The organism is Bacillus sp. LL01 (assembly GCF_001037965.1).
Genome location: NZ_LFEL01000001.1, coordinates 519044 through 576714 on the forward strand (window position 1 = coordinate 519044; position 57671 = coordinate 576714).

Consider the following 57671-nt stretch of genomic DNA (forward strand, 5'->3'; position numbering starts at 1 on the left):
TTCTATTCAGGTTTTGAAATCACTGGTTCATTATTCTCATCCAGGGTATATGGCAAGGAATATGCAGGCACAAAAACAGAGTTGTCCACGATGATATCACGTATGTCATCACCTTGTTTATAGTCATGTTCGTGATTTTGCAAGAAATCATATAAATCAATAGAGTAGTCCAATTGCGCCTCTCCGGCATTATTAAGAATGAAAGGCAAGTTTTTTCCTGAGATTGGACTTTCCGCATATGGCTCTGTTGAATAGCCTAGTTTCTCCCAATCTATTTTAAATGCATTGTCATTTATTACTTCTTTAATGGGCGCATATCCATTGTTTGAACGTTTGTACATATCAATCCTTATATTAATATCACGTATCTGCTCAGCCACCCTTAAATCAATCAGTTTAACTTTTGGATCGTCCTCCACATCCACGAGCACATATAAATAAACTCCACCACTCTCATATGCCGTTCCTGGAGGCTCTTGTATGTACCTTGGTGAAAGTTTATTAAAGTCGATAGGGTACTTCTGATAGATCGGTGTATCCATGTCTCTGTCCTTTATTGGCAACAGACCACTGGTGGATTCCCGATATTGATCTACTGAGGACTGGACGGATTCCAACTGATCTATATATGGCACCTGGTTTTGCTTCATACGATCTTGAGGGTATAAACAACCTGATAGCACACTGCTCACTACCATCATTCCTACTAGTAGGAAGAACCTATTTAATGTCATAATTTATTCCTTCCTCCATTATTTATCCAAGCTCTTTACAAAGCCTTTATATCTTATTGTTCGGGAACGGGACCACTGAATACCACATAGAAGATAATAAGCCCAGATAGGACGATCAGCAAAAAAGCGACCGTGTTCAATACCCCTCTTACAATAGAATTTTTAACCTTGAATCTAGTAAAATAAACCGTTAAAACCGATATAAACATGAATCCCATTGCTACAAAAGAAATCCACATTTTCATCAATGCAGGTGACATCCTCATCTCTCCTTTTCCGTGAAACATTATAGCATAAGATAAACATGAAAAAAACTCCAACCCTCCCATTACAAGGGTAGTAGAATGTGCCAGGGTCATAAATTGGACAAATTTTTGAAAAAAGTAAACAAACACCCATACATCACAAGCGCATAACTTATAAGGAAGAAACGATAGGAGGATGCGTTAGATAGTAATCCATAATTTTTACAAGCTTTTTTGCGATAAATAGGCATTTGGCGATGCATGTATGTAAATTGCCGCATAAGATGTGAATGAGGATATCACTGTTTGAGCTGTGGGATTGGATTATTTAGTCTTATATATAATGCTGAAGTAAAAATGGCCCCTTTTACTTCAGCTTTTTTTATTTCTGGTGAGCACCGCTGGTGATTTCCGCACCGGGCTTCGCTTTCCACGGGGCGCTTGCGGAGCCTCCCGTAGGAGTCTTCGCCCTATGCTCCAATCACCAGCTATAAATCTCAGTGAAATTTACAATATTTTATAACGGGGCTTTCCAGAAAAAAACGCCATCTCCTTTTGTGGGGAGTGGCGTTTTAAAATTGAATTTAGATTCTGTCACCAAGAAGTTGTGCCAGGTCATCCAGTTCTGTTGTTTTCGATCGGCTCATCAGTTCGTCTACTGCGTCTTTCGGGTCAACCCCGTCAAAGAGCACATGATAAAGCGCAGAAGTCAGAGGCATTTTAACTTGAAGCTTCTGAGATAGCTGGTAGGCGGCCTTTGTTGTACGTACACCTTCTACTACCATTCCCATGTTTTCCAATACCTCTTCCAGTTTCATCCCTTTTCCTAACATGTTACCTGCTCGCCAGTTTCTGCTGTGAACGCTTGTGCATGTTACGATAAGATCCCCCATGCCTGTAAGGCCGAGGAATGTCAGTGGGTTCGCACCCAAGCAACTGCCAAGGCGCGCTATTTCAGCAAGACCTCTTGTTATGAGAGCGGCTTTTGCATTATCACCATACCCGAGACCATCTGTAATACCTGCTGCCAGAGCAATGATGTTTTTTAGAGAGCCGCCAATCTCAACGCCTACCACATCTGTATTCGTATAAACACGGAAATGCTGATTGATGAAAAGATCTTGCACTTTCTCAGCCGCTTCCACATCCAAAGATGCAGCAGTCACTGTTGTAGGTTGTCTAAGGCTTACTTCTTCCGCGTGACTAGGCCCGGAGAGTACCACCACCGCTAGGCGGACAGACTCAGGCAGTTCATCTTCAATCACCTCAGAAACCCTCAGGTGAGTATCTGGCTCAATCCCTTTACTGACATGGACAAACAAGGTGGGAGAGGACAAATAACCTCTCACTTGCTGACACACCTCTCTCATTGCTTTTGTCGGCACCGCAAGCACGATGGCCTCAACCCCGTTGACTGCCTTTTCCATGGAAGTGTAGCCTACAATCCGGTCTGATAGTTTGATGTTTTTTAAATATTTTTCATTCGTATGATACTGGTTTATTTCGTCAACCTGAGCTTGTTTATGACCCCAAAGACGAACTTCATGATTATTGTCGGCAAGAACCATTGCAAGGGCTGTACCCCAGCTTCCCGCTCCTAAAACAGCAACCTTTTTCACTAACTCACTCCTCCCTGTTATTTACGTGGACGTGCGATAAGTTTAATAGGTGTTCCTTCAAATCCAAATGCATCTCTTATACGGTTCTCAAGGAATCGCTTGTAAGAGAAATGCAGAAGTTCAGGATCATTAACGAAAATGACAAAGGTAGGTGGTTTCACGGCAACCTGTGTCGCATAGTAGATTTTCAGGCGTTGACCTTTGTCCGTCGGTGTCGGATTCATGGCAACTGCATCCATGATCACATCATTCAATACCGTAGTAACCACACGCATGGAATGATTTTCGCTTGCCATTTCAATTTTTGGTATTAAGGTATGGATACGTTTTTTTGTTTTTGCTGATAAGAAAACAATTGGAGCATAATCAAGGAATAAGAAATGATCTCTGATTTTCTGTTCAAACTCCTTCATTGTCTTCTCGTCTTTTTCTACCGCATCCCATTTGTTTACAACAATTACGATCCCTCTACCAGCTTCATGAGCATAGCCGGCAATCTTTTTATCCTGCTCAATGATGCCCTCTTCTCCATCAATTACGACAAGAGCAACATCTGAGCGTTCAATCGCTCTTAACGCACGTAGTACACTATACTTTTCGGTAGTCTCATACACTTTCCCTTTTTTACGCATTCCTGCTGTATCAATGATAACGTAATCTTTTCCGTCATACGTATAGGGGGTGTCAATTGCATCTCTAGTGGTTCCGGCAATGTCACTTACAATAACTCGATCCTCTCCAAGTAGTGCGTTGACCAAAGAAGATTTACCAACGTTCGGACGACCGATCAGAGAGAATTTAATAATATCGTCATCATAGTCATCCTCTTGATTTTTAGGAAAATTATCAATTACAAAGTCCAGTAGGTCTCCTAGACCCAAGCCGTGAGAACCCGAAATAGGTATCGGATCCCCGAAACCTAGTGCATAAAAGTCATACAAAGTATCTCTCATATCAGGATTGTCCACTTTGTTTACAGCAACTACTACAGGCTTTTTGGAACGGTAAAGTATTTTAGCTACCTCTTCATCCGCTGTCGTCAACCCTTCGCGGCCATTTGTCATGAAAATGATGACATCAGCCTCATCAATGGCAATTTCCGCCTGCTCACGGATCTGTGTCATAAATGGAGCATCACTTATTTCTATTCCACCAGTGTCAATAATATTAAAATACTGATTTAGCCATTCACCAGAGCTGTAAATTCTATCTCTAGTAACTCCTGGTACATCTTCAACAATGGAGATTCTCTCTCCAACTATTCGGTTAAATATTGTGGATTTCCCCACATTCGGTCTTCCAACGATCGCTACGGTTGGCTTTGGCATGGTGACCACCCTCCCATTTTTCTAATGTATATGTAAATATTCTCAATCAAAAGTTAAGAACTTCTACTTATCGTTTGGTCATAAACATAGTCTTTACAAAAGGCTGTTTTCGAATACTTTTTTGATTCATACGAGCATCAATTCATCATTTTATCTCTAATAAAAGAAACCCTCCTGCAAAAGGAAGGTCTAACTTGAATAGTTTAACATTATTCGGTGCAATAAGGAAGTCTGACTTTTTTCACTAGTAGCATTTCATCCCTTAATGCTTGACTATGACATATAACTCTTCACCCAACCCATGCGCAATTCCGTCTAGAATCGCTTCTAGATTGGCAGCGACAAACTCCATTTCCTCTTTTGTCTCGCAAGTAAAGATTGGTGCTCCACCTGCTATTTTTGTTGCATTAGTCGTAATTACAGCGAGAATATACTTTTCGAATTCCATCCTACTTCACCTTCTTTTTCAGGTTTTTCGTAGGCATTCTTATCGCATTTTCCAGCGTGGGAACTCGCTCGAGGATAGCCATGCCGATTTTGAGGTCCTGTTCCTGCGGCAATAGGAAAACCCCTACACGTCCATCATCAAGATCCCTTTTTGCCAAAGGAACTAGAGCAGGGGTTCCCGAGTCTCGATATACCCCTAAAGCCGTGGACATATCGTGGAGAATCGCTTGTCTTTGACCAAGGTTTGCAATTGTAGTTCTTGCATTAAAGTTCTTGGGCTTTAATATAAACCCCATACCATATTGAAGAACTTCTTTCTGACGTTCAGGTAATCCTATATTCATGATATATATATTATCCACGTATAAACCCGCTCCCTCAAAATGCGGTTTCACATATTCAATATCCACAATATCCTTCAATTGTCCACCCGTCATCAGCTTGTGGGAAATCAATGCAGCAGATATCCCCACAACCAAACCGGCCCAGAAGTTCACCGCCAAATATGCGAGAGTGGCCAGGAATGCCGTCATCATGACCAAATAGTTTCTCCCCTCAAACGCAATGGCAATTCCTTCAATATACGTGCTACCTCTAGGTACCAGTTCATAACCGTCCAATTCAGCAAGCGTATTCCTCTCCATATTCCGTACATCCCGAAATTGGGAGGCTGCAAGTGCCAAGAACGTGATTGCGGCAAATTCCTGTTCCATAATTGCAGGCACAGCAATAGTCCCAAGTCCTGACGCTATAAAAGCGAGCGATAGATGAATGATTTTCCCGTGCAAATAGGTAGGATATTGCCGATAATCTGTCACCAACATATACATTCTGGTAGCAAGGCCTATTATTACTCCAAATAGTATCGGGTACGTATATTCATTCATCCTTGTCGCTCCCTTACACGCTTTTGTATGACCGAATCCAGGTAAACTGTAACAGTTTCAAAAACCATCCAAGTGGCTAGACCTGCAGATGATAGGAATAGTACAGCCAAGAAATCGTAAGAGCCGATAACAGAATAGGAGAAGATGCTATTCAATACAAAACTGTTCAATATTTCCCCTTGCAAAACTCCTGTAAGCATAAAAACAAACCTCTCCAATTTCCCTTTGAACAAAAGCAAGGATAGGTAAAGAAGGATGAAAGAAAGCATAAATGTCCTATCAATCAATATCCATACAGGATCGTAAATTTCAAAAATCACAAAACATACATAAGCCAGGGACAAGGTACAGATGGAGAAATAGTGAAGAAAGTATTTTTGTTTCAACGTTTTTGTCAATAATATAATTGCTGTAATCATCAGGAAAAGAAATGCAATATTCACTTTGTATCCATATATGTCAATATAAGTTGCCGACCCTGCTATTACCAGTAGCAACAATAAAGACAGGAACGTACGCACAGATGACTTCGGAAAGAGAAATGTTATGATAATCCACCCTATCCATCCAAGAAAATAAAAATAAAGACCTGCCGTTTCCATTTCACCATCCCTCCTTTCACCAAATCATTATGCCTAAAAAGAGGAATTACTAATCATAGCAGGCAGTATGTTTTTGATGCAAATGAGAATAATAATCCTCAATCAGTTGGAAAAGAGGTGATCATATGGGAAAAGATAGACAAGAAAGAAAACTCAAAGCCCAAAAGAGAACAGAGTCAGATCGAGATCAATCTCTAAAGTACCCTGGAGCGACGAGTCTGGAAGGTCCAGATGAAGCACGAGAAAGAAATAAGTAAAGACCACTATAAAAAAAAACATCGTTTCATCCTATAACTAGGATAAAGACGATGTTTTTTGCGGTCTATTCTTCAATAAACCTATTACTATAGATAGTACAATCCACTTTACGCTGATTCAACCAATGAAAAGTTTCACCGCTGATCACCAATGGAACCTGCTGAAGTTGCTCAATTGTTAAAGCACCAAGCGCAGTCATCATCCACTTCAATTCATCATGCGTTTGATGAATTAGCTTCACAAGAGCACCTTGCCCCTCTTCTATATACACTTTGAGGAAATAACCCGCTATACCGACAGCCGATGCCCCCAAAGCTATCGCTTTAGCTATGTCCATTGGACGTTGAATACCACCGGAACCGATAATAGGCCTATCAGGTAATGCATTTTTCACCTCCGCAATGGATGCGGCTGTAGAGATTCCCCAGTTATCAAAAAACTCCATTCTGCTGGTACGACGTTCGTTTTCGATCTTTGAGAAGTTGGTGCCACCAAATCCACTGACATCCACAACAGATACCCCTACATCAAATAGTTGCTTTGCAGTTTCTCTGCTTATTCCGAATCCGGTTTCTTTTACAATTATTGGTACATGCAAGGCACTGACAATACGCTCAATCCTACGAAGTGCTCCTGAAAAATCGCGATCTCCCTCAGGCATGACAAGCTCCTGTATGACATTTAAATGAATCTGCATAGCATTTGCTTTGAGCATGTCCACGGCACGCATGGCCTGATCAACAGTTGCCTCACTTCCTAAATTAGCGAAAATGATACCATCTTGGTTTACTTTTCTTACCACTTCATAAGTGGCTGCCTCATCATTATCTTTTATTGCCGACATTTGAGACCCGACAGCCAGACCGATGTTACATATTTTTGCAACCTCAGCCAAACCTTTATTAATCTCCAATGTTTCACTTCCGCCGCCGCCTGTCATAGCATTGATAAAAATAGGCGAACTTAAAGTAAGTTCGCCTATTTTCGTATTCAATTGTATGTCAGTAACGGCGCGGTCAGGCAAGCTTTGATGAACGAACATAACATCGTCAAAACCGGTCTGTCTTAACTGTCCTGTTGTTAATGCATGCTGAATATGGTCCATTTTTCTTTGTGCTCTGCTCACCGATTATCACCTAGACATTATAATTATTTTGACTGCTATTTAGTTCTGGCTCCATTGAGCGCCGCTGTTGATTTCCGCACAGGTCTACGCTTTCCACGGGGCACTTGCGGAGCCTCCTCGGCTTTGCCTGCGGGGTCTCCGCTAAGTGCTACCTCCCGTTGGAGTCTTCGCCCTGTGCTCCAATCAACAGCTACGTTTTCTATAAATCAATGCTATTTTAGCATTTATTATTTCTTCAACTTACTCAGTTTATCCCCAATCATTTCGCCCAGTTGGAATCCACCGGAATCTTCTGATTGGTTATACTTGCTGTAGTCCTCTTCTTCTTCAGGCTCTTCCAGCTCACGGATACTCAAGGAAATTCTTTGGTCAGCTTCATTGACATCCAATACCTTCACTTGGACTTTGTCACCCTCAGTGAGAACTTCATGCGGAGTACCGATATGTTTGTTGGATATCTGAGAAATATGGACCAAACCTTCCACTCCAGGAAGTACTTCTACAAAAGCTCCAAAGGAAACCAGGCGTTTCACAACACCTTCTGTTACGCTGCCTGCAGATAGCTTTTCTGAAACTTGTGTCCACGGCCCAGGTAATGTCTCTTTAATAGATAAAGAGATTCTTTCATTATCCCGATCGACGGAAAGGACTTTAACGTTCACCTTTTGCCCTTCTGTCACTACATCAGAAGGCTTCCCTACATGTTCGTAGGATAGCTGGGAAATGTGAACCAATCCATCCACACCACCGATGTCAACAAATGCACCGAAGTCTGTTATACGTTGTACAGTACCTTTCAGCACCTGTCCACTTTCAATAGTATCAAGCAATTGGTGCTTTTTATTCTGCATCTCTTCCTCCACCACTGCACGATGGGATAGAATGACACGATTTTTCTCTTTTTCAAGTTCCACCACTTTAAAAGTTAATGTTTTTCCTTTGTAGTCGGAGAAATCATCAACAAAGTAGTTTTCCACCAACGAAGCGGGAACAAACCCACGTACTCCAAGGTCCACTACAAGTCCGCCTTTTACAACATCCTTGATTTCAGCTTCGAAAACTTCTTTTGATTCAAATTTCTTTTGAAGGTCTTCCCAAGCAAGGTCAGCGTCTACCGCTTTCTTGGATAGAACAAGCAGTTCCTCTTCCACCTTTGTCACTTTAAGTTGAAGCTCTTGACCTTCTGCCACCACATCTGTCGCTTTTTCCACATGTAGGCTGGAAAGTTCGCTTATCGGAATGATTCCATCTAACTTACTGCCCTCAATTGATACAAGGACCTGCTTTTCTTCTACTTTTGTAACTGTTCCAGTCACTTTGTTGCCAACCTCTAAATTGTTAACTTCTACTTGATTCATGTCTTCCACCATCATTATTACCTCCTCCATACAAACCAGCTAATCCATTATTTATGTAAGTAACGGTAGACGTTACGTAAGTATGCAGGCTAGAGCCTAAGCATACGTACTTAACAAAAGTTGCATTCGTTTCGTGTAATAATTCATAAATTAACGGATGTTAACTTACTTGATTGATTGGACAGATCAATTAGAACTGCCGAGTATTAATTTGCAGAAATGCACCTTAACATATTCCTACAAATTAAGCTTCCTTCTACTAACTTCTAATAAATAGTACATTTTGTCAAGTCAAAACTCTTAAACTATCTGTTTTTTTCGATAAGTTCCTTTATGGAGTCCATTACCAACAATGTCGCTTCTTCTGCAGAAATTTTATTCATTCTCGGCTCGGTAAAATCAACCGGCTTTCCATATACCACTTTCAATGGTTGGAATTTTTTGTATGGACCAATGATTGCACATGGAACGATTGTCGCTTCTGATCGGAGTGCGAAAAAGCCCGCACCTGCCAATCCTTTCCCAATCTCTCCGGTTTTACTTCTGGTTCCTTCTGGAAAAAGACCTAACACATGTCCTTCTTTTAAAACTTTTAAAGCTTTTCTTAGTGCCTCTCTGTCACTCATTCCTCTTTTAACAGGAAAGGCATGCACCTTTGGTAAAATGGTTTTCAGGATAGGCACATGGAAGATCTCTTCTTTAGCCATGAAGTGGACGGTTCTTGGGGATGTAATACCTACAATAGGCGGATCAAGATTGTCAATATGGTTCGAACATATAAGAACGGGGCCATCTTTAGGTATATTTTCACTCCCGATCACTTCAATGCGATAGATAGGCTTTAATACGACAGAAACAAGGAACTTCGCAAATGAGTAGAAAGTCATGGGCGTTCTGCTCTTTCCGTCTGTTCAACCAACTCCATAATTTTCCCTACTACTTGGTCAATAGATAAAGAGGTCGTATCAATTTCTTTTGCATCATCCGCTTTTTGCAGCGGGGCAATTTCTCTCTCGGAATCTAGTTTGTCACGTCTTGCTATTTCAAGCTTCAATTTCTCCAGGTCAGAATCGAAGCCCTTGGAAAGATTTTCCGCATGTCTTCTGTGTGCTCTTTCATCGACAGATGCAAGTAGGAACACTTTCACTTCAGCCTCAGGAAGAACATGGGTACCTATGTCTCTACCATCCATTACAACCCCGCCTTTTTTGGCAAGAATTTGTTGTCTTGCAACCATTTCCTCGCGAACACTTTTATGTTTGGCGACAATGGAAACATTGTTTGTCACATCATGTGTACGGATCTGTTCTGTTACATCTTCATCGTTTATGTACACGTGCTGTGTCTGGTTATTTGTAGCACGCAAATCTATTTCCATCTTTTCAATCAATTGCTGCAAAGACTTTTCATCCTCCAAGTTCACATCATGTCTAATAGCCTGGAATGTAATTGCTCTGTACATTGCACCTGTATCGATATATAAATATCCTAATTTGTCAGCTACGATTTTCGCTACTGTACTTTTACCTGCCGCTGCCGGGCCGTCAATTGCTACTGATAATAATTGTTTCATAGTTCCTCCTGATTTCAAATCTTTTTTTACATGAAAAAAGCAGGGCACCCCTGCAATTCCACCGTTTTATCTCACTTATATTTTATCATAATCATCTACTTTGGTCGAATGTTTCTATATGTTCCATAATCTTCATGCCGCCTACCCCTTCATATTGAATCACTTTACTTAAAAATGGGGCAGCATCGGTATATAGGAGCAGACCTTGAGCACATATCATACATATTAACTGGATGACTATCAGTTTAATGATTATTCTTTCCATTCTTTTCATAACCTTCTCTTCCACCTTCACCATATCTGTATCGTTAATCCTAGTATGGATGAATATGGAAGAAAGTATGCTTAGACATTTGTTTTTCTTAGTAATAACTGCTGTTCGAAGCAGTACTTCATAATTATTTGCCTTTCATGTTCCTTTATTGAATCAAATTGAAGAGAAGCCCTTACTCTTTTATTGTGAGCTTCCACCAATCTAATCACTTTACTTTTCAGCTTGATATAATGCGTTTCTCCGTTATTAAGATGAAGGACAAATGTTGTCAGTACATGCTCTTTTTCGGGTAATGTGGTATTGTCTGGCAGAATCACTGCGGCTCCACCTGCACTGATATCGTGGGTGACCGTTATGAAGGGGCGGAAGTCTAGTGAAAGCGGATGAATGGATACATCAATATTGCTTTCAACCCTCACATACTGTCTTCGTTGCACTTTTGCCACTTGATCGTAACCCGGAAAAGATAATTGCATCATCGGTATTGCTTGCTTTATTCTACCGAGCACTTCACTTTCGAATGTGTATGCAACACCCTCTTCTGTGACATATGAAATAAGCAGTTGCGTACCGTTTAAAATATATGTAGTTCTTCCATTTGCATAATGGGATGGATAGTCCACATAAAATTCCTTATCCTTTACTTCCTGTACTTTACATCTATATTTTTCCACTTTATCATCATTTCGAACTTGTAGTGTTAATACGACCCCTGGCTTCAACAAAAAATTGCCTCCCTTGCACCCCGTTGTTCCTGTAACTTGCTATTTTTTTCTATTTATACCTATTAAACCACTTTACGAAAAAAAGGAAAAGCCAATTTTGACTTTTCCTCCATTTTATTACAAATCATATAGCAATTCCGGGTTTTTAAGTTTTTCCACCTTTTCTTCGCGTCCATCGTTCGCATTGATAAAGATCTGATATGTGTCATTATCTATCGTTCCTAGGAACTCATAACATAGGACCTCTTCCCCAAGATCATTGTTGATGATGGCCATATAGTCTTCCATAATCATTACTTTGTCATTGATTTTGTCTGTTGCTTCCTGGACCGAAATACCCGGTTCAGGAATTTCACGCAAATGGTGTGACATCAGGTAATCTTTCGCAGAGAAGCCGACAATTTCACCGGTTTCCAAACTTACTTTCATCTTGATGGCATCGGGGTAGATTCTCACTCCATCCACGTTAGAGACAAATGTGAAGATTCCAAGCTTGTTGTACTCAACACTTTCATATAAATCCAGTGTATCGAATTTATTCTGTTTTAAGAAATTTCTCGCCTTTTCCGTCGCTTCATTCAGGCTTATGTTCTTCTTTTTTGCTTCTTTATCTTGCACCAGATAAATAGGGATTCCACCTTTTTTAGCTATGTCCATATAGGTGTCCTGCTGATTTTTATCAACTATTTTCAAACTATAGAACCCGAATTCAGAGCCTTCACCATTTTCAGTGATTGTAATCTTTTCATTTCCTTCAAGCTCCAAGTATTTATCTGCAATTTTCTTTGCATCTTCTTCTGTTATTGTTTTACCGGAAAGTTGGCTAAAGTTTTTATCCTTTTGATTCATGGAAGTGAATGTCGGTCCGAAGTCCGCTTCATCATACCCTTCCACATTTTTCTCTACCGTCTTGAATCCATTAATAATTGTATTATCTTGTGGCTGATCTTTTGCTGATAGTGCCAGTTCCACATCCATCCAACGCAGGTTATTGCTCATAACCATGCTTTGAACTCTTCTCAGCTCCTGCTTAATTTCTTCTGATTTCTGGTAAAGCGTCTGCAGGGTACCATATTCTTCTTCCGATAAAGGGTTTTTGTCTAGGTCCCTTACTGCAACTCGGTAAGTATAATCACCAGTATTTGTTAAAAACTCTTCTGTTTTATTAAAAGGAAGGAGCGTTAATGGCAACTGACCTACGTCATTTTGGGCTTCGGATGTAATTCTCCATACTTCAGCAAAAGATGGAGAGAGCTGTTCTCTTGAACTCATTGCCAAAGTCGTTCCTATCTTATCATGGAGCAGGTCCACATGGTAGACAAGATCATGGAAAGCACGTTGATAGTTATTCTCCGCATTGATGAGGACTGCGTTTTTATCTTGATGCTCTTGATAACCCCAATACCCTGTTCCTGCTACCGCAATTGCTAAAACAGCGATTATTACAAGTCTCAACATAATTTTTCACCCTCTTTATTAGTCACAGAAAATGTGCTTTCCTATCCGTTTGATTTGAGGACGTCCCCATATCCAGCCACTTGTCGCTGTATCAGGGTTAAAGTAGTATGTCGCCCCTTCAGATGGATCCATTCCATTAATGGCGTCGACTACCGCCCGTTTAGCCGTATCATTCGGGGTCAACCAGATTTGGCCGTCTGCCACCGCCGTAAATGCCAGCGGCTCAAAAATCACGCCTGATACGGTATTCGGGAATGTTGGTGAATTGATGCGATTTAAGATAACCGCAGCAACCGCAATCTGCCCCTCATAAGGTTCTCCTCGAGCTTCACCGTAAACCGCATTTGCCATCAATTGAATGTCATTTTCAGAGAAACCACCTGGCATATTCGTCGCACTCTGAGCATCTCCTTCGTCCTCTGCTGGTTGCTCTTCAGGCGCTGGTTGCTCTTCAGGTACAGGAGCAGGCTCTTGCTCCTGTGGGGCCGGTTGCTCCTCAGGTGGTGCCGGTTGTTCTTGTTCAGGTGCAGGCTGTTGTTCCTGTCCCGGTTGTCCCTGAGGTTCCGGCTTAGCTGGTCCCTTTTGTGGTGTTGGTTTTGCCGGTTCTTGCTTCTGATATTGTTTCTTTTGCTGCTGCCATTGGCTGGTTGCACCCTGCTTCGCTTTTTCTGTGGTTGCTTGGGAAGGTTCAACCTGGTATTTCAGTTCCATCCCACCGTAATGCGTGAAGCGTTTTCCGGAGTTGATTTGCTGATGCACCCAATCCTTATAGAATTTGGTTGATTTTTTAAGCATATCTTTTGTTTTTGGACCAACCAGTCCATCTACATCGTCCAAACCGAATTCCTGCTGAAAGTTCTTTACAGCCCAGTATGTAGTCCAACCATATACTCCATCAATTCTAGCGTGGTAGTATCCATTGTATTGAAGGCGGGCTTGCAATTCGACGACATCATTCCCTGTGGCGCCTTTCTGGATAATCTGCTCAGAAAAGGCATCTACAGAGGTTTGATTTATCGAAAATAACATACATGTGCTAAAAAGAAACATACATGAAATTATCAGTAACCGTTTCACCTTACATTTCCTCCTTTGACTTCTTTAAACAATTGTTACAATGTATTTTCCGTAGATATTGGTATTTTATACAGGGTCATTTGGAGAAAAGAGGTATTCCATAAAATGGATTTAATGCGACAAGGATTTTAGACAAAAAAATAAGCCCACAAAAAAGTTATAGTTACTAACTTTTTTTGCAAGCTATATTTCCACTGTGTTGGCAAGTTTCACTTTTCTCAGGCCTAACCACCATAGAAAAACCATGAAAGGCACCATGTAAAGGCCCCAATATTTTTGGGAGAGAATAATCATGTCGTACATACCATGTAAGAAAAAAGGTGTAAACAACGATAACAAAATCCATAATCTTTTTTTTCTAATATTGGAAGAGAATTTTCCTTTACCAAGATAGTACCCCATTATTACTCCAAATAGGGCATGACTTGATACTGGCAGAACAGCTCTTCCTAATGCCAGTTCCACCCCATTGGCAATGAGAAAAAGAATATTTTCTGCTGTAGCGAAGCCTAGTGAGACCGCAACACCATATACGATTCCATCATAGTGCTCATCAAAATGAAGGTTTTGATAGACAAGATATATAAGAATAAACCATTTGAAAAACTCTTCAAGCAGCCCGGAAAGGAGAAAAGCTTTTACAAAGTGTGAGGTAACACCCAGTTCGAGCTGGATCACATATTGGATGAACATGAGAGGAAACACAAGCAAAGCTCCAAACAAGAATATTTTAAATACATATGCTATGGGTTCTTTCTCAAAAGTGTCCTTTAAATAGAAGTATGACAACAATGCTAAGCCTGGAGCAATCCCGGCGGATACAACTGCCAGCATAAATAAGCCTCGTTTCAATCTGTTTTTTTTTATCGTATCATGTTATCGTAATTAATGAAATAAGATGTCTAAACTTTTGGAAATTGTTTGTAAATAAAGGCTCTTTTCTCAAAGGAATATAACGAGTAGCTTATTAATACGACAAAGCTACAAAGTTTACGAAAACAGTCTAAATAGATGAGGTGACATTCAATATGAAAAAGAAAATAATGATTATTCACACAGGGGGTACCATCTCGATGTCTGAGGATGAGCAGACAGGAGCAGTATCGCCAGGGGAAAGAAACCCATTAACCACCATTCCATTAATAGTAGACTCCAACATTGATATTGACAGTCATGAATTATTCAATCTTCCTTCTCCACATATTACAACAAAACACATGCTGGAGCTTTCGAAGTTCATTGATCACCAGGTTGTTGAAAACGCTATAGAAGGCTTTGTAGTAACTCACGGGACGGACACGTTAGAAGAGACAGCCTTCTTCCTTGATTTAACGGTTCAAACACGGGTCCCTATCGTTTTGACTGGCGCCATGCGTTCCAGTAATGAAATCGGATCTGACGGGCCATATAACCTCCTATCTTCCGTAAAAGTGGCTGCAAGTGAGGAAGCAAAAAATAAAGGAGTTCTTGTTGTTCTTAACGATGAGGTCCATACCGCCAAAAATGTGACCAAGACACACACCTCTAATATCGCTACCTTCCAGAGCCCTCAATATGGGCCTATAGGGATTGTGACTAAGCGTGGAGCATTCTTCCACCACTCCCCTGTCTCGGAGGATAAGTACCATGTGGCCACCGGGGGCGTTACGAAAAACGTCATGCTTTTGAAAGCATATGCCGGGATGGATTCAAGTATATTCCAGGCTCTAAGGGATATGAGAGTGGATGGGGTCATATTGGAAGCGCTGGGCCAAGGGAACATACCTCCTACTGCTATGGAAGGAATCAAGGCGCTCAGGGATGCAGATATTCCAGTAGTGATGGTTTCCCGTTGTTTCAACGGAATTGTTCAAGATATTTACGGTTATGATGGAGGGGGCCGCACATTGAAAGAGTTGGGTGTCATCTTCTCCAACGGACTTAATGGACAAAAAGCACGAATCAAGCTCATGGTAGCCCTTGAAAGTACGAGGGATCCGGTGGAATTGCAGGATCTCTTTTTAAGATAATGGTATAACTAATGGAGTGCCCACTAATTTGTGAGCACTCCTTTGTTGGTTCCACTTTGTCCTCATTGGGGGCCTCTATGACGACCGGCGCTCCCCTAAAACCACAATTATTCTCGCCCTTTAATACATTCCGCAATCATGCCGCCATGAAAACGACCGTTTTCAATGAAAATCTCATTTGCATTGTTGCCGGCTGCAATGACACCCGCAATAAAGATACCCTTTACATTGGTTTCCATCGTTTCTTCGTTGAAGGTTGGGCGGCCGCTTTCTTTATCAATTCCAATTCCCATTTTAGTCAAAAAGGAGTGATCTGGATGATACCCGATCATGGCAAACACATGATCATTGTAAATAGATTGCTCTTGCCCGTCTTTGTTCATAAACGAAATTTCTTTTTCGGTAATCCTAGTCAAGTGTGATTCAAATTCCATTCTAATGGTTCCGTTACGAACCAGGGCTTCAAACTCCGGAAGGATCCAAGGTTTAACACTAGGTGAGTAGGTTTCCCCTCGATAAATTACGGTAACATGTGCATCTGCATTTACCAGCTCCAGGGCTGCATCCACACTGGAGTTTTTACCTCCTATCACCACGACATGCTTATCAAAGTATGGATGTCCTTCTTTGAAGTAATGCGACACTTTATCCAAATCCGCCCCGGGAACATCGAGCTTATTGTGATTATCATAATAACCAGTAGCAATGATTACATAGTTGGTTGCATATTTTTGATTGGAAGTATGTACAACGAATGATCCGTCTTCCAGCTTTTCTACACGTTGCACCAACTCAAAAGCATTCACTTCTATCTTCTTTCTTTTCACCACTTCTCGGTAGTAGGTCAACGCCTGTATTCTCACAGGTTTCCTATTCTCGGTTATAAAGGGAACTTCACCAATCTCTAGCTTTTCGCTTGAACTGAAGAAGGTCTGATGGGTTGGATAATTATAGATTGCATTTACTATATTTCCTTTTTCTATGACAAGTGGAGTTAATCCGGCGTCCTGAAGTGCTATGGCTGCTGATAGGCCGCATGGGCCGCCTCCGACTATTATGGCATCTCTGTTTATCACTGTTGTTCAACTCCGTAATACAAATTTAATTTCTGTTTGTAGTGTTGTTGGTCTCCATTCCAGGTTTTCCAACAAGGTTACTGCATTCTCAATACGTTAAAAATCCCCTATCACTACATGATAGGGGATTGTGAAAGCTTAAGCAAATATTAAATCCAGCCTCTGAAACGTGACGCTTCGGCCATTTTTCGGGCACCGACCATGTATGCGGATAGCCTCATATCTACACGGCGGCTTTGAGCTGTATCGTAAACATTGTTAAACGATTTAACCATCACTTTTTCAAGCTTCTCTTCTACTTCCTCTTCCGTCCAGTAATAGCCTTGGTTATTTTGCACCCACTCAAAGTAGGAAACCGTTACTCCACCAGCACTGGCTAGTACATCAGGTACAAGAAGGACTCCGCGATCAGTCAGTATTTGTGTACCTTCAATGGTAGTTGGCCCATTAGCCGCTTCTACCACAATTTTCGCGCGAATATTGTGTGCGTTCTCTTCTGTAATTTGATTTTCTATAGCCGCCGGAACTAGAATATCACAATCAAGTTCCAACAACTCTTTATTCGTAATCGTGTTATTGAAAAGCTTTGTTACTGTTCCAAAACTGTCGCGACGGTCCAGTAAATAGTCGATGTCAAGACCATTCGGATCATAAAGTCCGCCATAGGCATCGGATATTCCTACCACTTTGGCGCCTGCATCATGCATGAACTTGGAAAGATAGCTTCCCGCATTACCGAACCCTTGTACAACTACTTTAGCACCTTCAATATTAATGCCTTTCTTCTTTGCCGCTTCTCGGATACAGATTGTAACCCCTTTGGCTGTTGCGGATTCCCTTCCATGAGATCCACCTAGCACCAATGGCTTCCCGGTAATAAATCCAGGGGAATTAAATTCATCGATTCTGCTATATTCATCCATCATCCAAGCCATTATTTGTGAGTTTGTAAAAACATCAGGAGCCGGAATATCCTTCGTCGGCCCAACTATCTGACTGATTGCACGTACATATCCACGGCTTAATCTTTCCAGTTCTCTAAAGGACATCTCACGTGGATCGCAGACGATACCGCCTTTACCACCACCGTAAGGAAGGTCCACAATACCACATTTCAAACTCATCCAGATGGATAGTGCTTTCACTTCTTTTTCCGAAACATTCGGATGAAAGCGTATCCCACCCTTAGTCGGGCCTACAGCATCATTATGTTGGGCACGATAACCCGTGAAAATTTTGACGGAACCGTCGTCCATTCTTACCGGAATTTTCACTGTTAGCATGCGCAACGGTTCTTTTAGCAATTCATATACTTCTTCAGGATAGCCTAACCGCTCCAAGGCTTTATGTATAACAACTTGTGTTGATTTTAATACATCCAGCTTATCTTCTTTAGAATTCATTTTATCATTGCTTTTCTCGGCTACCATAAGTAAACCTCCTAGATTGTCTCACATAATAAGATTGAAATAGTCCATCTTCATGACATAGTATACACCTTCCGTACATTTATGCAAAGATGGAAAATAAACTTTTATTAAAAAAATGTAACCGATTACAAAACGTAAGAATTGTCAGAAAATACAAACAGCCTAAACTACAAGAAACTGTATGTAGATTAGGCTGTATATTAATTAAAATACTTATTCAACTGCTCCATTGCATTATGTTCCATCAATTTCTTTCCATATTCCTCCACGCGATGAGTGGTCATTGTGGAAGGTGTGCCATATTCAGATAAAAGTGCAATCAATGTATCCATGTTCATCCTAATATCTAAATCGTCCTCCAATAGCAGCAAGTAGAACATCTGATCATGTGAAAAGATGCTACCTCCTTGAATATGAAAAGATTGAAGCCTTTTTGCTAAGTCGATAAGATGATCGAAGGACTCAAATACGAAAAACAGTTCTTGGCATTCGTCAACTGTTACTTGCATTTCTATATAATCGTCGTTGAACTCCTCTTCTATTTCTTCCTGCCCGGTAGAAGTAACAATCACAACCATCCCTTGCGCCTGAAGAGCATAGACTTCCACATTCAACGATCCGCTCACTTCAAATCCCAATTCCGCACTAGCCTCATCAATCATGTCTCGAAACAGCTGATGAACCTTTTGCGAATCCTTCCATAGATCCTCTTTTGTCAACCCGCGGTCTTCCAAGTCATCAAAAGTGAGGAATATCTTTATCTTATTGTAGTTTAACCGTTCCAGCCGCATGAAAGACTCCTCCCAACCTTTACACCCTTTAACTCCTTGAACTTCTTACATTTTATGATAAAAGGTGTAAGTTGGTTCGTGGGGAACTTCCATTGTTAGAAAGGAAATTTAATTCACCCTTACCTTCAGCCAGTCTTCCCAATCTTTCATCGTATTTCCGATCAGATGATCATGAAACTCCTGTTTCTTGTTTTCAGGCATTTTATCCACAGCATTACCACCCAAACCGATAATCAGTTCTGGATATTGCCGTTTAAGCCCTGTCACCATCTCCAACGTCTTAGGCAAGTTGATGGAAAGGGTACAAGAGAGGAATAGAAATTTTGGCTGAATCTCTTTCAACACAATATGGATATCGTCATCTGCAATGCTAGTACCTAGATAGATGGTTTCAAATCCTTTTCTTCTTACGAAAAGGGTATATATAAGCAAGCCGAGTTCATGCGATTCCCCCGGTCCACATACAGACACAGTCTTCGGCAGGAACCCGTTCACAGGTAAACCGTGAAGAATCATTCCGATACGTGAGCGTAGGAAAGCAGACGCAAAATGTTCGTGGGCACTCGAAATTTCATTATTCTCCCACATATCCCCTATCTTAACGAGCAATGTTCCTAAAATGTCAATCAGTACCTTCTCAACAGAATATAAACTGAAAATCTTATCCATCAATTCATGCGCTTGCCCTTCATTGAACTCCATAAGAGCTTCCATCAATTGATTAAGTAAGTCAACAGATAAATCTTCTTGATCTGTATGTGTGAGATCCGATTCCAATAGACCTTGATTGTTTTTTTCGAGTAGTGAAACAGCTTGACTAATGGTAAATCCTTTGTTTACCTTCTGAATCAACCACTTAAGTATCTTTATATGTTCTTCCGTGTATAAGCGGTGTCCAGACTCATTTCTGACGGGAGCGATAATCTGGTATCTTCTTTCCCACGCTCTTAATGTCCCCGGCTGGATGCCAAGCATTTTAGATGCTGCTTTAATATTGTACTTACCTTCATTATTTAACATACAGATCCCTTTCTCTCCTATCAAAATCCACTACCTGAATTATATAGTACGAAATTGGGTGTGTAAACTTTGTATAGGTTTTGGATAGGGTATTACCTAAAAAAAGAGAGTCCTGATAAAATCAGGACTCTGCTCGGGTAGTGATGGTAAGTATATGCGTTTCAGGTGGCGCACCTAATCGAAGCGGTACCAACGAAGTTCCATATCCATTACTGATTAATAATGTGGTGTAAGGCAAATGAGTGATGCTTCCTCTTTCATGAGGGCCGAAACCGAATATCCTTATCTGACCACCATGTGTATGTCCACTCAATACAAGGCTGATCTTTTCTTTACCAGAAAACTTTTCAACGATTTCAGGTTCATGACACACCAATATCTTGAAGCTGTCCTCATGGCTTTCCTCCATTGCTACTTCCAGACGGTCCCTCTCATGCACCATATCGTCTACTCCCAGTATTTCCAACTTATCTCCCCCATCACTTTCAAAAAGGAAGCTTTTGTTATCAAGTATTTTGACACCATGTTGCAAAAGCAATGAATCCAATTCATGATAATCTACTTCATAGTCATTGTTTCCCCATACAAAAAAGACGAGGCCGAGTTTTTTCAACTGTTTAATATTTTCGGCGACCTGCTTGAAGGGTACTTTTTTCTCTGTAAGGTCCCCACCAATCACGACCACATCTATATTTTCTATTCTTCCGATAAAGTCCGAATCAATTTTCCGCTTATGGATGTCGGAAATGAAGAAGACCCTAACCTTCCCAAAGCTAGCCGGAAACTCTGAAAAAGCGAGTGTCTGCTCTAGCACATTTTCTTGTTTTGCCTGATTGTACATAAAAAAAAGAAGTGCAACTCCCAAAAGAGCGACCACTCCCAATAGGAACCAAACCATATGAAACTTCCCCTCTTGGATTAAGTAGTTAATTGCAGAAAGCATGTTATCGCAACTATATCACAAACATCTTGAGTTGTTACAAGTCAGATCATTTCGTTTCATGGTATAGATTTATATCAAATTCCTTTTTCATCATATCAAAAACAAGATGTCTCTGCTTCCAATCTGAAGCCTCGGACCAGTAATCATCACTTCTCTTTACCACTTCTTTTCGAAGATCATGGTACTCTTTCTCTGCTTTATCTTTTTTGTAAAGAAGGTATTTAATCATTCCCAACTGAAAAGCAATGAACATAACAATCCAAAAGTGCAAAGTCCGATCAAAAAAATACGATATACTTACCGAGTAAGAGGGCGAGTTTTGAAATATAAAAAAGTAGATATAGGCCAAGAATAACCCTACTGTCACACAGCAGGAAAGCCTCCACCTCCACTCTCTTTTTTTGAAGGTGTCCTGTTTGCGCTTTTTATTCACAAGAAGTTGTAAAGTCTGTTTGGTTGCTTCATCTGTATGATGATTCAGCATTTTGATTACCGCTTCCAAATATATCCCCTCTTTCTGACCTGTCCTACTAAAAAATTATGCAACAAGAGGGTACTGTATGATTTATTCCTAAATGTGAATAAGAAAAACAGGGCAAAAACCGCGAGGCCACTGAAAAAGCACTTAATTCTAGGTTTTGGTTCAACACCGCTGTTGCTTTCCGCAAAAGACTTCGCTTTCCGCGGGGCGACCTTGAGCCTCCTCGGGCTTCCCTGCGGGGTCTCAAGATTGTCGCTACTCCCCCGCTGGAGTCTACGCCTTTTGCTCCAAGCAACAGCTAGAAACCAGTCACCTCATTTAGATAGCTTTTAGTTATCCTTTCGGTGTATGGTATTACCTTGTTGATTGTAGTGGAAGGCGCGCAGACTCCCGCGGGAGGAAGGGACAGGTAAGTCACCTCAGGCGGAGTGAGGAGGCTTACGGACCGCCCGCTGGAAAGCGAAGCGCCTGGAACGGAAATCAACAGAATTATATGCTTTCTTAAACAAAAAACAGGAAGGAGTACAAACATTTCCTTTCCTGCTCAAAAGATTGACGTACTCATTATTTTATCTATTAACCGGAATAACCAGCTTCTGACCGACCATCACCTGATCATTCACCAAGTTATTATGATTACTAATAATTCTTTCTCCCTCTCTGCTGCTAAAATATTTCATTGATATACGGTAAAGGGTTTCACTTTCCTGCACAATATGCTCAATATATTCCACATCAGACTGCTGTTCTTCAACAGGCTCCTCAACCGGCTCAGATTCCGAACTTGTATCGCTAGTACTCGTTTCCTCCGATACATTGGCTTCTTCCTCTGTAGGTTTACCAGGACCGCTTGCTTCCTCACTAATTTCGGTTGTATCTTTTTCTTTCGCAACCTCTTTAGTGGATATCTGTTCTACATCAGATACTCCTTCATCATTATCTTTGTTTTCAACCGTATCAGCTGAAACATTCCTTGGCATAGAGATTGGTTCCACGTTTTTCACTGGTGGGGTGAAAATCTTATCCAGAAAATTGGAATCTTTATTATTAAAATGTATAGCTAAAATACTAATTGGAATAAGTAGAAACATCACCCCAATCAGCCGGACAAATGGAAAATTCATTTTCCATTTTGTTTTTGTGCTTCTTTTTTGTGCATGAAGTTCACTTCTGGATGGTAGTCTGTTTGTTTCTTTTTGTACTTCTTCCCGTAAACCATCGGCCTGATCCAACCCTTTGTTATTATTCATCTTTCTCCACTCCTGCCCTTATCATTGTCTTTCTTTTTATATAATCATGTCTAATCTTTAATGCGAGCAATACATCAATCAGAAAATGCGTCCATATGGTGACATACAGACTGCCTGTAATTTCAAAAAGGTATCCCATCAGGAAACTTAATAATACGACTGAAAGGAATAAAAACCATTTATGCAAATATCTGATATGTAATAAGGCGAATAGGATACTGGCCACCCAGATACCGAAATGTGTTTGAATCACTCCTCGGAACAAAAATTCCTCTGCAGCTGAAATGATGAATGCCAAAAAAAAGATATGAGGTACACTTCTTGTTTGAAACATTTTTTCATTGATTCCGCCATCGTCAAAAAGTTCCTTCGGTATCCGTTTCATCAATAGTAGATCCATACCTACAACTGCTATTCCCACTAGAGTCCCAATTACAAAGAAATCAATCAGGTTCCACTCCAGTATTTTCAGGAAGGAAGCGAAGTTTTCAAATAGTATAAATGCAAGAACCAATCCGATTATAAAAAAAGCTAGTTGTGATAGATAGAGGTGATATACAAGCTCTTTAGGACTCATGTGTTTAATTATTTCTGCTTGTTTGTTTTTCACTTTGCATCTTCCTGCCAAAAAATATTTTTCAAAAGACTCTGCCAGGAAATGAATGTCTCAAATTCATTTGACAAATTACTTTTATCCACTGTGTATATATCCAGATCTAAACCACAAATATCACAGCATTGTACCGGAGTGGAGGTTAGTTCTTCATCAAAATAAAGAAGAATTTCTTGTCGCCGGCAGGTAGAGGCGGAAGTCCATTGGTTAAACTCTTCTAGTTTCATACGTTTGACCTCAGTCCGACCCTCCATGTTAGATTGAATGAAAGCTATGCAATCATTCTTTGTCTCGTTTGATAACCTTCCGCGTTCTTTTATGAAAAGATTCAATTGGAAGAAAAGATATTTCCAATGGGATTCCTGCTCCGGTGCTCTTTCAACCCATGCCTTTTGAGGCACAACTGAAGTATTGGTCACCTGCCCATAGGCAACAACTAACTCTTGGATAATGTAAGAAACCCAATCCGGGTCGGGAAGTTCATTTTCTATGATAAATTCTGGCAGCATTGTGTCTTCCAAACTTTTTAATAATATCGCAACGCTTTCGTTTCCTCCCCTGCCGGCACGACCTATTTCCTGGACATACGACTCGAGTTGAGTGGGCTGGTGATAATGGATTACAAATCGTACGTTATTTTTATTTATGCCCATCCCAAACGCACTGGTACAACAGATAATATCTATCTGATCCATTAGAAACTGCTGTTGGATCAAGATTCGCTGTTCTTGAGGTAATCCTGCATGATAGTAGGCGACACGTGCTATTCCGCTTTCTTGCAGTAACTCACATATCTCTTCCGTTTTGGTTCTGCTTGAAAAATAGATTATTCCAGGAGTCCTGAGCATTTGCACCAGTTCAAGCAATCTTTCTTTTTTTTCATGATTGTTACTTAGGTGCTCCACTTTCAGGGCAATATTTGGCCTGTCCACTGAATTGATGTGTAAGGAAGGTGAAGTCATATTCAAGAAGGTGAATATATCCTTGATGACGTTTTTGGTCGCTGTAGCTGTAAGAGCCAAACTTGGTGGTTTGCCCAGTAATTCTCTCACTCTTCCCAATTTCAGATAATCCGTTCGGAAATCGTGTCCCCATTGTGAAACACAATGCGCCTCATCGACTACAAACAGAGCGATTCGGATGGATTGAAGCTTTGTCAGCCATTTATCTACTTGGAGCATTTCAGGAGAAATGAAAATGAATTTATACGCCTGCAAGTCAAGCGATAACAGCCTTTCTCTTTCTGAAAAAGATAGAAACGAATTAAGAGCAATCACACTTTTTTCTCCACTTGACCTTAGTTGCTGCACTTGGTCTTCCATTAATGACAATAGAGGCGAAACTATTAGGACAGCACCATTTAATACATAACCAGGAAGCTGATAACAAAGAGATTTCCCTCCTCCTGTAGGAAGCAGCGCAATGACATCCCTATGAGCAAGGACATCTTCCATTATTTCTTTTTGACCTGATTTAAAGGATGAAAAACCCGTTTTAGCTTCTAGCAGATTCTCTAGACTCATCGCCATCCACCATCCTTGTCAATACTAATCTAATTTGAAAATAGCTGATATCCTGATTGGTCAGTTTTTCTTTGATCCTTCGAAGTTGATGTGTATGTAGGTCGTGAATGACTTCTTTAATCTCTTCTATTATTTCCTTTTCGACATACGATTCTATAGATAAATGGTTGGAATGCATGGCAATTTCAACAATATGATCTTCAATAGTGCTTAACTTAAGCCTGCGAACCTTGGCGATATCATTTAGGTCTAAGCCTTGATTAAGCAACTTCAAACTTTTTTGCGTGGTTTCCGTAAGTTGCGGACGTGCCAACAAGTCACGGCATAGAGAATGTAGATAAGGGTATTTCACTTTACCTTCTTCTTTTTCTAGGCTGCCGATGATAAAATGCAAAACTGATTGAATTTCCACTTGAACCCAAAAAGATTCTCCGTGTAAAATTTTTGCAATCTGCTCCGCGGTCCTTCCGACCTGTCGATGACCTGTCAACATCAGCGTGAAAACAGTGGCTTGAGATGTTGTTACCTGTTGGAGTAAACAATTTGTCTCATGATATAAATCATGCAGCAACTGCTCTTTGGAACGGCCTTTTTGGTGAAGTAAATGGTTTTTAACCCATCTTTGAACTGTATCCTCATACTGAATGGGAAGAAAAGAACTTTCACTTCCTGCAAGATTGGACAATGTTTGGACAAGCAAAGAGTACCTTTTCCAAAAAAGTGAACTCTTATCTTTATAAGAAAATCCATTCAAGTAAGGAGCCAAAGGGTACATTTTTTCATACTCTGCTAATGTAACCATTCCTCTTTCCGTTACTTCATAATGATCTGCCTGTAATTCAACTATCTGATTTTGTGACGCTATGGCTTTAATATTCTGAAGAAGAAAATCTCTGTTCAGGTCCGGAAAAAGACCATAGAGAATACCCAACGAAAAGATATTTGCATCTTGTATGGTTTGAGAAGATTTCTTACCTCTAAGTAAATGGTATATGCCTGAAATGCTTCTCTCCCCGCAAAATGCACGAAGGCAAAACAAGCACAAAAATTCGAATGATTTCATCAAGATTCTACACCTTTCTTCCCCTACAGTCATTTTATCAAAATTTTGTAAAGTGCGACATGTTTATCCCATCTTTTCGTCGGGTAATCTAATAATATCTTGTTTGAACCCTTATGTGATAAGCATTCTCATTGATTTTTCTATTGAAAAGTCGGGAAAACATCTTTACAATATAAAATATGAGGAATTCGTTTCCAACTAATAATTGGAAACGTTCAATCTATTGACTAGTTACTAATTGGGAGGTTTATTTTCATGGCAAAATATACGATTGTTGACAAAGATACTTGTATCGCGTGCGGCGCATGTGGTGCTGCTGCTCCAGACATCTATGATTATGACGATGAAGGCATCGCTTTCGTAACATTAGATGACAACCAAGGAATTGTTGAGATTCCTGATGTATTAGAAGATGACATGATGGATGCTTTCGAAGGTTGCCCTACTGATTCCATCAAAATTGCTGATGATCCATTCGACGGCGACGCATTAAAGTTTGAATAGTAATTAATGAGAACCACGATCCGATTGGGATTGTGGTTTTTTTGAATTCTTCAGCCCTGCGGGAGGTAGCGGTAGACTTGAGACCCCGCAGGCTTGCCGAGGAGGCTCAAGCACCGCCCCGCGGAAAGCGAACACCTGGAACGGAAATCTACAGGAGTTAAACAAATCATCAAACAAAAGACCGCAAAGCTCATAACACGAGTCTGCGGCCCCTTCTTATACGTTTTTCACTTCCAACTGACGGTCAAGCCATATTGCCAGCTTCTTATAAAGCAACAAGAACAAGAACGTGACAATCAGCCCTTTTATAATATTAAAAGGCAATATACCCTTTACAATTCCTTCAATCATTTGTGCAGAAGATCCTGTTGGGACATTCAAGAAATAAGTGAACGCCGGCAAGAAGATATAATAGTTCAGAATACTCATAAACACTGCCATGGATAGAGTTCCAACAACTAAACCAAGTCCCAATCCTTTAGTGGTACGGATTTTATTGAATATAAAGTAAGTCGGTAAAATGAAGAGTACTCCTGCAGTAAAATTGGCCAGCTGTCCGACAGGAACACCGGTCATGCTACCCTGTACGATATAATGTAGAATGTTCTTAATTGCCTCAACTGTAATACCTGCAACTGGCCCAAAAATGATTGCAGCAAGCAATGCAGGAACGTCACTGAAGTCCACAGATAAAAATGGCGGCAACAAAGGCAGTGGAAAGCTTAACCACATAAGCAGATAAGATATACCGCTTAACATCCCGACTGTTACCATCTTTTTGATGCGTTTTGATTGATTCATTTCTTCTCTCTCCTTTTCAAATGGAGATCCACCTCGTACGAAAAGAGAGATTTCAAAGTTACCTGTTACTTCTTGATTCCATGCCACGAAAAAACCGTTTGTCAATTTCAACAAACGGGAGTTTTTGAAGGCATCAAGAAACAAGCGTTGAAAATGAAAAATTTTCAACTACTTTGAACCTCCATCTTCTCCCATCCAGACTATACTGTCGGCTTTGGAATTTCACCAAATCCTGCCCCAAAAAGGCTCGCGGGCTTAGAGAATTTAAATCTCATCACCGCCGATCGGGAATTTCACCCTGCCCCGAAGATAGATCATATTATTTAGTTACGAATTTATTATACTCGTAAAATAGTAAAAAGGAAAGAGAAATGAACCTGTATTCATTTTTTATAGGAGTTTTGAAACAATAAGCGCTTACATAGGTTCGACCTATCTCAAAGTTATTGACAGTCCCCTTTTTAGATGATAAGTTATCAGAAATTTTATAAAACTTTGGAGGGATAGCTTTTATGTTTCACGTGCTTGTTGCAGATTCAATTAGTTCAGAAGGACTGACTCCACTTTTGGAAGCGGAGAACGTCAGAGTATATAGGAAAGACCGGGAAGAGGACACTTATAACCCGGAGGACATTCAAGCTCTGCTTGTGCGCAGTGCAACACAAGTGGATGAGGATCTTCTCGTCTCCCTTCCTAACCTCCAGGTAGTTGCAAGAGCCGGAGTCGGGGTTGACAATATAGATATACAGGCTGCTACCAAACGTGGTGTCGTGGTTGTTAACGCGCCAGATGGTAATACGATTTCAACAGCGGAGCATACCTTTGCCATGATATCTTCCTTGGTCCGTCACATTCCACAAGCCAATATGAATGTGAAAGGAGCACAATGGAACCGCAAGAAATTTATCGGTACAGAGCTTTTCGGAAAAACTCTAGGAATTGTCGGTTTCGGTCGTATTGGTAGCGAAATAGCCAAACGGGCGAAAGCTTTCCAGATGAAAGTCGTGGTGTACGATCCATTTTTGACAGAAACACGCGCTGAGAAATTAAGTGTCACCTCCTTGCCTTTGGATGAAGTGATGAAGGAGGCCGATATCATTACGGTACATACCCCTCTCACGAAGGAAACGAAAGGCCTTTTTAACAAAGACAACATCCCTTCTTTGAAAGAAGGCGTCTATCTTGTGAACTGTGCCCGCGGCGGTATCATTGACGAAGAAGCCCTTATACATCACTTAAACACCGGGCATGTTGCAGGTGCTGCCCTTGATGTTTTCGAAGTGGAGCCTCCTACCAACCGTGACCTGGTGGAGCATGAACATGTAATTGTTACTCCTCATTTGGGTGCATCCACAAAGGAGGCTCAATACAACGTTGCATACCAAGTTTCCAAAGACGTCTTGGACTATTTAAATGGGCAATCTGTTAATACAAGCATTAACCTTCCCACCATACCGAAGGAGATCTATAAGAAGATTCAGCCATTTTATCAGCTTGGAAAGACAGTCGGCTCCATCCTTTCTCAATCTGCCAAAACACCTATTGAGGAAATCGTTGCAACCTATGCAGGGAAAATTACAGAGTGGGAAACTTCCATTCTGACAAAGAGTGTCATAGCTGGTTTTTTACGTAACCGGGTCGATACAACGGTTAATGAAGTAAATGCCGCAACTATTGCTAAAGAACGAGGCATCAACTACGGGGAAAAACATACAGCCGATAGCTATGGTTATTCTAATATCATACAAGTGGAAGCAAAAGGGAAAGATGTACACCTTGTTATAAGAGCGACATTCATTGAAGGATACGGAGCTAGAATTGTTCATATGAATGGATTTGACATTGATTTTGCTCCTATTGGGCATTTGCTTTATGTTCAGCATAAAGACCGCCCCGGTGTTATCGGACAGCTTGGAAACATTTTTGGCAAGCACGAGACAAACATTGCAACGATGCATGTAGGCCGCATGCTGCAAGGCGGAAAGGCGATCATGATGCTCTCCTTTGACCAACCGTTGGAAAAGTCCCTTGTTGATGAAATCCTTTCCATACCGGACATCTCTTCCGCGATTATGTTGGAGTTGTAAAACTTAATCTCATAAAAAAAGCAGGACAGAAAAATTGTTCATTTTTCTGTCCTGCTTTTACATTTATTCACCCCAACTCTTTCTCTACCCGCTCACCCTTATTGAACGTCATAACGGTTCTATATCCAACTGCTCTCGCAAGCTCAATGGCCTGGTCATAATCAGCACCTACATGCTCAGGAACATGAGCATCTGATGATAGGACAATCGGCACTTTTTTGTCATAACACATTTGCAATAAACGTTTATCCGGGTAAAGCTCGCCAATGGGCTTTCTTAACCCGGCAGTACTGATCTCTACACAGGTCTTGGAATCAGCAAGCGCAGTCGATGCCCTATCGTATTGCTCTAAAAGAAACTCTTCATCCTTTGGCACATATTTAAAGATCTTCACTAAATCCAAGTGGCCGATTATGTCGAACATGTTTGACTGAGCAAGTGTGACAACCTGATCGAAGTATTTAGAGTACACCTCATATGTATCACGGCGATCCCACTCTTTTCTGAATTCTGCCAAATCAATACCGAAGTCTTCTACCCAGTGTATGGAACCGATCACATAGTCAAACGGATAAGTATCCATGAACTTTTTCATCTCAGCATGCTTGCCTGGTGTGTAATCCATTTCTATGGACATTTTCACGTTGATATCCTGGTTCCATGCCTGCTGAAACAGCTGGTAATAATCCGCCATATCATAGTATCGGCGTTCTTCTACCCAAGGGTTACTTAGGATATCCTTTGTCTGATAGAAATGATAGGCGTGTTCCGATATGCCAAACTCTTGAATATCCTTTTGCCTGGCAACTGTTATAAACTCTTTAAGGTAGTCAAGTGTTAGTGTACCTCGCTCTAAGTGATTATGGTAATCTGTAAGCATGTGATTCAATTCCCCTCTCTTCTTTTTTGCTAATTATACTATTAATCTAAAAAAGTTTGGGGGGTATTTTCAGAATTCACGGAAACTTAATAAGAAGAATGCCACGAAGACATCCTTCCTAATCTAAAATAGAGATTTACTGCACTTTTTGACCACCTGTGGGATCGTCTTACAAGTCGCCAGCCTTCGTCAAACGCCCTTCCCTCCACTTCAAGTAGAAAAGCGTGCACATCAGCACGCTTTTTTACTTACTCACTATACGGTATTGGATTAGGTGAAACAGGCACACTGACCTCTTCATTGAGTGTGATAGTACCAATCGTTCCACTTTGGGAAGATTCAAAGACCACACCCCTTAATCCGAATTCTTTTGCTACCATCAACATTGCCTCAAGCGCAAAGATGGTTTCGTCATTATTTTCAAGTACGCTGCTATCTGACAACTTAATTCGAACAACAGCTCCATCACTCTCCAACGCCAATCCTTCCACTTTCACCGAATCTGGAATGGATGGCTCGAGCTTACTGGAATCCGCCTGCTCCGGTGCACTGGTCATCGCCGTAAGAGCATCTGCGATTGTTATGAAACGTTCATGTCCTGGTACAAGTAACGGTATACTTCCTGTATGGTATTTGAAGTAAGCCCTTTTATTTTTATGCTGGAATGCTACAGGACCATCATATACATCCTTGCCTACTTCCACACCTTTAGTTGATCCATTAATACTAAATAAGAAATGAGTGTATTTATTGCTGAATGTGTCGCTAAGTTCTTTAAAGAACAGAATGTCTTGATAGGTTGATAAACCTTTAGCCATTTCAGTTACATCTAGGACAGGTATAGGTTTTTCAGATCCTAGGTCACCTTCAGTCACTTTTACATTGTCATTAATAAACGGCGACTCTGTCCCATATTCCTCGTATGCAATTTTTCCTCGGACCTTATTGAGAGCATCGATGAATGTGTCATTTTCATTCCGCGGCACAATCACTGTTAATGGCGTCGTAGATCCACCATGTTCATAGCTGTCAGCCTCTTTCAACGATACTCCTATTGTCACAGCATATTCCTCAGCCTCATTATAAAACGGAACAACAAAGCTTTTCCCATCTGTAGTCATTTTTTCGACAGCTGCAAAGTCACTTACTTCTGTTTCATCCTTGTTTGCGGCTTCTTCCTCTTCACTCATGTGTTGACGGGAGGTTTCCGTTTCATTTCCAGAATCATCTGAGTTTTCATCCGCATTCATTGTAGCCATATCCATGCTTTCTTCTGATCCGCTATTTGCGTCAGATCCACTTAAACTCATATCAAATTGCATGTTATTTATAAACATCGGTCCGATTATAGCTAGAATAACTAGAGCTGCCACCATAGCGATTGCAGGAACTATTTTCGGTCGGCGTGGAGCACTTATCAGCTTAGGTTGAATCTCTTTATATATTTGTTTCGGGTCACGATCATCTTTAATTTTAGGCATTTGCCTCAAAAGCTTTTCCATTTGGTCTTCATCATTATGACGCATTGCTGTTTCCTCCTTTCTCTTGAAGCTCTTCCATATAAGCCTTTAAGACCTTTAAGGCTCTATGCTGAGTTGTTTTCACCTTACTTTCTGTCCACCCAAGTATCTGGGCAGTTTCTTGGATAGATAAGGCCTGTATGTACCGCAGAACAAGGACTAGTCGATGATCGACTTTGCATTTATCCAAGCACCGGTACATTTGTTGAACCTGTTCATTTTGAAGAGCTATCTCTTCCGGCAGTGGAGCATGATCTCTGACTTGCTGTTTATTCCAGTCAAAAGTTTCAAGTAGTTTGTTTTTCCATCCTTTATGTTTACGGAAGGAATCGATGGCAACATGCTTGGCTATGGAGAACAGCCAGGTTTTTTCGCTGCTTTTCCCTTCGAAACGATCATATGAACGCAAAACTTTTATATAAACTTCTTGAACGAGGTCTTCCGCTTGCTCCTTGTTGTTCACCATATAATATAAGAATTGATAAACATCCTGGTGATATTTTTCATAGAGCTCTTGAAAAACGGTATTCATAGTTTCCCTCCGTTCATTTCATTAGTCGCATATTATAGTGAAAAAGTTACATTACAAATATATTAAAAAAATTACAATCTGACTAGTAGTTTTTTGGGACTTTTTTCTTGCAAATTTCTCTTCTCTTATTATTTTGCTTTGTGGTTAAAAACCGCTGTTGATTTCCGCGAATGGCTTCGCTTTCCGCGGGGCGCTGCTGGAGCCTCCTCGGCAAGCCTGCGGGGTCTCCACCAAGCGCTACCTCCCGCCGGAGTCTTCGCCTTTCGCTCCAATCACCAGCTAAATATTGCTAAAATCAATTAGATCCTTTAACAGAGCTATTCTTTTAGTATAATGGATGTCTTTTAGGGATTATAGGGTTTTTTGTAGGGGTTTTCCCACTTGTTGTATACATATTTCGACCCAGAACCAACAATCTATGAGAAAAGAGCCTAATTAAAAGAGCCTAATTAAAAGAGCGCCACAACCCACCAGGTCATGACGCTCCAATTTCATTTCTTATACATGCTGTTCACCTGATACTCCGTAAGATCATTCTTCCTTTTTACTATAAAAGACGCCTTTTCGTTAAGCAGTTTGGAGAGAATTGGGTACAACACGATGAAAAATACGACATTCCCAACAGCATGGTTTATATCAAACGGCAAGCCAGCCAGATAATAGGGGAGAAAAGGAACGCCGCCCACTACCATGTTCTGAATGGAAAACACTAGGCCGAAAAACAATCCACATAATCCTGCGTAGAGAGATAGTAAAAACACTGGGATTTTTTTAAACCAAATTCCGATAGCTCCACTTAATAAGCCGATAACGGACCAAGCAAAGATCTGTGTGATGGTCCACATTCCTGAACCCAAGACCAGGTTGGTGGCAAAAGTGGTCCCAACTGCAAGGATGACTCCAGCTAACGGGCCCATCCAAAAAGCACATATTATTATTATGGCTGTAACCGGCTGTACATTAGGAACGGAAGAAAAAGCGATTCTTCCAACGACGCAAAGGGCGATCAACATTCCCAGTAAAGCTATCTTTTTGGTAGTCATTTTTATTCCACCTTTTGATAATCGAAATGTACTTCGTCGTTCTCCTCTAATGTATAATCACTTGCTCCTACCATTAAACTTTCCCCATTTACAGAAATGTTCCAATAATAATCTGATTCTTCTTCTGAACCCAGGCCGTCAATTCCAACAATGAAGTCTCCACCGAATCCTGTTGTAAGATCATAGTTACGTTCCATGACCTCCATCAGGGATTCACCCTCTTCAAACTCAAACGTGTCTTCGCTGATGACTTCTTCGCCTTCTTTAGTCAGTTTTATTGATGTTGCCAGTTGATTTTCCTGTTGCTCTTCGGCCGGTGCCGTATTGTTTGCATTCTGGTTCGCTTCATTTGTAGCATCTGCACAGCCTGCTAGTGCAAGTATAAGTGCTGTTAGTAAAGTAAGTAAGTACTTTTTCATCATTCATTTCCCCTTATGTAAGTTAATTGGTAACACTCTGGAACAATTGTAATCTTAGTTCTCATCCTGTCTTTCTTCGTTGTCTCCCCTCTAGATAGGTTCTGAGCAAACAAAAAACCCCATCCAATTTTCAGGATGAGGTGATAACGGCATATTCATACAATAAAAAAACAAAGTTGTGCCGTCTCTCCTACTCAACCCCCGAAGTATTGAAACTGGTGTGATTATTGGCAGGTCTACTGACTTATGCTTCCTCCTACTTTGAGCCTTCCCATATGGGGACCTAATTTTTTAAGCCCATTCATACAGTGGTTACCTCATTTCGTCCACATTTACAGTTGCGGGGACAGTCTTGGCATTTCACCAAATTCCCTTTTAAGTCACAATTGTGACACCAACTAATCGTTAGCTATTTAGTTTGCTAATCTTCATATTACAAGATATGCCTAAGCTTGACAAGATAATGTTTCATACAAAACAAGATTTTTCGCTATTGCTCAGCATATTAATTCAGCTTTTGCGGAATAAAGATGGAAAATGTCGTTCCTTCATTTTCTTTTGAATGTACGGAAATGGTTCCTTGATGTGCATCTACTATATTTTTCACAATTGCCAATCCAAGACCAGTTCCTGCACGTCCTCTTGTTCGTGCCTTGTCCGCTTTATAGAACCGTTCAAACACAAATGGAAGATCTTCTTCGGGAATACCATGCCCCGAGTCCTTTACATCGATTTTCACACCTTTGTTCATCATTTTGACATTGATTGTAATGCTTCCTTCGTCCGCAGTGTGACGAATTGCATTATCCACAAGATTTGTCATAACCTGTTCCATACGATCAACATCCATTTCAATGAAGCCTTCTCCTTCTACATGGGATTGTAGGATAATCGCTTTTTCCTTTGCCAATCCCTGGAACTTCCTTGTGATTTTTTCAACGAATGCAGTAACGTTAGCATCTTCATAATTCAAGGAAATATGACCTGCCTCCATTCTTGCCAAATCAAGAAGATCATTTACAAGTCTTCCCATTCGCAATGATTCATCATAGATGACGGAAGCCAATTCTTTTTTCTCTTCTTCAGTTCCGGCTATATCATCCACAATTGCCTCGCTGTACCCCTGCAACATTGAAATAGGTGTGCGAAGTTCGTGAGAAACATTGGCAATAAAGTCTTTTCTAAGCTTATCAAGCCTTCTCTCTTCTGTCATATCACGAATAACAGCAACTGCTCCTCGGATATGGGTCTGGGTGTATAAAGGACTCATCACAATCACCCAATTGCGCCCTTGGTAGGTCAGCTCGATACTTTGCTCTTTTTCAACAGATATGGCGCGCTGGAACATTTCTTTCACTTCACCAGGAAGGTTTTCACCACTTGCATTACCTTCTTGATAGAACCATGCCTGCAAGAATTTCTCAGCAGGGGGGTTTGTTACAAGAATGGTACCATCACGGTTCAAAGTGATTACTCCATCCGCCATACTACTAAGGATGTTGGCTAGATGTTCTTTCTCCTGGTTCAATGCATTAATATTAAACTTCAACTGCCGCCCCATTTGATTGAACGCCATCCCAAGTTCACCTATTTCATCTGACGTCAAAATAGGTACTTTTGTGTCAAACTTTCCTCGTGCTACCTCAAAGGCAGCTTCTCTCATGTTTCTGAGAGGTGCAGTAATTCTCGTTGATAAAAAGAATGCAAAGATGGTAGTAAGAAAAATGGCAAAACCTGCTGCAAGCAAAATCAGTTTAGTCGTCTGTTTGGTCGTTTCTTTAATGGCAAGGAGTGACTGGTAGACAAATACGGCTCCATCCTTATTTTTGTCAATATGGAGAGGTATTCCAACAATCATCACTTCCCCATGCATTTCGTCTATTATATTAAGGTCCGGCAGGTAAGTTTTTTTAGTAACAATCGGCTGATCATCAAATACAAGGGAAAGCTCTGGGTCGTTCAGAAAAAATTCTGCAGGAAGATGATCAATTTCAGGGTTCGGGGAATGGGAATATTCCCCTTTATCTGTAAAGATCACCACTCTTGATGCTTCATCCACAAGCTCCCAAGCGATGGATTTTGATAGCTCCATGCCTTCATGCTGTTCCAGTATAAGAGAGATTTTACTGGCAGCTTGTGTCAAGTCCTTCTCTGCTTCCTGCACATGGTAGTTCTCAAAGAACTCGAGCAAAAGGATGGTCAATACAAATAATACAAAGGAAACTAAAAGTAAAACGGTAAGCCAAAGCTTACCTACAACACTTCTCCAAATCATGATTCATTGCCAACCTCGAATTTATAGCCTACGCCCCATACCGTTACAATCATTTTTGAGGCAGGTTCGGATACCTTGTTCAATTTCTCTCGTAGACGTTTAACATGTGTGTCGACCGTACGTAAATCTCCGAAGAATTCGTACTGCCATACTTCTTTCAACAATTGCTCACGGTCAAATACTTTATCCGGGGATTTAGCCAGGAAATAAAGAAGTTCATATTCTTTTGGTGTCAGGTTTACCTCTTTTCCATCGGATGTCACACGATGTGCATCATTGTCAATCGTCAAATGAGGAAAAACAATGACGTCCTTTGTTGTCGTCTCAGTAGTTAGGAAAGTCGTACTAGATGAGCGGCGTAACAACGCTTTCACACGTAGCACTACTTCTCTTGGACTGAAAGGCTTCACGATGTAATCATCTGTTCCCACTTCAAATCCCTGCACACGATTTGTCTCTTCCCCTTTAGCTGTCAGCATGATGATAGGGGTAGCTTTCTTTTCCCTGATTTCTTTACAAACCTCCATCCCGTCCATGCCAGGCATCATAATATCCAAAAGGATGACATCGTACTCTTTTTCCATCGCAAGTTCAAGTGCTGAATGTCCATTGTCCGCCTCTTCGATAACATAGCTTTCCCTTTCCAAATACATTCTCAACAATCTTCTAATCCGATCCTCGTCATCCACTACTAGAATTCTCACTTCTTTTTCCATTAAATAAAACCCCCTTATTAAATTCTGCAGGAAGAGCCTCCACAACATTGTGAAGGCCCGTTAAAATTATTACATTGCATAAGAATGAAGTCCGGCAATGATTAAGTTGACTCCGATAAGGTTGAACAAAATAATGGCAAAACCGACAAGTGTCAGCCATGCAGATTTTTCACCTTCCCAACCTTTGGATAGGCGTAAGTGCAGATATGCTGCATAGAATAGCCAAGTAATAAATGCCCACACTTCTTTTGGATCCCATGCCCAAAATCTTGACCAGGCAATTTGAGCCCAAATGGCCGCAAATATCAGTCCGCCAAGGGTGAATACCGGAAAACCGATGGTTACGGCACGATAGCCGATTTCATCCACCACATTAAGATTCACTCTTGAAACAGCAGGTTTTAATGCTTGTCCAATAGGTTTTCTCAGCACCAGACGTAGGATCAGGTAAAGGATTGCCCCGCCAAGAAGAGACCATATCACCGTGTTCAATTTCAAGGTATTGATCCAAGGAGACAAATTAATGAGCGCATCCATTCTGTTTTCGGTCAACAATTCCCCTTCATTCGGCCCTACAATAGGATATAAGTGGTATTCCACTTGTGCTTGCGCACCCTCTTTGTTGATGTAGGAGAACTGAGCCTCGTAATCCACCGCTCCAAAGCCGATGGAGATGAAGATGAACCCGAGGAAGGAAATTAACACATAAAGGGTGAACTCAACCCAAAATGGTTTTTTCCCTTTCTTAGTGTAATCTACCACTTTTACCAAATAAATTAAACCTGCGGCAAAGCTTACAGAAAGAATGGCAATTCCTAAAGCTACTGTTGATACATGGATAGCCAACCAGTGACTTTGCAGCGCCGGAATAAGCGGTGATATGTCACTTGGAAACATGGCAGCGTATGCTATTAGCAATAACGCAATAGGAAGCGTAAATACCCCAAGTGTACTTGTTTTATATATGAAATATATGACGATAAATGCTAAAACCATCATCATCCCGAAGAACGTTGTAAATTCGAACAGATTACTGACAGGTGCATGTCCACCGGCTATCCAACGGGTGATGAAGTAACCCAGCTGGGCGATAAACCCGAGGATTGTAATACTGATTCCTATTTTAGCAGCTTTATTGCCCTGCTTTCCACGTATGGCACCACCAAAGAAGGCTGTTCCAATCAGGTATAGAATAAATGCAGCATAGAGCAGATTACCACTGAGTTGTGCCATCTTTAGACCTCCTCTTTCTTTTCTCTTTCTTTTTCCTGTTCCTTTTCCTCTTCCACTTGATCAACAGGAACGGATATGGAAGTATGTTCAAAAGCTTTGTTGATTTCATTTTTCAAACCGAACCAATTCTTGTTCGTATGTCCTGAGACCAAAATTTCATTACCAACTCTTCTGACCCAGACACGGCGGTGGTTCCAGTACATTCCCTGGATGACTCCAATCATAAAGATTGTCCCACCAAGACCAAGGATCCAGAGTGTAAGGTCTTTCCGAACGGTCAACCCTGAAACGTTACGTGTTTCAAAGCCAGCAAAAGTCATTTTGTTTTCGTTTGTTCCATTCGGTTCTATGTTTTGTCTGATTGCGACTAGGGCTATTTCCCCTTCAGGTGTTTCCGGGGTAATCATCCGGAAAACAAAAGCAGGATTATTCGGCACCCTCGTTTTGGTAGCCGGCTCTCCTCCCTCTAATGTGAAGTCAGGAAAATAGTTTACGAGCTCAATGGAACTGCCTTCCCCGAGATCATAGCTTGATTCCGGGTTTAATAGGTCTACTTTGATTGTACCAAAACTATCGCCAGATTCCTTATTTTCAAGATTAAATGAAATGCTTTTAAACTCATTCAATTTATAATCCACCTGATAGAAAGCATAGTTGTCATGCTTCAACGGCTGGTTCACCTGTATAGCATGATCCTTCACTTCTTTCAGATCAGGTTCTGCACCCACAATGAATTCCCCTTGCCGCTCATATAGAACTGCATTCGTCTGGAAGTTACTTGCAATGGCATCTTCACCTGCTCTGGAAATGGCAGAATTGAATATTTCGTCCGATGATTCACTATTATAGGTTTCAAAAATAAATCCTTCATTTTTCAAATAATATTGGCCATCAGTACCTGGTACAAGTCTTGTCTCCCCTTCACGCACCCAAACAACTTCGTCCACGTACATACCTGGGAAGAACCGCAGCATAGCTCCAATCAAGAATATAATGATTCCAATATGGTTTACATATGGACCCCATCTTGAGAACCGGTTCTTCTCTGCAAGCAGGTTCCCACCTTCTTCTCTTACGTTGAACTTCCGTTTCAACAAACCCTGCTTGGCCTTTTCGATTTCCGATTCCGGGCTATCCTTAACAACAGTGGTCCCATAAACACGCTGGCGTTTCATGAAGCTCTCGTGTCTTGTCACCTTTTGTGTTTTCAACGATTTATGTAAAGGAATAAACCTGTCAAGGCTGGCAATGACCAATGATATACCTAGTGCTGCAATCAGTATCATATACCACCACGAACCATATAAATCATGGAATCCAAGTGTATAATACATTTTTCCGGCAAAACCGTATTCCTGTTCATAATAAACTTGAGGAGGAATGGTCTGGTTTATATAATCTTTTTGTGGGAAAATCGTACCTATTGAAGATGCCACAAGAATAATAAAGATAATCCATATTCCGACTTTTACAGAGGAAAAGAAATTCCACACCTTATCTATGATTGTTTTGTTATAGGTTTGCGAACGCCTTGCACTACCCTCATAGCGCATATCCAGAAGATTATCTTTACTCTGATCATTTTCGGTCGGTTTCCCGCACGCCTCACATAGTATAGTTCCCTCCGGATTGAGGTGTCCACATTCACATTTAATATCATTCATACGTAAAACTCCCTATTAGTCAGGCTTAATCATTTCCATGAATTCCTTAACTCTTCCCTCTGTCAGTCCTCCGGAATGTTTCTTCACAATCTTGCCATTTTCATCTAGAAGGATGGTGGTCGGCAATGGAAGAATTCCATATGCCTGCCTTACCTGATCATGCTTATCCATAGGAATAGGAAAAGATAAACCATGGCGATCTCTGAACTTCTCAACTGCCAGGTTCGTTTCTTGAATATTCACTGCAATGACCTCTACCCCTTGGTCTTTATATGCTTGATATTGGTTCTCCATATAAGGCATTTCCCTTTCACAAGGCTTACACCATGTTCCCCAAAAGTTTAGGAAGACACCCTTTCCACGATAATCAGACAGCATCACTTCATTACCTTCGAGGTCCGTCAGTACGAAGTTTGGTGCCTCATCTCCTACGTCCACAATCTCCTTGGACTGGAAGAAGTTCGTGTACATGGTATAACCAATCGCCAATAAAAGAAGCAGCAGAATGCCTGTCCGCATCATTAAACGTTGCTTTTTATTCATCTACATACTCTCCTAAAACTGAGACATTTCATCCTTGCTATTATACCATTTACTACTTTTTGCATAGATAACAGAATATGAAGGTTTTGTGACACCAAGAAAAGCGAAAGGCGCCCGTTTTGGGACGTACAAACTGGACTGAGCCGTATGAGATAAAGAAAACACGAAGAGCGTTAGCGATTCGATGTTGCCTTATCGTAAGGAGGCGAGGGAAGTTTGATAGTCCTAGCCGCCTGTAGCTAGACACACCGAAATACGGAGGCGGCTCGTTCAGGCCCGACAAGCATAAGACAGTTTTCGAAAGAGGTCGCTCTTTGACCTCTGCAGAAAAATGGCTTATGCCCTCGAGGGCCTAGCCGCCGTAGCTGGACAAACACAAAAGCGGAAGCTGCCTCTTAAGCTCCCTCCGCTTTTCCTCACTCTATTACTACTTCTTTGGTTTCGTCGCCATCACACGCAGCTGTTTCACTTCGTGAGGTGTCAGCTCACGAGCTTCACCTGAGGAAAGACCATGCAACGTCAGAAATCCGTATCGTTCTCTTTTTAGCTTCATAACAGGATGGCCAATTGCTTCGAACATACGGCGCACTTGTCTGTTACGGCCTTCATGAATACTGATCTCGAAAATGGACGTGTTTTTTGTTCGCTCCATGGAAAGCAATTTTATTCTAGCTGGTGCCGTCTTGCCGTCCTCTAGCTTAATACCCCGCTCCAGGCTTTTAATGGCTTCACGTGAAGGAATCCCTTTCAGCTTGGCAACATAAACTTTTTCCACTTCGGAAGTCGGGTGCATTAACGCATTGGCAAAATCACCGTCATTCGTCATTAGCAACAGACCAGATGTATCATAATCTAGCCTTCCTACCGGATAGATCCGTTCAGGGATATATGGAAAAAAATCAGTTGCAACCTTTCTGCCTTTATCATCACTTACACTGGAGATGACGCCTCTTGGTTTATATAAAAGGAAATAGACAGGTTCCTCTTGTTCAACAGGAATACCTTCCACTTCAATCTTATCGTTAGGATTTACTTTGACCCCAAGCTCTCTTACCACTTTACCGTTAACTTTCACTTTACCTTCTTTTATCAATTCTTCTGCTTTTCTTCTAGATGCAATACCTGCATGTGCAATCACTTTTTGTAACCGTTCCATTTCTTTCACCTCATTCAACATCTTACCCGACTTTCCAGAGAAAAGCCAAGATTTCTCTTTCACTATTGTTCCCAATGTTCACAAACTCTAATTATACCTGTACATGTTATGAAAAAGAAAGAAAAATAATAGTATCTTAGTACTATTGGTATTACTGCTTTATGAGGCAGGAGAATTATGCCCTTCTTCATATTCCCAACTTTTCCCTTTAGGGATATAATTTAACTAGTAACAGTAAACTTATTATTGATTTTGATTTCTCTATTATGGGGAGGAACTATAATGTCTTCTGACAGAATTAAGGATTTATTGGAAACGTTAGGTACGTATCATCAAACTGATATCATTCATACCATCTCATTTGGCCCCAACTACTCCATGTCCCTTTCCTACAATAACGGCACCAACTGCTATGAAATCAATCACTCTGATTCGAACGATATCGCCCACTATGATTCTTTGGAAGATGCCCTATTTGCGGTAAAAAATAAAATGGAGCTCCAACAAAAAAATATCGAAACTGCGCCGAAAATAAACTTATAAAATTCTTGTACAATTTTTACATTCCCCTTATTTACCAGAGGAATGCCCACATAAAAAGCAGGTCGGAAAAATCATTCATTTTCCGTCCTGCTTTCATTTCAGGGACTTATTGGACATCCCCGTCAATACATAACTCTATATCGCAAAAAAGAAAGTCACTACCAATATCGATACAATAATCCCCACAATATCCGCTAGCAGCCCTACTTTCAGAGCATCGCCCATTTTCTTTATTCCTACCGCACCGAAGTAGACGGTAATGACATATAAAGTCGTATCTGTGCTCCCTTGCAATACAGAGGCAAGTCGCCCCATAAAGGAATCAGGACCATATGTGGCAATCATATCCGTTGTCATACCGAGTGCTGCAGTACCTGATATTGGGCGGATGATGGAAAGTGGTACAATTTCAGCTGGGACTCCGATTGCTTGCATGGCTGGCCTGACGAATTCCACGAGAAAATCAAGTGCTCCGGATGCCCTGAAAATGGATATTGCTACCAGCATCCCTACCAAAAATGGAATAATGGATATGGCTATTTTGATTCCCTCTTTGCCGCCTTCCACGAACGTCTCATAGGTGGGAACTTTTTTAAATGTTGCATAAAGGAGAATGAATCCGATGATCAGAGGGATCAACCAAAGCGAAATAAGTGAAATTACCTGCATGGCCTACCTCCTCCTTGCCATTCGTCGATAATAGAAGAATCGGTCTATGGTAATGGCAGCGATGGTAGAACATAAAGTCGCGACAAGCGTCGGCCCAACTATCTCTGTTGGAGCAGCAGAACCGTAATTCATTCTGATGGCTATAACCGTCGTCGGAATTAATGTAAGACTTGAAGTGTTAATTGCTAGAAAGGTTATCATGGAACGGCTCGCTTCCACTTTCCCACCATTTAATTCTCTAAGCTGCTCCATCGCTTTGATCCCCATCGGAGTTGCTGCATTACCAAGGCCAAACATGTTAGCAATCATGTTTGATAACATATAACCCATTGCAGGGTGATCTGTTGGGACCTCCGGAAAAATTCTGCGGACAACTGGTTTAAAAATGGACGCTAATTTCTCGAGAAGTCCTGCTTCTTGAGCAATCCTCATCAGGCCCAGCCAAAAAACCAATATACTGATAAAACCGATGCAAATGGTGACCGCTTCCTTTGCACCAGAAAAAATTGCTTCGTTTACTTTATCCATTGTCCCATTGATCATGGCGAACAGAATTCCAATAATCGTCATCGCCACCCAGATGATGTTTACCATGGGAGTTTCCCTGTCCCTATGAAAAAGATATTTTTAAATATATTCCAAAAGCCGCCTTCCTCTTGCATTTTCTTTTTATAATAGATTGGCGTTTCAACAACCGCTTCATCCTGTACAATTACCGTGTATTCCCCTACCACTTCCGGGATGTTCTCTTCATTTTTCCATTCCTTCTTCGGCTTTTCGAGCGTGACTTTTACACGGACGTTTTCTCTCTCCTTTTTAGTCATGGGATATTTTATCTCTCGAGAGAGCGAAACTTTTCCTTTATAAAAGTCGTCTTCAATATCCTTTAGTTTGCCTTCCTCCGCTATTTCGTACAGTTGATAATCGACAAATGCCCGGTTGAACATATATATATGGTCTTTCCAGTCGTCAGGGCCGTTCAATGTCACCGCAATAACATCCAATCCTTCTTTGGATGCAGTTGTGATTAGGGTTCTTTTAGCTCGTTTCGTGTACCCTGTTTTACCGCCTGTGGCATACTGATACATTCCCGTTACAAGACGGTGTTTATTTGTCCAGCTCCTGTCCCAAGATTCACCCGGAGCCGCTGGTGCACGGTACACTTTTGTTCCAGTAATCTCTTTAAATTTATCGTTTTGCATCGCATATCTAGTTAAGAGCGCCATGTCATAGGCTGTGGAATAATGGTTTTCATGATCATCCAAACCATGGGGATTCGCAAATTCCGTATTGGTCATGCCAAGCTCGGCCGCTTTCTCATTCATAAGGTATACAAAACCCTCCAAGCTGCCTCCTACATGCTCTGCAATGGCTACGGCGGAATCATTTCCGGAACGGAGCATCAGACCATAAACCAGGTGCTCAAGTTTTATCTTTTCACCGGGTTTCAGATAAATGGAGGATCCTTCCGCCCTGTTCGCTTTCTCACTAACAGTCGCAATCTCGTCCATTTTACCGGATTCGATGGCCAAAATAGCCGTCATTACTTTTGTAATGCTGGCAATCCTTTGCTTGTCGTGAGCACTTTTTTCATAAATAATCCTGCCACTTTCCTGCTCTATCAAAACAGCATTCCTGGCACTGACACCTACCTGCTCTGCCGTTGCTTTTGGAGGAAAGCTTATACTGAATATCAGCAGCGATACTAGGGCGATGCTGAACATAATTCGAGTTAGAGACATCCAATCCCATCCCTTATCTATTTTTGTACAAGTTTATGCGACACCTGTCCAAAATTATGAATGGTTTTTGTGCAAGTTTGAAAGTACACTTCTGAAAACTCTAAAAAAAAAGAGAGGTTCACGACCTCCCAATCCAATTAATATGGTTTCCACTTCAGCCTAGATGCTTCCTGGTAGCGCTTTTCAACGTCTTTCCAATTCACCAAGTTCCACCACTTGTCTATATAATCTTTTCGATTGTTTTTATATTGAAGATAGTAAGCATGTTCCCATACATCCAATCCGAGCAGAGGAATGGTGTCCCATTGTGTGAAAAGCTGCTGTTTTTCTGTTTGCAGTATCTCTAATCGCTGAGCACGTGGTGACCAGACAAGCAGTGCCCAACCGACGCCTTCCACTTTATCTGCCGCTTCCGAGAAGTGTTTTTTGAATTTCTCATAACTGCCGAAGTCCAGAATAATCTGCTGAAGCAACCGTCCGCTTGGCTGACCACCACCATTTGGGGACATGTTATCCCAGAACATAGTATGCAAATAATGCCCAGACCCGTGAAATGCGGCTTCCCGTTCCCAGTGCTTTATCAAATCATAGTCCCCAGTTTCCCTTGCCTCCAACATCTTCATCTCAGCTTTATTCAACCCATCCACATAACTTTTATGATGTTTCAGATGATGAAGCTCCATAATATCCCTTGAAATATATGGTTCAAGAGCATTATATGGATACGGTAGTGGAGGTAGAGTATGCTGACCAATAGGAACTCTTCCACTATTTACCCTTCTAACGCTTATCATCCGCATTCCATCCGCCACTTCTTCCACACACTTTTTAATATCGAGGATTTCCGTTTCATAGATGTACTCTGATTGTCCCACATTCTGTACCCTTCTGAGGATTCCTCTGGCTTCCTGTAACCAGCTATTTCGGTGCTCGTTCAGATTGCTTTGATTGTTAGTCAATATGTCCAGGCACCATTCCTCTACATCTGTTAAGAACTGCTTGAAAATAAGCTGATTTTGCTTAATCATTGTACCCCTCCTCACCACTCATCGTTCTATTCTATGCAGATAATGGGCGTAAAGGAACTACGGACATTTGCAAACAAAAGGCTGTATTCGTAAACTTTGTTGCTTTTTCGTATTTATAAACCAACCATTATACTCCTTGCTATCGTGCTCTTTTCTTGGCTATACGGGATAACTGCATGCTTATTTAAAAGTCCATAAGCTAAAAAAATTCCAATTGCCGACTTTTTAATGGTGAATAGCAGCAATCTTTAAGAAAAGAGCCAAACAAAAAAACACCCAGTCCTGTAAGAAGAATTGGGTGTTTTTGGATATTAATTGCTTTGGATCATTTTTGTGCGGTAGTCTGTTTCGTAATATTCAAGCTCTTCACGCACTGCCTGAAACTCGCTTTCCAAGCCGCGGATAACCACTTTCAATGATTCTGGGGGCGCTTCATGGAACTGAATGGAGTTCTTTCCAGTATAAGCGGAACGGCTGTCCTCATACCATGCATCGTTTCTTGGAGCAAAAAACTCTTCTATGCATTGATGGTAGATATTATATAATACCTTTTCAGCTGCAGATTTTCTGAACGGTTCACTTTTGAGGATGACCTGACATGCATTAAGACCCTCATCACAGAATACGGAAAGGCGACGGGTGTTCAATAATAACAATTCCACATACTCCTGCTTTGTTGAGGATTCTGCCACAAGTGTAGTCAGTGTGGCTTCATTCAAGAAAGAATTCAATTGATGTACCGTATTTCCTAAGAAACTCTCAACCTGTTCTGTTTGTGATTTAACTATTGTATTTGCCATTGAAAAATGACCCTCCAAATATAAATTTTTTCTATCTGGCAGTTACTACTACGTTACGTTAAGAATTTTAAAAGTATTACCCTGCTTGGCCAATTTTAAGATGAAGGTTGTGCTAAAAAATGAAGAGGAGATGTCAATTCATACTCTCCCTTTTTATGCAGGCCTTCAAATATTTCTTGCAATTTGTTAATATTTACGCCTGCAAAATAGCTTGCAAGCTCTTCCTTTGTGTTGATATAGATGCGTTTTCTATGGCGAAAACTCGGATTTTTTATTAAACAGGTAATGGCGACTAGTTCTTTGAACATTATTTCTCTATCCCCTATTACAAAAACGGGATCTTTTTTTGCATCAATCGTCGGAATGAACTCCGCAAATGTTTCATCGAAATAGCGAATGTAAAGTACGTGAAACGTTTTTTCATTTCCATCGTGTACAAATGTCACTTCAGAGCGGTTAAAGAAGTCTTCAGAGGTATTGGATTGAGCTTTTTCCAACTCATACCCTTTCATTTCAATTATACGCATACGGTCACTCCCTACTGCTGATCTTTCTTAGGGACTAGTTGAATCTAACAGCCTCCCGTAATACTATTTTACCATAAGTGAAATAAATAATCTTAAGATTCAAATGTTTCTTGAAACTTTTCGAAAAATAAATCCGCTTCCTCATCCATCTCTTCCATATTTACAGCCAAAGGTGGTAATTCCTTGATATTTTTCAAACCAAAGTAGTCCAAAAACTCTTTGGTGGTGCCATAAAGAATCGCCCTTCCTGTTCCCTCCGCACGCCCGACTTCTTTGATAAGAACTTTTGCAACTAAAGTTTGCAATGGCCGTTCACTTTTAACACCACGGATATTTTCTACTTCGGTTCTTGTGATAGGCTGTTTATAAGCTACAATTGCCAATGTCTCAAGGGCTGCCTGGGAAAGAGATTGAGATGTCGGGGATTCAACCAGTTTTTTTAAGTAGACTGAATGCTCTTTTTTTGTTGTAAGCTGATATGTTCCAGCAAGCTCTATAAGCGTTATTCCCCTATCCTTCTTTTGATAACCCTTTTTCAACTCATCCAATATATCAAGGACAATAGGCTCTTCCACTTCAAGGACGGTTGTAAGCTGCTTAAGTGTCAGGCCTTCATCCCCTGCTGCAAAAAGGAGGCTTTCGACAATCGATTTCCAGTTAATAATATTCACTTTCCTTGTTTCCTCCTTCCTTGTACGACACATAAATATCTGCAAAATTATTATCCTGCTCCAATAGGATGGTGTTTTTCTTTAAGAGTTCCAGTATGGCCAAAAAGGTCACAACTATATATTCTTTGCTTGATTCAGGAAATAGGTCATAGAAATGTTTCCGCCCTTTAAATTGTCGCAGATCCTTAATCAATTCCTCCATTCGCTTTTCAATCGGGATCTCCTGTCTCGTAATCCTCGTTTGCATTGGTTTCTGTATTTTTTTCCTACGCATCAGTTTTTGTAAAGCTCCAAGCATATCATAGAGAGATACATCGAGTTTGACCTCTTCTGGTTCCACGTCCTTCATAAGACCACTCAGGTCACTCGGAGGTTTCGTAAAGAGGTGGCTCCTCTCTTCTTCCATCCCTTTAAGGTCATCTGCCGCTTCTTTATACTTTCTGTACTCAATCAAGCGGTTCATTAATTCCTCGCGTGGATCATCTTCATAATCTGAGAACTCGTCTTCCTCATCAAGAAGCACCTCATCATGCTTGGGAAGTAGCATCTTGCTCTTGATTTCAATAAGAGTCGCAGCCATTACAAGGTATTCGCTTGCAACATCCAATTGCAGCTCTTTCATGGTATGTATGTAAAATAAATATTGCTCGGTAATCTGAGCAACCGGTATATCATATATATCAATTTCCAACCTGTTAATTAAATGTAATAATAAATCCAATGGGCCTTCAAAGGCTTCCACTTTCACATTGTATTCCTGCACAATCATTCATCCACCTAACATAAACATCAAACTATACAATAGTATAGAGTATTCCGGCCATATTTTATAGAGTTTTCATGATTATGTTAAAATATTATTAGATTTACATAAAGGGGGAAATCCTTTGTATCCGAAATCTTATCTAGATTATTTGCACCATTTTCATTGTGATAGAGATTACTTCGAATGTCATGAAGTGCTAGAAGAGTATTGGAAGGAAAGAGACGCGTCTGAACGTGAGATTCACTGGGTTGCCCTCATCCAAGTTGCAGTAGGACTTTATCACCATCGTCGGGGGAATATCAACGGTTCGTTGCGGATGCTTCAAAACGCGCGCCGGATTATTAAAAAGGAGACGGCTGCTATCGATGCGTTGGGGCTTGATAGTGGGAAATTAATTTTGGTGCTTGACGAGCATATTGGACGTGTGTCCAGACATGAACCTTACACGAGCTTGAATTTACCGATAGCAGACCCTGATTTGCAGCTGTCCTGTGAGTCGAGGGCGAAATCCGAGAGAAAAGTTTGGGGGGTAGCCAGTGATTTACTTGATGTGTCATTGGTGAATAGGCATACTCTTCGGGATCGCTCCGATGTGATTAATGAGAGACGCCGGCAATTGGAGTTGCGGAAGCGTCAAGGGTCAGATTAGGTTCCGGCAAGGCTTGAAATGGTCAGTATTTATATCTGCTGGCTGCATCACCAAAAACGACGTGCGTCCATAGGACCACGTCGTTTTTTTCAACCATGCAGTTATTCACTGCACTCTTTTTCATCCAGATCACATTTTTCAATAAATGCAGTAGTATATTGTGTAGTTTTCACCGCTTTGTTTGGATAGGTTTCCGTGAGTGCCACGACCATTTTTCTACCGAATCCCTGCCCACGATGGGAAGGAATGACACTGATATGTTGAATGGTGAAGCTTTCCTCTTCCAACTCAATACCGATCAAACCGATGATATCGTCTTCCTTCCAAAGGAAAAGCTGCCAGTTTTCTTTCTCTTCGTAGTCTCTCATTGATTGCTGTAATTTCTTCAGCTCTTTTTCAGTTGGCATAAAGGACATTAAACCCATAGCAATTTTTTCAAAGCTCTTCTTATAACGAATTAACATATATTACCCCTCATTATCGAAAAAACTTTCATAAGTGTAACTACAAATAGTATAGGAAATTTACGTTGAAACGTTCCTATTTGAAAGATTTTCTTACTCTTAAATATACATTCTATCCAATCAAAGCTTTAAAGTACACCTTTTTAAAATAAATCTTAAAATTCGCGTAATAAATTGCCCATTTCAATAGCCGCTACAGCAGCCTCCCAGCCCTTATTACCTGCTTTCGTGCCCGCTCTTTCGATTGCTTGCTCAATCGTCTCGGTCGTAAGTACGCCAAAGATCACAGGAATTCCTGATTGCATGGATGCCTGAGATACACCTTTTGCTGCCTCATTACAAACATAATCAAAATGAGGGGTAGAGCCGCGAATTACAGTACCGAGTGTAATAACCGCGTCATAGTTTCCAGAGTCCGCCATTCTTTTAGCTACGAGGGGAATTTCAAATGCACCTGGGACCCAAGCTACATCAACCTGATCCTCTTCCACACCGTGCCTTTTCAGAGCATCTTGTGCTCCACCTAGAAGCTTGCTTGTAATAAATTCATTAAATCTGCCTACTACAATTCCTACTTTAAGTCCTGTTCCTACTAAATTACCTTCAAATACTTTTGCCATGAATGGTTCCTCCTGTTTTACGGTACTGTTCTATCATACCGGATTATTATTTATTAGAAATGCAACATATGCCCTAATTTTGAATGCTTGGTTTTTAAATAACTCTCATTTGCTTCTTTGGTTGGCATTTGAAGTGGCACACGGTCTACTACCTCCAGCTCATATCCTTTTAATCCTGCAATCTTTCGAGGATTGTTAGTCAGTAGCTTCATTTGGGAAACACCAAGGTCTCGAAGGATTTGCGCGCCAATTCCATAATCCCTTAAATCAGCACCAAAACCGAGCTTTTCATTTGCCTCCACCGTGTCGTACCCCTGCTCCTGCAGTTTATAGGCACGCAGTTTGTTCAGTAGACCGATGCCTCGGCCTTCCTGTCTCATGTATAGAAGCACCCCACTGCCTGCTTTTTCAATTTGAGCCAATGCAGCGTGCAGTTGCGGGCCGCAATCGCATCGATTGGAACCGAACACATCTCCTGTCAAGCACTCGGAATGAACACGGACAAGTGTCGGAGTTTCAGAATCAATCTCTCCCTTTACCAACGCTATATGCTCTTTCCCATCAACGATATTGGAATATCCTATTGCACGGAAATCACCGAAATCAGTAGGAAGCTTGATTTCTACTTCCCTTTGGACAAGTTTGTCCTTTCGGTTGCGATATTGAATCAGATCCTTAATTGTAATCATCTTCAACTCGAATCTATCTGCAATTTTTCGAAGCTCTGGTACACGCGCCATCGATCCGTCTTCGTTCATGATTTCACAGATCACTCCGGCTGGATAAGAACCGCTCATTTGAGCCAAATCTACAGCTGCCTCCGTATGTCCGGCCCTTCTCAATACTCCACCTTTTTTCGCTACAAGCGGAAAAATATGTCCAGGTCGCTTGAAATCTCCTGCTTTTGATGAAGGAGACAAGAGTTCCAGTATGGTTGTAGAACGTTCAAATGCGGATATACCGGTAGTGGTTGATTTATGGTCGATACTTACCGTAAATGCGGTTCCATGCGAATCCGTATTGTGGTTCACCATTGGAACCAGATCCAATTTCTCTGCAAGCTCCTCCTGAACCGGAACACAAATCAGTCCACGCCCATGTGTCGCCATGAAGTTAACGACAGCCGGAGTCGTCTTTTCAGCTAGTGAAACAAAATCTCCTTCGTTTTCTCTGTCCTCATCATCACAAACGATAATAACTTTCCCTTCCTGCAGGTCTGCCAAAGCTTCTTCAATCTTATTAAAAATTTCACTCACCGTTCTCACCCCTTTTTTAAAGACTATTTAAATCCATGCTCTTCTAAGAATGATGCTGACATGCTGGTATTTGGAGAAGGGCCCTTATTTTGTTGCTCCAATAGGTGATCCATGTATTTAGCCAGCATGTCCACTTCAATATTGACAGTATCCCCTTTACCTTTACCTCCGAGGATGGTTTCATTCAGCGTATGTGGAATAAGGGAAATGGTAAAGTCATTATCCGATACACCGAATATCGTTAAACTAGTACCGTCTACCGTAACCGATCCCTTCAACATCAAGTACCGTGAAAGTTCATCATTAACTTTGATCGTATAGTAGACAGCGTTTGCCACTCTTTTCTTATCGTGTATAATACCCGTTCCATCTACATGTCCACTGACAAAATGCCCTCCAAATCTACCATTGGCAATCATGGCCCGTTCGAGGTTCACTTTCGAGCCTGCATTTAAAGCCTGCAAGGAGGTTGCACGCACTGTTTCAGGCATGACATCCACAGTAAAACGGTTGGACGTGAAGGTTGTAACAGTCAAACAGACACCATTAACAGCTATACTGTCCCCGAGTTTAACATCTTCTAATACCTTCTTCGCTTCTATTTCTATAATTATTGCCTGGTCGGCCCGAATAATCTGTCTGATTGACCCTATTTCTTCAATGATTCCTGTAAACACGTGGTCAGCCCTCCTTCTGAATTAATTTAGGTACGGAAACAATTTTCAGGTCCTGACCTACTTGAGTGAACTCTTTTATATCAAGATCCATAACTTCTTCCATCGTTGCAAAACCTTCTCCCTCGATTATTGTCGGCGCACGTTTACCTCCAATAAGCTTTGGTGCAATATAGGTAATGAGTTGATTGATGGCCCTCTCCTTTAGGAAGCTGCCATTAACAGTAGCGCCACCTTCAACAAATAATGAGGTAACCCCTTCCTCTCCCAGTATGGAAAGAAGTGAGGGTATTTCCACTTTCAGCGTTGGGAGAGAGAAAACTTTTACACCTAGTGTATTCTGTAGAGCTGACTCTTTTTTTAAGTCTGGCATCGACCCTGTAATTATCCAGGTGGGTGCCTCTCCATCAGTTACTACTTTTGCATCCAATGGTGTACGTAAATTGGAGTCTAGAATAATCCTTATCGGATTTTTTCCTCCGTTTGGAAGTCTGGTTGTCAAGCTGGGATTGTCGGCCAGTACTGTTCCAACCCCCACTAGTATTGCATCGTTTTGATGTCGGTATTGATGGACATCCAATCGTGCTTCCGCTCCCGTAATCCACTTACTTTCATTGGTGTAAGTCGCCGTTTTCCCATCTAAGCTTGCTGCCGTTTTCAGCGTCACATAGGGCTTTTTGGTCTTTAAGTAGTGAAAGAAAACCTGATTTAAAGCTAAGGCTTCGTCTTGACAAATACCCAACTCCACCTCTAGACCAGCTTTGCGTAGTTTTTCTATCCCTTTTCCCGCTACAAGCGGATTGGGATCGACTGATGCGATGACCACTCTTTTGACCCCAGTTTGAATGAGTAGATCAGAACATGGCGGGGTTTTCCCGAAATGACTGCATGGTTCCAGTGTTACATACACGGTGGAACCTTTTGTTTTCTCAGTGCCTGCCATTTGAATGGCATTTACTTCTGCATGAGCTTGCCCCGCCTTAAGATGTGCACCGAATCCAGCAATTTCACCATTTTTCACGACGACTGAACCGACAATCGGGTTGGGAGAGGTCTGGCCTGTTGCACGCTTCGCTAGATCTATGGCAAATTTCATGTAATAGTGATCGTCCATGGCAACCCCCTCCTTTAATACATATAAAAAACCTCTAAGCATATGGCCTTAGAGGTTTTGGTGGATTAAAATTGCGTATAGGAAAATAAACAGTGCTCAAAAATGAATTTTTCACTGTTTGCAATCTCTAATCCTTCTCCCATCCAGACTTTCACTGTCGGCCCTGGAGTTACACCAGGTCCACCGCTTTTCTTTTCCAAGAAAACCGGGTCACGGACTGAGAAGCACCTGGCTTCATCACCGCCGGTAGGGAATTTCACCCACCCCCGAAGGACATTCATATGTAGTTGTCTATCATTATTATCTTAGCATATCTTCCAGATAAGTAAAATTTAAAGTTTCAAATTATATGTCAAACGATGAAAAACCAATAAATCAGTCCCCAAACTAGGGACATTGACAGCAAAACACCAAGTAGAATCCAATTCTTTTTATTCAATGTATTTCCCTGCCTTCCTTTTGTTATAAAAAAAGAGAGAGCATCTCTGCTCCCGCTTTTTGTCTTATTCAGCGTCTGTTACTTCCATTTTCTCCATAACATCGCCGTTTTTCATATTTCTAGCAGTCTCTAAACCAGAAGTCACTTTTCCGAATACAGTGTGTACACCATTCAAGTGAGGTTGTGGTTGATGAACGATGAAGAATTGGCTGGACCCAGTGTCTCTTCCAGCGTGAGCCATTGATAGGCTTCCCGCTTCATGCTTATGAGGGTTTCCTTCTGTTTCACACTTGATCGTCGTACCGCTTCCGCCAGCACCAGTACCAGTCGGATCTCCACCTTGACTTACGAAACCAGGGATGACACGGTGAAATGTTACACCATTGTAGAATCCTTCGTTTGCTAATTTTTCAAAGTTAGCAACCGTGTTAGGTGCTTCGTTTGGATAAAGTTCGAATTCAATCTTTTCGCCATTTTGCATTTGTATGTATCCTGTTTTTGCCATAATGAACATCTCCTTCATAATAAAATGAACCAGTTATTATAATACATGAAATGAGATTGAAAAGGAAGTAAGATGACGGATGGATTTATGGTGTACTCACACCAACCACCTGAAAAAGTACAAAAAGCCCACCCTCACATTAAGAGCGGACTTGTTTCTACCAACTGAATCATTTCACCAATTTGCTCTTCGCTTGAAATGGCAGATCCAATCTAACCAGATCTTCAAAGGTTTCACGGCGAATGACTAATTGGGTTTCACCATCTTCAACAAACACTACGGCTGGCTTGGTAATTCGATTGTAGTTATTCGCCATTGCATATCCGTAGGCTCCAGTGCAGAATACCGCCAAAAAGTCTTCATGGTTGGCTTTTGGTAAAGGTAGGTCCCAAATGAGCATGTCACCGGATTCGCAGCATTTCCCAGCAATGGAAACTTTGTCGTCAGCCTTATCTTTTACTCTATTTGCTAGGACCGCTTCATATTTAGCCTGATAAAGAGCTGGTCGGATATTATCGGTCATCCCACCGTCAATCGCGAGGTAGTGTCGGATATTTGGTATCTCTTTTTTCGATCCCACAGAATAGATGGTTGTACCAGCATCCCCTACCAATGAACGACCAGGTTCGATCCAGATTTCCGGCATTTTCAAGCCATGGTCTGTTACAAATGATTGTACATCGGAAATAATCTCTTCTACATAGACTGATGCTGGAAGAGGATTATCTTCCTCTGTATAACGGATACCAAATCCGCCTCCAAGATTTACAACACGTGCTTCAAAACCATCTTGTTCGTTCCAATCTTTTAACGTCTCAAAGAGTTTCCCTGCAGCAAGCTTAAATCCGGTCGTTTCAAAAATTTGAGAGCCAATGTGGCAGTGTATCCCCAACAAATCCAAATGGTTTGCCGTAGAAGCAATTGTCATCGCTTTATGCGCCTGTCCGCTCTGTAAATCAAATCCAAATTTAGAATCTTCTTGTCCGGTTAAAATGTAATCATGAGTATGGGCATTGATTCCCGGTGTAACACGAAGCAGAATCGGCATTACATAGTCATGTTTCTCACAAACTTCCTGAAGTAGCTTCAGTTCCAGAAAGTTATCGACTACCACACAGCCAATTTTCTTCTCCACTGCCATTTCAAGTTCCTCAACACTCTTGTTGTTGCCATGAAAATGAATACGTTCCACTGGAAAATCAGCAACAAGTGCGGTATAAAGCTCTCCACCTGATACTACGTCTAGAGATAATCCTTCTTCTTTTACAAGCTGAAACATGGCAACCGAAGAGAATGCCTTGCTTGCGTATGCCACTTGCGCTTCTACTCCTAGATTCTTAAATGTCTTTTGAAAATCACGCGCACGCTCTCTTATCAGCGCCACATCATATACATATAGTGGAGTGCCGTATTCGTTGGCCAACTCGATCGTGTCGACTCCCCCTATTTCCAAATGTCCTTTTGCGTTCACTTTACTGGTTCCATGATAATACATATGCCGTTTCCCCTCGCGCTTTTATTTTATATGTAGTTCTATTTTATACCATATTCTCTACTAAAGAGATGTGGATGTGTTCTAGCCCTGTTTGCAAAATTTAGGTTCATTCATTTTCCGTTTAATAAGTTACAATATTTAAGCAAAAAACAGCTAAACAGAATCTTTAGCTGTTAGGTATTTTACTTTCATTCTGCAGTTGATTAAAATAAACTCTACCACATATAAACCCCTCTATCAAGCGAATATTCTTACTAATTTGTTATTGCGGCTGCCTGAAACGATTCCTCGGATGTACGATACTAGGACGTATTTTTGCCCCTGGAGTACTTCGGCGAATCAGGATCATAATTAGGGCTTTCGGACTGAATGGTATGAACGGCCACAGGTATGGTGTATTTAATGAACGGGTGCCAGCCAGGAATAGCACAAAGAAGGTGACCCCTACCACTAGACCAGGTACATGGAACAGAGCAACCAAGACAAGCAGCATCAACCGTATTATCTTATTGGCGACGCTTAACTCATAACTTGGAGTAGTGAAAGATCCGATGGCTGCGACAGCCACATATAGAATTACCTCCGGAACGAAAAGTCCGACGTCAATGGCAATCTGCCCTATCAATACCGCAGCAATCAGACCCATTGCAGTGGATAAAGCAGTAGGTGTATGAATGGCAGCCAACCTCAGAAATTCCACCCCGATATCCGCAAGGAAAATTTGAAAGACAACCGGAATATTGGATTCTTCATTCGGACCGATAAAGCCGATCTGTTCTGGCAGTAAATTCGGCTCCAATATCATCAAGAACCATAACGGTAAAAGGAACAAAGAGGCAAATATTCCACAAAAACGAACCCAGCGCACAAATGTACCAACCGCAGGAGATTGACGGTATTCTTCCACATGCTGAACATGGTGAAAAAACGTAGTTGGTGTGATAATGACACTTGGTGAGGTATCCACCATTACAACGACATGTCCTTCTAGGAGATGGGTTGCCGCAATATCAGGTCTTTCCGTATAACGCACTAACGGATAGGGATTAAATCCCTGTTTCACTATGAACTCTTCCACTGTTTTATCAGCCATCGGCAAACCATCAATGTCAATATTCTTTGTTTCTTTTCGAACAATATCCACGAGATCTGGGTCAGCTACATCTTTTATGTATGCAAGGCAGATATCTGTTTTGGATCGTTCTCCCACTTGGAAAATTTCATATCGTAGCCTTTCATCCCGTATTCTACGCCTTGTCAGCGCGGTATTGACGATGATATTCTCCACATAACCATCACGCGCACCACGCACTACCTTCTCTGTGTCAGGCTCCTCTGGATTACGGCCAGGGTATGAACGGGTGTCAATGACATATCCGCTTTCTTCGCCCTCAAGCAGGATAACAATCAGGCCGCTTAGCACTTGGTCGACCACTTCGTCCATGTACTCAATACTGTTCACCTGCTGGTTCACCAGGCGATTATGAATGATTTCTTTCAACTTATAAGTTTTCTTTTCAACATCATTGATATGAAGCAGTTCCTCCATAATTTCAATGATGAACATCGTATCGCAAAGTCCATTTACGTAGTAGATGTTCAATTCTTTTCCTAGTACGGTGATTTTCCTAACACCAAGATCAAAGCTGACGTCCAGCCCGACTTCATCTTTGAAGAATTGTTCATTAGTCGTCAGCTTCGGCGATATCGGTATTTTTTCCATTCCATTGTGAGACATCATACCCATTCCTCTCTAAAATGATTTCGACCGCTTTGCTAGTAATGGGAGCTCCTCGACTAACATCATCTTTTCTAGCCATCTTTCCGATATCGCCAATTCCGACAATTAATGGAAAGTGTAATTCATCCAAACAATACACGGTATCTCCATTTATTCTTCCAACATCTATTTCTTGTATTCCGCTTTTATCAACACCATGAGAGGAAACGTGAAGATCACGGTCCACGGTGACATGCACCTTTGTCCATTCCGATTGGTGAGTCTTTGATGCCACAGCAATGACTCCAAGTACATCCATCTGAGGATGGGTTGCCACGTACCTCAGTGCTCTTTCTCCTGCTCCTTCACCTAGAAATCCACTATCATCGAACATAACAAAAACGGGTTCACTTTTCGCCTGCAAAATAAGCTTTACCAGCTCCTCTCCACTAAGGAGGGTCGGATTCCCAAATGAAGCAGAAATACATCTCCCGCCATAATGGTTGGCAACAAGCTGTATTGTTTTTTTAGCGTATACATCTCCATCTGTAATCAGAATGACCCGTTTTTTAATCATGAGTATCTACCCTTTCGGCTTAAAGATTAGTGCAACAATAAAGGCGAACAGAATGGCAGCCGATACCCCTGCAGAGGTTAATTCAAAAATCCCCATCCCTATCCCGATAAAACCATGTTTTTCAGACTG

Annotated in this window: 62 protein-coding genes and 3 riboswitches (1 of these 65 cut by a window edge); of the genes, 6 read left to right on the forward strand and 56 right to left on the reverse strand. The window is 41.2% G+C overall.

Translation table 11 applies throughout. The features are described 5' to 3' along the window. Nucleotides 1-2 precede the first annotated feature (2 nt). From AB685_RS02565 to AB685_RS02595, 7 genes are all read right to left on the reverse strand, one after another. Nucleotides 3-734, reverse strand: coding sequence for a hypothetical protein (locus tag AB685_RS02565; protein ID WP_047968971.1), 732 nt, complete (start codon nucleotides 732-734; stop codon nucleotides 3-5). Between the two features lie 53 nt (nucleotides 735-787). After that, entirely contained in the window at nucleotides 788-994 is a 207-nt protein-coding gene (locus tag AB685_RS02570) for a DUF2768 domain-containing protein (RefSeq protein WP_047968972.1), read from the reverse strand. A gap of 569 nt (nucleotides 995-1563) precedes the next feature. Then, nucleotides 1564-2598 carry an NAD(P)H-dependent glycerol-3-phosphate dehydrogenase gene (locus AB685_RS02575; RefSeq protein WP_047968973.1) on the reverse strand — a complete coding sequence of 345 codons (1035 nt, stop codon included), beginning with the start codon at nucleotides 2596-2598 and terminating at the stop codon, nucleotides 1564-1566. 17 nt (nucleotides 2599-2615) lie between these two features. Then, nucleotides 2616-3926, reverse strand: a complete 1311-nt coding sequence (gene der / locus AB685_RS02580) for a ribosome biogenesis GTPase Der (RefSeq protein WP_047968974.1) — start codon at nucleotides 3924-3926, stop codon at nucleotides 2616-2618. A 262-nt stretch (nucleotides 3927-4188) separates the two neighbouring features. Continuing rightward, a complete protein-coding gene (locus tag AB685_RS02585) occupies nucleotides 4189-4374 on the reverse strand; it encodes a hypothetical protein (RefSeq protein ID WP_047968975.1) in 186 nt (61 codons plus the stop codon). 1 nt (nucleotide 4375) lies between these two features. Next, nucleotides 4376-5260: a YIEGIA family protein gene (locus AB685_RS02590; RefSeq protein ID WP_047968976.1), complete on the reverse strand. Its 885-nt coding sequence runs from the start codon at nucleotides 5258-5260 to the stop codon at nucleotides 4376-4378. After that, on the reverse strand, nucleotides 5257-5862 hold the full coding sequence (locus AB685_RS02595; RefSeq protein WP_053073702.1) for a hypothetical protein: 606 nt from the start codon (nucleotides 5860-5862) through the stop codon (nucleotides 5257-5259). Before AB685_RS02595 ends, AB685_RS02590 begins: the two co-directional genes overlap by 4 nt. A gap of 125 nt (nucleotides 5863-5987) precedes the next feature. On the opposite strand from AB685_RS02595, the gene AB685_RS30100 reads away from it, so the two are divergent. Continuing rightward, a complete protein-coding gene (locus AB685_RS30100; protein ID WP_064497390.1) occupies nucleotides 5988-6119 on the forward strand; it encodes a YpzI family protein in 132 nt (43 codons plus the stop codon). A gap of 65 nt (nucleotides 6120-6184) precedes the next feature. Here AB685_RS30100 and fni read toward each other — a convergent pair whose 3' ends face one another. The 9 genes from fni to prsW form a co-directional block, all read right to left on the reverse strand. Then, on the reverse strand, nucleotides 6185-7246 hold the full coding sequence (fni, locus tag AB685_RS02600) for a type 2 isopentenyl-diphosphate Delta-isomerase (RefSeq protein WP_047968977.1): 1062 nt from the start codon (nucleotides 7244-7246) through the stop codon (nucleotides 6185-6187). Between the two features lie 227 nt (nucleotides 7247-7473). Beyond that, complete coding sequence (gene rpsA / locus AB685_RS02605; RefSeq protein WP_047968978.1) at nucleotides 7474-8616, reverse strand: 30S ribosomal protein S1; 1143 nt, start codon at nucleotides 8614-8616, stop codon at nucleotides 7474-7476. Nucleotides 8617-8909: 293 nt separating this feature from the next. Continuing rightward, nucleotides 8910-9491 carry a lysophospholipid acyltransferase family protein gene (locus AB685_RS02610; RefSeq protein WP_047968979.1) on the reverse strand — a complete coding sequence of 194 codons (582 nt, stop codon included), beginning with the start codon at nucleotides 9489-9491 and terminating at the stop codon, nucleotides 8910-8912. Beyond that, nucleotides 9488-10177: a (d)CMP kinase gene (gene cmk / locus AB685_RS02615; RefSeq protein ID WP_047968980.1), complete on the reverse strand. Its 690-nt coding sequence runs from the start codon at nucleotides 10175-10177 to the stop codon at nucleotides 9488-9490. The genes AB685_RS02610 and cmk overlap by 4 nt, the downstream gene beginning before the upstream one ends. Nucleotides 10178-10268: 91 nt before the next feature. Beyond that, complete coding sequence (locus tag AB685_RS02620) at nucleotides 10269-10451, reverse strand: YpfB family protein (protein ID WP_047968981.1); 183 nt, start codon at nucleotides 10449-10451, stop codon at nucleotides 10269-10271. A 71-nt stretch (nucleotides 10452-10522) separates the two neighbouring features. Then, nucleotides 10523-11176 carry a flagellar brake domain-containing protein gene (locus AB685_RS02625; protein WP_047968982.1) on the reverse strand — a complete coding sequence of 218 codons (654 nt, stop codon included), beginning with the start codon at nucleotides 11174-11176 and terminating at the stop codon, nucleotides 10523-10525. 117 nt (nucleotides 11177-11293) lie between these two features. After that, on the reverse strand, nucleotides 11294-12634 hold the full coding sequence (ypeB, locus tag AB685_RS02630; RefSeq protein ID WP_047968983.1) for a germination protein YpeB: 1341 nt from the start codon (nucleotides 12632-12634) through the stop codon (nucleotides 11294-11296). 18 nt (nucleotides 12635-12652) lie between these two features. Continuing rightward, a complete protein-coding gene (locus AB685_RS02635) occupies nucleotides 12653-13684 on the reverse strand; it encodes a cell wall hydrolase (protein WP_047969705.1) in 1032 nt (343 codons plus the stop codon). A gap of 210 nt (nucleotides 13685-13894) precedes the next feature. Further along, nucleotides 13895-14545 carry a glutamic-type intramembrane protease PrsW gene (prsW, locus tag AB685_RS02640; protein ID WP_047968984.1) on the reverse strand — a complete coding sequence of 217 codons (651 nt, stop codon included), beginning with the start codon at nucleotides 14543-14545 and terminating at the stop codon, nucleotides 13895-13897. Nucleotides 14546-14739: 194 nt separating this feature from the next. Between prsW and AB685_RS02645 the strand changes: the two genes are divergently transcribed. Further along, nucleotides 14740-15720 carry an asparaginase gene (locus AB685_RS02645; RefSeq protein ID WP_047968985.1) on the forward strand — a complete coding sequence of 327 codons (981 nt, stop codon included), beginning with the start codon at nucleotides 14740-14742 and terminating at the stop codon, nucleotides 15718-15720. Nucleotides 15721-15827: 107 nt separating this feature from the next. On the opposite strand, the gene AB685_RS02650 is transcribed toward AB685_RS02645, so the two are convergent. From AB685_RS02650 to AB685_RS02695, 10 genes are all read right to left on the reverse strand, one after another. Then, a complete protein-coding gene (locus AB685_RS02650) occupies nucleotides 15828-16796 on the reverse strand; it encodes a YpdA family putative bacillithiol disulfide reductase (protein WP_047968986.1) in 969 nt (322 codons plus the stop codon). Nucleotides 16797-16945: 149 nt separating this feature from the next. Continuing rightward, a complete protein-coding gene (locus AB685_RS02655; protein ID WP_047968987.1) occupies nucleotides 16946-18226 on the reverse strand; it encodes a Glu/Leu/Phe/Val dehydrogenase in 1281 nt (426 codons plus the stop codon). Nucleotides 18227-18426: 200 nt separating this feature from the next. After that, entirely contained in the window at nucleotides 18427-19017 is a 591-nt protein-coding gene (locus AB685_RS02660; RefSeq protein WP_047968988.1) for a genetic competence negative regulator, read from the reverse strand. Between the two features lie 108 nt (nucleotides 19018-19125). After that, a complete protein-coding gene (locus AB685_RS02665; RefSeq protein WP_047968989.1) occupies nucleotides 19126-20037 on the reverse strand; it encodes a MerR family transcriptional regulator in 912 nt (303 codons plus the stop codon). Between the two features lie 121 nt (nucleotides 20038-20158). After that, complete coding sequence (locus AB685_RS02670; RefSeq protein WP_047968990.1) at nucleotides 20159-20935, reverse strand: metallophosphoesterase; 777 nt, start codon at nucleotides 20933-20935, stop codon at nucleotides 20159-20161. Between the two features lie 91 nt (nucleotides 20936-21026). Continuing rightward, the gene (locus AB685_RS02675) at nucleotides 21027-21482 is read right to left on the reverse strand and encodes a DUF2663 family protein (RefSeq protein ID WP_047968991.1); all 456 of its coding nucleotides are present in this window, start codon (nucleotides 21480-21482) and stop codon (nucleotides 21027-21029) included. A 548-nt stretch (nucleotides 21483-22030) separates the two neighbouring features. Further along, the gene (locus AB685_RS29655) at nucleotides 22031-22711 is read right to left on the reverse strand and encodes a LysM peptidoglycan-binding domain-containing protein (protein ID WP_053073703.1); all 681 of its coding nucleotides are present in this window, start codon (nucleotides 22709-22711) and stop codon (nucleotides 22031-22033) included. Next, a complete protein-coding gene (locus tag AB685_RS02685; protein ID WP_047968992.1) occupies nucleotides 22704-23321 on the reverse strand; it encodes a CPBP family intramembrane glutamic endopeptidase in 618 nt (205 codons plus the stop codon). The genes AB685_RS29655 and AB685_RS02685 overlap by 8 nt, the downstream gene beginning before the upstream one ends. Beyond that, nucleotides 23318-24847, reverse strand: a complete 1530-nt coding sequence (locus AB685_RS02690; protein WP_047968993.1) for an ATP-dependent DNA helicase RecQ — start codon at nucleotides 24845-24847, stop codon at nucleotides 23318-23320. Before AB685_RS02690 ends, AB685_RS02685 begins: the two co-directional genes overlap by 4 nt. Continuing rightward, nucleotides 24819-25910, reverse strand: a complete 1092-nt coding sequence (locus AB685_RS02695) for a helix-turn-helix domain-containing protein (protein WP_047968994.1) — start codon at nucleotides 25908-25910, stop codon at nucleotides 24819-24821. Before AB685_RS02695 ends, AB685_RS02690 begins: the two co-directional genes overlap by 29 nt. Before the next feature lie 255 nt (nucleotides 25911-26165). On the opposite strand from AB685_RS02695, the gene AB685_RS02700 reads away from it, so the two are divergent. Then, complete coding sequence (locus AB685_RS02700; protein ID WP_047968995.1) at nucleotides 26166-26414, forward strand: ferredoxin; 249 nt, start codon at nucleotides 26166-26168, stop codon at nucleotides 26412-26414. 216 nt (nucleotides 26415-26630) lie between these two features. Here AB685_RS02700 and AB685_RS02705 read toward each other — a convergent pair whose 3' ends face one another. Next, on the reverse strand, nucleotides 26631-27215 hold the full coding sequence (locus AB685_RS02705) for an ECF transporter S component (protein WP_047969707.1): 585 nt from the start codon (nucleotides 27213-27215) through the stop codon (nucleotides 26631-26633). Nucleotides 27216-27394: 179 nt separating this feature from the next. After that, a riboswitch (FMN riboswitch) is annotated at nucleotides 27395-27530 on the reverse strand. 197 nt (nucleotides 27531-27727) lie between these two features. Between AB685_RS02705 and serA the strand changes: the two genes are divergently transcribed. Beyond that, nucleotides 27728-29302 (forward strand): phosphoglycerate dehydrogenase, encoded by a 1575-nt coding sequence (serA, locus tag AB685_RS02710; protein ID WP_047968996.1) that lies wholly within the window; start codon nucleotides 27728-27730, stop codon nucleotides 29300-29302. A 67-nt stretch (nucleotides 29303-29369) separates the two neighbouring features. Here serA and AB685_RS02715 read toward each other — a convergent pair whose 3' ends face one another. The 11 genes from AB685_RS02715 to AB685_RS02765 form a co-directional block, all read right to left on the reverse strand. Then, the gene (locus AB685_RS02715) at nucleotides 29370-30182 is read right to left on the reverse strand and encodes a histidinol-phosphatase (RefSeq protein WP_047968997.1); all 813 of its coding nucleotides are present in this window, start codon (nucleotides 30180-30182) and stop codon (nucleotides 29370-29372) included. 248 nt (nucleotides 30183-30430) lie between these two features. After that, nucleotides 30431-31708 carry a hypothetical protein gene (locus AB685_RS02720; RefSeq protein ID WP_047968998.1) on the reverse strand — a complete coding sequence of 426 codons (1278 nt, stop codon included), beginning with the start codon at nucleotides 31706-31708 and terminating at the stop codon, nucleotides 30431-30433. Continuing rightward, nucleotides 31698-32234 (reverse strand): RNA polymerase sigma factor SigX, encoded by a 537-nt coding sequence (gene sigX, locus AB685_RS02725; RefSeq protein ID WP_047968999.1) that lies wholly within the window; start codon nucleotides 32232-32234, stop codon nucleotides 31698-31700. Before sigX ends, AB685_RS02720 begins: the two co-directional genes overlap by 11 nt. Before the next feature lie 491 nt (nucleotides 32235-32725). Further along, nucleotides 32726-33277, reverse strand: a complete 552-nt coding sequence (locus tag AB685_RS02730) for an ECF transporter S component (protein ID WP_047969000.1) — start codon at nucleotides 33275-33277, stop codon at nucleotides 32726-32728. 2 nt (nucleotides 33278-33279) lie between these two features. Further along, nucleotides 33280-33699: a DUF4430 domain-containing protein gene (locus tag AB685_RS02735; RefSeq protein WP_082153476.1), complete on the reverse strand. Its 420-nt coding sequence runs from the start codon at nucleotides 33697-33699 to the stop codon at nucleotides 33280-33282. 208 nt (nucleotides 33700-33907) lie between these two features. Beyond that, a riboswitch (cobalamin riboswitch) is annotated at nucleotides 33908-34110 on the reverse strand. Nucleotides 34111-34201: 91 nt separating this feature from the next. Next, nucleotides 34202-35974 (reverse strand): ATP-binding protein, encoded by a 1773-nt coding sequence (locus tag AB685_RS02740; protein ID WP_241773250.1) that lies wholly within the window; start codon nucleotides 35972-35974, stop codon nucleotides 34202-34204. Beyond that, nucleotides 35968-36687, reverse strand: coding sequence for a response regulator transcription factor (locus AB685_RS02745; RefSeq protein ID WP_047969003.1), 720 nt, complete (start codon nucleotides 36685-36687; stop codon nucleotides 35968-35970). The genes AB685_RS02740 and AB685_RS02745 overlap by 7 nt, the downstream gene beginning before the upstream one ends. A 69-nt stretch (nucleotides 36688-36756) precedes the next feature. Further along, entirely contained in the window at nucleotides 36757-37920 is a 1164-nt protein-coding gene (ccsB, locus tag AB685_RS02750; protein ID WP_047969004.1) for a c-type cytochrome biogenesis protein CcsB, read from the reverse strand. 2 nt (nucleotides 37921-37922) lie between these two features. Further along, on the reverse strand, nucleotides 37923-39584 hold the full coding sequence (locus AB685_RS02755; protein WP_047969005.1) for a cytochrome c biogenesis protein ResB: 1662 nt from the start codon (nucleotides 39582-39584) through the stop codon (nucleotides 37923-37925). A 15-nt stretch (nucleotides 39585-39599) separates the two neighbouring features. Further along, nucleotides 39600-40127 carry a thiol-disulfide oxidoreductase ResA gene (locus tag AB685_RS02760; protein WP_047969006.1) on the reverse strand — a complete coding sequence of 176 codons (528 nt, stop codon included), beginning with the start codon at nucleotides 40125-40127 and terminating at the stop codon, nucleotides 39600-39602. A gap of 427 nt (nucleotides 40128-40554) precedes the next feature. Then, nucleotides 40555-41283, reverse strand: coding sequence for a pseudouridine synthase (locus AB685_RS02765; RefSeq protein WP_047969708.1), 729 nt, complete (start codon nucleotides 41281-41283; stop codon nucleotides 40555-40557). A gap of 282 nt (nucleotides 41284-41565) precedes the next feature. Between AB685_RS02765 and AB685_RS02770 the strand changes: the two genes are divergently transcribed. Continuing rightward, a complete protein-coding gene (locus AB685_RS02770) occupies nucleotides 41566-41826 on the forward strand; it encodes a hypothetical protein (protein WP_047969007.1) in 261 nt (86 codons plus the stop codon). Between the two features lie 135 nt (nucleotides 41827-41961). Here the strand turns inward: AB685_RS02770 and AB685_RS02775 are convergent, their stop codons facing one another. The 8 genes from AB685_RS02775 to AB685_RS02810 form a co-directional block, all read right to left on the reverse strand. Further along, nucleotides 41962-42495: a spore maturation protein gene (locus AB685_RS02775; protein ID WP_047969008.1), complete on the reverse strand. Its 534-nt coding sequence runs from the start codon at nucleotides 42493-42495 to the stop codon at nucleotides 41962-41964. A gap of 3 nt (nucleotides 42496-42498) precedes the next feature. Then, nucleotides 42499-43089, reverse strand: a complete 591-nt coding sequence (locus tag AB685_RS02780) for a nucleoside recognition domain-containing protein (protein WP_047969009.1) — start codon at nucleotides 43087-43089, stop codon at nucleotides 42499-42501. After that, the gene (locus AB685_RS02785) at nucleotides 43083-44237 is read right to left on the reverse strand and encodes a D-alanyl-D-alanine carboxypeptidase family protein (RefSeq protein WP_047969010.1); all 1155 of its coding nucleotides are present in this window, start codon (nucleotides 44235-44237) and stop codon (nucleotides 43083-43085) included. The genes AB685_RS02780 and AB685_RS02785 overlap by 7 nt, the downstream gene beginning before the upstream one ends. A 137-nt stretch (nucleotides 44238-44374) precedes the next feature. Beyond that, on the reverse strand, nucleotides 44375-45265 hold the full coding sequence (locus AB685_RS02790; protein WP_047969011.1) for a superoxide dismutase: 891 nt from the start codon (nucleotides 45263-45265) through the stop codon (nucleotides 44375-44377). A gap of 311 nt (nucleotides 45266-45576) precedes the next feature. Continuing rightward, nucleotides 45577-46065: a YpuI family protein gene (locus AB685_RS02795; RefSeq protein WP_047969012.1), complete on the reverse strand. Its 489-nt coding sequence runs from the start codon at nucleotides 46063-46065 to the stop codon at nucleotides 45577-45579. Between the two features lie 95 nt (nucleotides 46066-46160). Further along, on the reverse strand, nucleotides 46161-46592 hold the full coding sequence (locus tag AB685_RS02800; RefSeq protein WP_047969013.1) for a hypothetical protein: 432 nt from the start codon (nucleotides 46590-46592) through the stop codon (nucleotides 46161-46163). Between the two features lie 92 nt (nucleotides 46593-46684). Then, entirely contained in the window at nucleotides 46685-47263 is a 579-nt protein-coding gene (scpB, locus tag AB685_RS02805; protein WP_047969014.1) for an SMC-Scp complex subunit ScpB, read from the reverse strand. Next, nucleotides 47250-48032, reverse strand: coding sequence for a segregation/condensation protein A (locus tag AB685_RS02810; RefSeq protein ID WP_047969015.1), 783 nt, complete (start codon nucleotides 48030-48032; stop codon nucleotides 47250-47252). Before AB685_RS02810 ends, scpB begins: the two co-directional genes overlap by 14 nt. A 118-nt stretch (nucleotides 48033-48150) precedes the next feature. On the opposite strand from AB685_RS02810, the gene AB685_RS02815 reads away from it, so the two are divergent. Beyond that, entirely contained in the window at nucleotides 48151-48678 is a 528-nt protein-coding gene (locus tag AB685_RS02815) for a DUF309 domain-containing protein (protein ID WP_047969016.1), read from the forward strand. Nucleotides 48679-48779: 101 nt separating this feature from the next. On the opposite strand, the gene AB685_RS02820 is transcribed toward AB685_RS02815, so the two are convergent. The 10 genes from AB685_RS02820 to spoVAE all read right to left on the reverse strand — a co-directional run. Then, nucleotides 48780-49142 carry a GNAT family N-acetyltransferase gene (locus AB685_RS02820; protein ID WP_047969017.1) on the reverse strand — a complete coding sequence of 121 codons (363 nt, stop codon included), beginning with the start codon at nucleotides 49140-49142 and terminating at the stop codon, nucleotides 48780-48782. Nucleotides 49143-49297: 155 nt separating this feature from the next. Next, entirely contained in the window at nucleotides 49298-49762 is a 465-nt protein-coding gene (gene ribE / locus AB685_RS02825) for a 6,7-dimethyl-8-ribityllumazine synthase (RefSeq protein WP_047969018.1), read from the reverse strand. A 53-nt stretch (nucleotides 49763-49815) separates the two neighbouring features. Further along, nucleotides 49816-51009: a bifunctional 3,4-dihydroxy-2-butanone-4-phosphate synthase/GTP cyclohydrolase II gene (locus AB685_RS02830; protein ID WP_047969709.1), complete on the reverse strand. Its 1194-nt coding sequence runs from the start codon at nucleotides 51007-51009 to the stop codon at nucleotides 49816-49818. 32 nt (nucleotides 51010-51041) lie between these two features. Next, on the reverse strand, nucleotides 51042-51695 hold the full coding sequence (ribE, locus tag AB685_RS02835; RefSeq protein WP_047969019.1) for a riboflavin synthase: 654 nt from the start codon (nucleotides 51693-51695) through the stop codon (nucleotides 51042-51044). A 4-nt stretch (nucleotides 51696-51699) separates the two neighbouring features. Beyond that, the gene (gene ribD / locus AB685_RS02840) at nucleotides 51700-52806 is read right to left on the reverse strand and encodes a bifunctional diaminohydroxyphosphoribosylaminopyrimidine deaminase/5-amino-6-(5-phosphoribosylamino)uracil reductase RibD (protein WP_047969020.1); all 1107 of its coding nucleotides are present in this window, start codon (nucleotides 52804-52806) and stop codon (nucleotides 51700-51702) included. Nucleotides 52807-52933: 127 nt separating this feature from the next. Continuing rightward, nucleotides 52934-53084, reverse strand: a riboswitch (FMN riboswitch). 225 nt (nucleotides 53085-53309) lie between these two features. Then, nucleotides 53310-53750 carry a peptidylprolyl isomerase gene (locus tag AB685_RS02850; RefSeq protein WP_047969022.1) on the reverse strand — a complete coding sequence of 147 codons (441 nt, stop codon included), beginning with the start codon at nucleotides 53748-53750 and terminating at the stop codon, nucleotides 53310-53312. 169 nt (nucleotides 53751-53919) lie between these two features. Further along, on the reverse strand, nucleotides 53920-55245 hold the full coding sequence (gene lysA, locus AB685_RS02855) for a diaminopimelate decarboxylase (protein ID WP_047969023.1): 1326 nt from the start codon (nucleotides 55243-55245) through the stop codon (nucleotides 53920-53922). A 262-nt stretch (nucleotides 55246-55507) separates the two neighbouring features. After that, nucleotides 55508-56983: a spore germination protein gene (locus AB685_RS02860; protein WP_047969710.1), complete on the reverse strand. Its 1476-nt coding sequence runs from the start codon at nucleotides 56981-56983 to the stop codon at nucleotides 55508-55510. Next, entirely contained in the window at nucleotides 56931-57542 is a 612-nt protein-coding gene (locus tag AB685_RS02865; RefSeq protein WP_047969024.1) for a stage V sporulation protein AE, read from the reverse strand. Before AB685_RS02865 ends, AB685_RS02860 begins: the two co-directional genes overlap by 53 nt. A gap of 6 nt (nucleotides 57543-57548) precedes the next feature. Further along, nucleotides 57549-57671, reverse strand: partial view of a stage V sporulation protein AE gene (spoVAE, locus tag AB685_RS02870; protein ID WP_047969025.1) — the 3' portion only. It continues 228 nt past the right edge of the window; the window shows 123 of its 351 coding nt (coding positions 229-351); its start codon lies off the right edge, out of view; the stop codon is at nucleotides 57549-57551.

Coding starts and splice junctions, on each gene's coding strand:
- AB685_RS02665 (WP_047968989.1), bottom strand. CDS start 20,037: ATGTTAAATAATGAAGGTAAGTACAATATTAAAGCAGCATCTAAAATG.
- AB685_RS02865 (WP_047969024.1), bottom strand. CDS start 57,542: ATGATTAAAAAACGGGTCATTCTGATTACAGATGGAGATGTATACGCT.
- AB685_RS02720 (WP_047968998.1), bottom strand. CDS start 31,708: ATGCGTCATAATGATGAAGACCAAATGGAAAAGCTTTTGAGGCAAATG.
- AB685_RS02660 (WP_047968988.1), bottom strand. CDS start 19,017: ATGCGGCTGGAACGGTTAAACTACAATAAGATAAAGATATTCCTCACT.
- AB685_RS02655 (WP_047968987.1), bottom strand. CDS start 18,226: ATGGTAGCCGAGAAAAGCAATGATAAAATGAATTCTAAAGAAGATAAG.
- rpsA (WP_047968978.1), bottom strand. CDS start 8,616: ATGGTGGAAGACATGAATCAAGTAGAAGTTAACAATTTAGAGGTTGGC.
- AB685_RS02770 (WP_047969007.1), top strand. CDS start 41,566: ATGTCTTCTGACAGAATTAAGGATTTATTGGAAACGTTAGGTACGTAT.
- AB685_RS02585 (WP_047968975.1), bottom strand. CDS start 4,374: ATGGAATTCGAAAAGTATATTCTCGCTGTAATTACGACTAATGCAACA.
- AB685_RS02695 (WP_047968994.1), bottom strand. CDS start 25,910: ATGAAATCATTCGAATTTTTGTGCTTGTTTTGCCTTCGTGCATTTTGC.
- AB685_RS02800 (WP_047969013.1), bottom strand. CDS start 46,592: ATGCGTATAATTGAAATGAAAGGGTATGAGTTGGAAAAAGCTCAATCC.
- AB685_RS02565 (WP_047968971.1), bottom strand. CDS start 734: ATGACATTAAATAGGTTCTTCCTACTAGTAGGAATGATGGTAGTGAGC.
- AB685_RS02755 (WP_047969005.1), bottom strand. CDS start 39,584: ATGAATGATATTAAATGTGAATGTGGACACCTCAATCCGGAGGGAACT.
- AB685_RS02590 (WP_047968976.1), bottom strand. CDS start 5,260: ATGAATGAATATACGTACCCGATACTATTTGGAGTAATAATAGGCCTT.
- AB685_RS02735 (WP_082153476.1), bottom strand. CDS start 33,699: ATGATGAAAAAGTACTTACTTACTTTACTAACAGCACTTATACTTGCA.
- AB685_RS29655 (WP_053073703.1), bottom strand. CDS start 22,711: ATGAATAATAACAAAGGGTTGGATCAGGCCGATGGTTTACGGGAAGAA.
- serA (WP_047968996.1), top strand. CDS start 27,728: ATGTTTCACGTGCTTGTTGCAGATTCAATTAGTTCAGAAGGACTGACT.
- ypeB (WP_047968983.1), bottom strand. CDS start 12,634: ATGTTGAGACTTGTAATAATCGCTGTTTTAGCAATTGCGGTAGCAGGA.
- AB685_RS02730 (WP_047969000.1), bottom strand. CDS start 33,277: ATGACTACCAAAAAGATAGCTTTACTGGGAATGTTGATCGCCCTTTGC.
- AB685_RS02690 (WP_047968993.1), bottom strand. CDS start 24,847: ATGAGTCTAGAGAATCTGCTAGAAGCTAAAACGGGTTTTTCATCCTTT.
- AB685_RS02705 (WP_047969707.1), bottom strand. CDS start 27,215: ATGAATCAATCAAAACGCATCAAAAAGATGGTAACAGTCGGGATGTTA.
- AB685_RS02700 (WP_047968995.1), top strand. CDS start 26,166: ATGGCAAAATATACGATTGTTGACAAAGATACTTGTATCGCGTGCGGC.
- AB685_RS02620 (WP_047968981.1), bottom strand. CDS start 10,451: ATGAAAAGAATGGAAAGAATAATCATTAAACTGATAGTCATCCAGTTA.
- AB685_RS30100 (WP_064497390.1), top strand. CDS start 5,988: ATGGGAAAAGATAGACAAGAAAGAAAACTCAAAGCCCAAAAGAGAACA.
- AB685_RS02850 (WP_047969022.1), bottom strand. CDS start 53,750: ATGGCAAAAACAGGATACATACAAATGCAAAATGGCGAAAAGATTGAA.
- prsW (WP_047968984.1), bottom strand. CDS start 14,545: ATGCTGGCAGTTGTATCCGCCGGGATTGCTCCAGGCTTAGCATTGTTG.
- AB685_RS02790 (WP_047969011.1), bottom strand. CDS start 45,265: ATGATTAAGCAAAATCAGCTTATTTTCAAGCAGTTCTTAACAGATGTA.
- AB685_RS02570 (WP_047968972.1), bottom strand. CDS start 994: ATGTCACCTGCATTGATGAAAATGTGGATTTCTTTTGTAGCAATGGGA.
- ribD (WP_047969020.1), bottom strand. CDS start 52,806: ATGGACGATCACTATTACATGAAATTTGCCATAGATCTAGCGAAGCGT.
- AB685_RS02810 (WP_047969015.1), bottom strand. CDS start 48,032: ATGATTGTGCAGGAATACAATGTGAAAGTGGAAGCCTTTGAAGGCCCA.
- AB685_RS02760 (WP_047969006.1), bottom strand. CDS start 40,127: ATGAATAAAAAGCAACGTTTAATGATGCGGACAGGCATTCTGCTGCTT.
- ribE (WP_047969018.1), bottom strand. CDS start 49,762: ATGGCAAAAGTATTTGAAGGTAATTTAGTAGGAACAGGACTTAAAGTA.
- AB685_RS02745 (WP_047969003.1), bottom strand. CDS start 36,687: ATGGAAAAAGAAGTGAGAATTCTAGTAGTGGATGACGAGGATCGGATT.
- AB685_RS02610 (WP_047968979.1), bottom strand. CDS start 9,491: ATGACTTTCTACTCATTTGCGAAGTTCCTTGTTTCTGTCGTATTAAAG.
- AB685_RS02785 (WP_047969010.1), bottom strand. CDS start 44,237: ATGTCTCTAACTCGAATTATGTTCAGCATCGCCCTAGTATCGCTGCTG.
- lysA (WP_047969023.1), bottom strand. CDS start 55,245: ATGTATTATCATGGAACCAGTAAAGTGAACGCAAAAGGACATTTGGAA.
- AB685_RS02645 (WP_047968985.1), top strand. CDS start 14,740: ATGAAAAAGAAAATAATGATTATTCACACAGGGGGTACCATCTCGATG.
- AB685_RS02775 (WP_047969008.1), bottom strand. CDS start 42,495: ATGCAGGTAATTTCACTTATTTCGCTTTGGTTGATCCCTCTGATCATC.
- AB685_RS02820 (WP_047969017.1), bottom strand. CDS start 49,142: ATGTTAATTCGTTATAAGAAGAGCTTTGAAAAAATTGCTATGGGTTTA.
- AB685_RS02670 (WP_047968990.1), bottom strand. CDS start 20,935: ATGGTTTGGTTCCTATTGGGAGTGGTCGCTCTTTTGGGAGTTGCACTT.
- AB685_RS02715 (WP_047968997.1), bottom strand. CDS start 30,182: ATGCTTACAGATTACCATAATCACTTAGAGCGAGGTACACTAACACTT.
- AB685_RS02795 (WP_047969012.1), bottom strand. CDS start 46,065: ATGGCAAATACAATAGTTAAATCACAAACAGAACAGGTTGAGAGTTTC.
- ccsB (WP_047969004.1), bottom strand. CDS start 37,920: ATGGCACAACTCAGTGGTAATCTGCTCTATGCTGCATTTATTCTATAC.
- der (WP_047968974.1), bottom strand. CDS start 3,926: ATGCCAAAGCCAACCGTAGCGATCGTTGGAAGACCGAATGTGGGGAAA.
- AB685_RS02595 (WP_053073702.1), bottom strand. CDS start 5,862: ATGGAAACGGCAGGTCTTTATTTTTATTTTCTTGGATGGATAGGGTGG.
- sigX (WP_047968999.1), bottom strand. CDS start 32,234: ATGAATACCGTTTTTCAAGAGCTCTATGAAAAATATCACCAGGATGTT.
- AB685_RS02635 (WP_047969705.1), bottom strand. CDS start 13,684: ATGTTTCTTTTTAGCACATGTATGTTATTTTCGATAAATCAAACCTCT.
- AB685_RS02860 (WP_047969710.1), bottom strand. CDS start 56,983: ATGTCTCACAATGGAATGGAAAAAATACCGATATCGCCGAAGCTGACG.
- cmk (WP_047968980.1), bottom strand. CDS start 10,177: ATGAAACAATTATTATCAGTAGCAATTGACGGCCCGGCAGCGGCAGGT.
- AB685_RS02765 (WP_047969708.1), bottom strand. CDS start 41,283: ATGGAACGGTTACAAAAAGTGATTGCACATGCAGGTATTGCATCTAGA.
- AB685_RS02780 (WP_047969009.1), bottom strand. CDS start 43,089: ATGGTAAACATCATCTGGGTGGCGATGACGATTATTGGAATTCTGTTC.